The sequence below is a fragment of the Vibrio sp. Vb1337 genome, assembly GCF_033338715.1.
Lineage (GTDB): Bacteria > Pseudomonadota > Gammaproteobacteria > Enterobacterales > Vibrionaceae > Vibrio > Vibrio alginolyticus.
In genome coordinates, this window is record NZ_JAWOTD010000021.1 from 1 (window position 1) to 57,671 (window position 57,671).

Annotated in this window: 57 protein-coding genes and 1 other RNA gene (1 of these 58 running past the window's edge); 30 read left to right on the forward strand and 28 right to left on the reverse strand. The window is 45.3% G+C overall.

Annotation, left to right across the window (positions count from 1 at the left end; genetic code table 11):
- Window positions 1-185 precede the first annotated feature (185 nt).
- Window positions 186-1,106, forward strand: a complete 921-nt coding sequence (gene glsB / locus R7E42_RS19180; RefSeq protein WP_005381007.1) for a glutaminase B — start codon at window positions 186-188, stop codon at window positions 1,104-1,106.
- A 90-nt stretch (window positions 1,107-1,196) separates the two neighbouring features.
- On the opposite strand, the gene hemW is transcribed toward glsB, so the two are convergent.
- The 7 genes from hemW to R7E42_RS19215 form a co-directional block, all read right to left on the reverse strand.
- Window positions 1,197-2,375, reverse strand: a complete 1,179-nt coding sequence (gene hemW / locus R7E42_RS19185) for a radical SAM family heme chaperone HemW (RefSeq protein ID WP_256895682.1) — start codon at window positions 2,373-2,375, stop codon at window positions 1,197-1,199.
- Window positions 2,376-2,393: 18 nt separating this feature from the next.
- The gene (locus R7E42_RS19190) at window positions 2,394-2,996 is read right to left on the reverse strand and encodes an XTP/dITP diphosphatase (protein ID WP_005381009.1); all 603 of its coding nucleotides are present in this window, start codon (window positions 2,994-2,996) and stop codon (window positions 2,394-2,396) included.
- Window positions 2,997-3,114: 118 nt separating this feature from the next.
- Window positions 3,115-3,546, reverse strand: coding sequence for a DUF4426 domain-containing protein (locus tag R7E42_RS19195; protein WP_318072922.1), 432 nt, complete (start codon window positions 3,544-3,546; stop codon window positions 3,115-3,117).
- A gap of 128 nt (window positions 3,547-3,674) precedes the next feature.
- Window positions 3,675-3,965, reverse strand: a complete 291-nt coding sequence (gene yggU, locus R7E42_RS19200) for a DUF167 family protein YggU (protein ID WP_005393980.1) — start codon at window positions 3,963-3,965, stop codon at window positions 3,675-3,677.
- Complete coding sequence (locus R7E42_RS19205) at window positions 3,965-4,522, reverse strand: YggT family protein (protein ID WP_005381012.1); 558 nt, start codon at window positions 4,520-4,522, stop codon at window positions 3,965-3,967. Before R7E42_RS19205 ends, yggU begins: the two co-directional genes overlap by 1 nt.
- Before the next feature lie 52 nt (window positions 4,523-4,574).
- Window positions 4,575-5,393 carry a pyrroline-5-carboxylate reductase gene (gene proC, locus R7E42_RS19210; RefSeq protein WP_318072923.1) on the reverse strand — a complete coding sequence of 273 codons (819 nt, stop codon included), beginning with the start codon at window positions 5,391-5,393 and terminating at the stop codon, window positions 4,575-4,577.
- Window positions 5,394-5,552: 159 nt separating this feature from the next.
- The gene (locus tag R7E42_RS19215; RefSeq protein ID WP_213886906.1) at window positions 5,553-6,254 is read right to left on the reverse strand and encodes a YggS family pyridoxal phosphate-dependent enzyme; all 702 of its coding nucleotides are present in this window, start codon (window positions 6,252-6,254) and stop codon (window positions 5,553-5,555) included.
- 28 nt (window positions 6,255-6,282) lie between these two features.
- Here R7E42_RS19215 and R7E42_RS19220 point away from each other — a divergent pair, with 28 nt between their 5' ends.
- Together R7E42_RS19220 and R7E42_RS19225 are read left to right on the forward strand one after the other, a co-directional pair.
- Complete coding sequence (locus tag R7E42_RS19220) at window positions 6,283-7,323, forward strand: type IV pilus twitching motility protein PilT (protein WP_005381015.1); 1,041 nt, start codon at window positions 6,283-6,285, stop codon at window positions 7,321-7,323.
- Window positions 7,324-7,353: 30 nt separating this feature from the next.
- Window positions 7,354-8,460: a PilT/PilU family type 4a pilus ATPase gene (locus R7E42_RS19225; protein WP_262639256.1), complete on the forward strand. Its 1,107-nt coding sequence runs from the start codon at window positions 7,354-7,356 to the stop codon at window positions 8,458-8,460.
- A gap of 61 nt (window positions 8,461-8,521) precedes the next feature.
- Here the strand turns inward: R7E42_RS19225 and ruvX are convergent, their stop codons facing one another.
- The 8 genes from ruvX to metK form a co-directional block, all read right to left on the reverse strand.
- A complete protein-coding gene (ruvX, locus tag R7E42_RS19230) occupies window positions 8,522-8,947 on the reverse strand; it encodes a Holliday junction resolvase RuvX (protein ID WP_005381017.1) in 426 nt (141 codons plus the stop codon).
- A 35-nt stretch (window positions 8,948-8,982) separates the two neighbouring features.
- Window positions 8,983-9,546, reverse strand: a complete 564-nt coding sequence (locus R7E42_RS19235; RefSeq protein WP_318072928.1) for a YqgE/AlgH family protein — start codon at window positions 9,544-9,546, stop codon at window positions 8,983-8,985.
- 128 nt (window positions 9,547-9,674) lie between these two features.
- Complete coding sequence (gene gshB, locus R7E42_RS19240; RefSeq protein ID WP_005381021.1) at window positions 9,675-10,625, reverse strand: glutathione synthase; 951 nt, start codon at window positions 10,623-10,625, stop codon at window positions 9,675-9,677.
- A gap of 13 nt (window positions 10,626-10,638) precedes the next feature.
- Window positions 10,639-11,370, reverse strand: coding sequence for a 16S rRNA (uracil(1498)-N(3))-methyltransferase (gene rsmE / locus R7E42_RS19245; RefSeq protein ID WP_154205024.1), 732 nt, complete (start codon window positions 11,368-11,370; stop codon window positions 10,639-10,641).
- Window positions 11,371-11,483: 113 nt separating this feature from the next.
- Window positions 11,484-12,179: a deoxyribonuclease I gene (gene endA, locus R7E42_RS19250; protein ID WP_237307055.1), complete on the reverse strand. Its 696-nt coding sequence runs from the start codon at window positions 12,177-12,179 to the stop codon at window positions 11,484-11,486.
- Between the two features lie 150 nt (window positions 12,180-12,329).
- Window positions 12,330-12,827 carry a SprT family zinc-dependent metalloprotease gene (locus R7E42_RS19255; protein WP_005381025.1) on the reverse strand — a complete coding sequence of 166 codons (498 nt, stop codon included), beginning with the start codon at window positions 12,825-12,827 and terminating at the stop codon, window positions 12,330-12,332.
- Window positions 12,828-12,895: 68 nt separating this feature from the next.
- Window positions 12,896-13,693, reverse strand: coding sequence for a DUF2189 domain-containing protein (locus tag R7E42_RS19260; RefSeq protein WP_318072924.1), 798 nt, complete (start codon window positions 13,691-13,693; stop codon window positions 12,896-12,898).
- Between the two features lie 402 nt (window positions 13,694-14,095).
- Window positions 14,096-15,250, reverse strand: a complete 1,155-nt coding sequence (gene metK / locus R7E42_RS19265) for a methionine adenosyltransferase (protein WP_005381027.1) — start codon at window positions 15,248-15,250, stop codon at window positions 14,096-14,098.
- 315 nt (window positions 15,251-15,565) lie between these two features.
- Between metK and tkt the strand changes: the two genes are divergently transcribed.
- Complete coding sequence (gene tkt / locus R7E42_RS19270) at window positions 15,566-17,560, forward strand: transketolase (RefSeq protein ID WP_005381028.1); 1,995 nt, start codon at window positions 15,566-15,568, stop codon at window positions 17,558-17,560.
- 91 nt (window positions 17,561-17,651) lie between these two features.
- On the opposite strand, the gene R7E42_RS19275 is transcribed toward tkt, so the two are convergent.
- Entirely contained in the window at window positions 17,652-18,545 is an 894-nt protein-coding gene (locus R7E42_RS19275; protein ID WP_017633561.1) for a LysR family transcriptional regulator, read from the reverse strand.
- A 140-nt stretch (window positions 18,546-18,685) separates the two neighbouring features.
- On the opposite strand from R7E42_RS19275, the gene R7E42_RS19280 reads away from it, so the two are divergent.
- From R7E42_RS19280 to mscS, 5 genes are all read left to right on the forward strand, one after another.
- Window positions 18,686-20,644 (forward strand): ligand-gated channel protein, encoded by a 1,959-nt coding sequence (locus tag R7E42_RS19280; protein WP_053306783.1) that lies wholly within the window; start codon window positions 18,686-18,688, stop codon window positions 20,642-20,644.
- A 135-nt stretch (window positions 20,645-20,779) separates the two neighbouring features.
- The gene (gene epd / locus R7E42_RS19285; RefSeq protein ID WP_005384545.1) at window positions 20,780-21,817 is read left to right on the forward strand and encodes an erythrose-4-phosphate dehydrogenase; all 1,038 of its coding nucleotides are present in this window, start codon (window positions 20,780-20,782) and stop codon (window positions 21,815-21,817) included.
- 151 nt (window positions 21,818-21,968) lie between these two features.
- Window positions 21,969-23,129: a phosphoglycerate kinase gene (locus R7E42_RS19290; protein WP_005384547.1), complete on the forward strand. Its 1,161-nt coding sequence runs from the start codon at window positions 21,969-21,971 to the stop codon at window positions 23,127-23,129.
- 154 nt (window positions 23,130-23,283) lie between these two features.
- Entirely contained in the window at window positions 23,284-24,360 is a 1,077-nt protein-coding gene (gene fbaA, locus R7E42_RS19295) for a class II fructose-bisphosphate aldolase (protein WP_005380996.1), read from the forward strand.
- Between the two features lie 424 nt (window positions 24,361-24,784).
- Complete coding sequence (mscS, locus tag R7E42_RS19300) at window positions 24,785-25,651, forward strand: small-conductance mechanosensitive channel MscS (RefSeq protein ID WP_005384548.1); 867 nt, start codon at window positions 24,785-24,787, stop codon at window positions 25,649-25,651.
- Window positions 25,652-25,698: 47 nt separating this feature from the next.
- On the opposite strand, the gene R7E42_RS19305 is transcribed toward mscS, so the two are convergent.
- Together R7E42_RS19305 and R7E42_RS19310 are read right to left on the reverse strand one after the other, a co-directional pair.
- The gene (locus R7E42_RS19305) at window positions 25,699-26,181 is read right to left on the reverse strand and encodes a YbaK/EbsC family protein (protein ID WP_005380994.1); all 483 of its coding nucleotides are present in this window, start codon (window positions 26,179-26,181) and stop codon (window positions 25,699-25,701) included.
- Between the two features lie 26 nt (window positions 26,182-26,207).
- Window positions 26,208-26,837, reverse strand: a complete 630-nt coding sequence (locus R7E42_RS19310) for a LysE/ArgO family amino acid transporter (protein ID WP_213963118.1) — start codon at window positions 26,835-26,837, stop codon at window positions 26,208-26,210.
- Window positions 26,838-26,984: 147 nt separating this feature from the next.
- Here R7E42_RS19310 and R7E42_RS19315 point away from each other — a divergent pair, with 147 nt between their 5' ends.
- Complete coding sequence (locus tag R7E42_RS19315) at window positions 26,985-27,881, forward strand: LysR family transcriptional regulator ArgP (protein ID WP_005380990.1); 897 nt, start codon at window positions 26,985-26,987, stop codon at window positions 27,879-27,881.
- Between the two features lie 208 nt (window positions 27,882-28,089).
- Window positions 28,090-28,782: an oxidative stress defense protein gene (locus R7E42_RS19320; protein ID WP_167415450.1), complete on the forward strand. Its 693-nt coding sequence runs from the start codon at window positions 28,090-28,092 to the stop codon at window positions 28,780-28,782.
- 71 nt (window positions 28,783-28,853) lie between these two features.
- Here R7E42_RS19320 and serA read toward each other — a convergent pair whose 3' ends face one another.
- The 5 genes from serA to R7E42_RS19345 form a co-directional block, all read right to left on the reverse strand.
- Window positions 28,854-30,086, reverse strand: a complete 1,233-nt coding sequence (serA, locus tag R7E42_RS19325) for a phosphoglycerate dehydrogenase (RefSeq protein ID WP_005384551.1) — start codon at window positions 30,084-30,086, stop codon at window positions 28,854-28,856.
- Between the two features lie 274 nt (window positions 30,087-30,360).
- Window positions 30,361-31,017: a ribose-5-phosphate isomerase RpiA gene (gene rpiA, locus R7E42_RS19330; RefSeq protein WP_005380982.1), complete on the reverse strand. Its 657-nt coding sequence runs from the start codon at window positions 31,015-31,017 to the stop codon at window positions 30,361-30,363.
- Between the two features lie 53 nt (window positions 31,018-31,070).
- Window positions 31,071-31,670 carry a 5-formyltetrahydrofolate cyclo-ligase gene (locus tag R7E42_RS19335; RefSeq protein ID WP_025768838.1) on the reverse strand — a complete coding sequence of 200 codons (600 nt, stop codon included), beginning with the start codon at window positions 31,668-31,670 and terminating at the stop codon, window positions 31,071-31,073.
- A 5-nt stretch (window positions 31,671-31,675) separates the two neighbouring features.
- Window positions 31,676-31,860: non-coding RNA, 6S RNA (gene ssrS / locus R7E42_RS19340), on the reverse strand.
- An 8-nt stretch (window positions 31,861-31,868) separates the two neighbouring features.
- Window positions 31,869-32,177, reverse strand: a complete 309-nt coding sequence (locus R7E42_RS19345) for a cell division protein ZapA (protein WP_005384553.1) — start codon at window positions 32,175-32,177, stop codon at window positions 31,869-31,871.
- Between the two features lie 249 nt (window positions 32,178-32,426).
- Here R7E42_RS19345 and R7E42_RS19350 point away from each other — a divergent pair, with 249 nt between their 5' ends.
- The 3 genes from R7E42_RS19350 to R7E42_RS19360 are packed head-to-tail and all read left to right on the forward strand — an operon-like array spanning window position 32,427 to window position 35,447.
- Window positions 32,427-33,005, forward strand: a complete 579-nt coding sequence (locus R7E42_RS19350; protein ID WP_005380976.1) for a YecA family protein — start codon at window positions 32,427-32,429, stop codon at window positions 33,003-33,005.
- Window positions 33,006-33,028: 23 nt separating this feature from the next.
- Window positions 33,029-34,207: a 2-octaprenyl-6-methoxyphenyl hydroxylase gene (gene ubiH, locus R7E42_RS19355; protein WP_167415449.1), complete on the forward strand. Its 1,179-nt coding sequence runs from the start codon at window positions 33,029-33,031 to the stop codon at window positions 34,205-34,207.
- Window positions 34,208-34,238: 31 nt separating this feature from the next.
- On the forward strand, window positions 34,239-35,447 hold the full coding sequence (locus R7E42_RS19360) for an FAD-dependent 2-octaprenylphenol hydroxylase (protein WP_318072926.1): 1,209 nt from the start codon (window positions 34,239-34,241) through the stop codon (window positions 35,445-35,447).
- 65 nt (window positions 35,448-35,512) lie between these two features.
- Here the strand turns inward: R7E42_RS19360 and R7E42_RS19365 are convergent, their stop codons facing one another.
- The 3 genes from R7E42_RS19365 to ygfZ form a co-directional block, all read right to left on the reverse strand.
- The gene (locus R7E42_RS19365; RefSeq protein WP_005380970.1) at window positions 35,513-35,719 is read right to left on the reverse strand and encodes a DUF1107 domain-containing protein; all 207 of its coding nucleotides are present in this window, start codon (window positions 35,717-35,719) and stop codon (window positions 35,513-35,515) included.
- Between the two features lie 639 nt (window positions 35,720-36,358).
- The gene (locus R7E42_RS19370; protein WP_053306796.1) at window positions 36,359-36,832 is read right to left on the reverse strand and encodes an aminoacyl-tRNA deacylase; all 474 of its coding nucleotides are present in this window, start codon (window positions 36,830-36,832) and stop codon (window positions 36,359-36,361) included.
- Entirely contained in the window at window positions 36,825-37,793 is a 969-nt protein-coding gene (ygfZ, locus tag R7E42_RS19375) for a tRNA-modifying protein YgfZ (protein WP_054577171.1), read from the reverse strand. Before ygfZ ends, R7E42_RS19370 begins: the two co-directional genes overlap by 8 nt.
- Window positions 37,794-37,982: 189 nt before the next feature.
- On the opposite strand from ygfZ, the gene R7E42_RS19380 reads away from it, so the two are divergent.
- Window positions 37,983-38,243, forward strand: a complete 261-nt coding sequence (locus tag R7E42_RS19380; RefSeq protein WP_005380951.1) for a succinate dehydrogenase assembly factor 2 — start codon at window positions 37,983-37,985, stop codon at window positions 38,241-38,243.
- Window positions 38,212-38,673: a protein YgfX gene (locus tag R7E42_RS19385; RefSeq protein ID WP_224721353.1), complete on the forward strand. Its 462-nt coding sequence runs from the start codon at window positions 38,212-38,214 to the stop codon at window positions 38,671-38,673. The genes R7E42_RS19380 and R7E42_RS19385 overlap by 32 nt, the downstream gene beginning before the upstream one ends.
- 22 nt (window positions 38,674-38,695) lie before the next feature.
- On the opposite strand, the gene nadB is transcribed toward R7E42_RS19385, so the two are convergent.
- A complete protein-coding gene (nadB, locus tag R7E42_RS19390; RefSeq protein WP_005380947.1) occupies window positions 38,696-40,309 on the reverse strand; it encodes an L-aspartate oxidase in 1,614 nt (537 codons plus the stop codon).
- A gap of 554 nt (window positions 40,310-40,863) precedes the next feature.
- Here nadB and rpoE point away from each other — a divergent pair.
- The 11 genes from rpoE (at window position 40,864) to acpS (ending at window position 50,103) form a co-directional block, all read left to right on the forward strand.
- Complete coding sequence (gene rpoE, locus R7E42_RS19395; RefSeq protein WP_005380946.1) at window positions 40,864-41,442, forward strand: RNA polymerase sigma factor RpoE; 579 nt, start codon at window positions 40,864-40,866, stop codon at window positions 41,440-41,442.
- A gap of 26 nt (window positions 41,443-41,468) precedes the next feature.
- Complete coding sequence (locus tag R7E42_RS19400; protein ID WP_005380944.1) at window positions 41,469-42,095, forward strand: sigma-E factor negative regulatory protein; 627 nt, start codon at window positions 41,469-41,471, stop codon at window positions 42,093-42,095.
- Entirely contained in the window at window positions 42,092-43,051 is a 960-nt protein-coding gene (gene rseB / locus R7E42_RS19405; protein ID WP_005380941.1) for a sigma-E factor regulatory protein RseB, read from the forward strand. The genes R7E42_RS19400 and rseB overlap by 4 nt, the downstream gene beginning before the upstream one ends.
- 2 nt (window positions 43,052-43,053) lie before the next feature.
- On the forward strand, window positions 43,054-43,524 hold the full coding sequence (locus tag R7E42_RS19410; RefSeq protein WP_005380936.1) for a SoxR reducing system RseC family protein: 471 nt from the start codon (window positions 43,054-43,056) through the stop codon (window positions 43,522-43,524).
- A 158-nt stretch (window positions 43,525-43,682) separates the two neighbouring features.
- A complete protein-coding gene (gene lepA / locus R7E42_RS19415) occupies window positions 43,683-45,476 on the forward strand; it encodes a translation elongation factor 4 (protein WP_005380934.1) in 1,794 nt (597 codons plus the stop codon).
- 104 nt (window positions 45,477-45,580) lie between these two features.
- Window positions 45,581-46,480 (forward strand): signal peptidase I, encoded by a 900-nt coding sequence (gene lepB, locus R7E42_RS19420; protein ID WP_064354307.1) that lies wholly within the window; start codon window positions 45,581-45,583, stop codon window positions 46,478-46,480.
- A gap of 21 nt (window positions 46,481-46,501) precedes the next feature.
- Window positions 46,502-47,179, forward strand: coding sequence for a ribonuclease III (gene rnc, locus R7E42_RS19425; RefSeq protein WP_005380932.1), 678 nt, complete (start codon window positions 46,502-46,504; stop codon window positions 47,177-47,179).
- The gene (gene era / locus R7E42_RS19430; RefSeq protein ID WP_005380931.1) at window positions 47,172-48,134 is read left to right on the forward strand and encodes a GTPase Era; all 963 of its coding nucleotides are present in this window, start codon (window positions 47,172-47,174) and stop codon (window positions 48,132-48,134) included. The genes rnc and era overlap by 8 nt, the downstream gene beginning before the upstream one ends.
- A gap of 115 nt (window positions 48,135-48,249) precedes the next feature.
- Window positions 48,250-48,981 carry a DNA repair protein RecO gene (gene recO / locus R7E42_RS19435; protein WP_005384578.1) on the forward strand — a complete coding sequence of 244 codons (732 nt, stop codon included), beginning with the start codon at window positions 48,250-48,252 and terminating at the stop codon, window positions 48,979-48,981.
- Window positions 48,978-49,712 carry a pyridoxine 5'-phosphate synthase gene (gene pdxJ / locus R7E42_RS19440; protein WP_005384579.1) on the forward strand — a complete coding sequence of 245 codons (735 nt, stop codon included), beginning with the start codon at window positions 48,978-48,980 and terminating at the stop codon, window positions 49,710-49,712. The genes recO and pdxJ overlap by 4 nt, the downstream gene beginning before the upstream one ends.
- A 10-nt stretch (window positions 49,713-49,722) precedes the next feature.
- On the forward strand, window positions 49,723-50,103 hold the full coding sequence (gene acpS / locus R7E42_RS19445) for a holo-ACP synthase (protein WP_005380927.1): 381 nt from the start codon (window positions 49,723-49,725) through the stop codon (window positions 50,101-50,103).
- A gap of 69 nt (window positions 50,104-50,172) precedes the next feature.
- Here acpS and barA read toward each other — a convergent pair whose 3' ends face one another.
- Entirely contained in the window at window positions 50,173-52,971 is a 2,799-nt protein-coding gene (gene barA, locus R7E42_RS19450) for a two-component sensor histidine kinase BarA (RefSeq protein ID WP_033907441.1), read from the reverse strand.
- Window positions 52,972-53,163: 192 nt separating this feature from the next.
- Here barA and rlmD point away from each other — a divergent pair, with 192 nt between their 5' ends.
- The 3 genes from rlmD to mazG all read left to right on the forward strand — a co-directional run.
- Window positions 53,164-54,483, forward strand: a complete 1,320-nt coding sequence (gene rlmD, locus R7E42_RS19455; protein ID WP_005383776.1) for a 23S rRNA (uracil(1939)-C(5))-methyltransferase RlmD — start codon at window positions 53,164-53,166, stop codon at window positions 54,481-54,483.
- Window positions 54,484-54,606: 123 nt separating this feature from the next.
- The gene (gene relA / locus R7E42_RS19460) at window positions 54,607-56,826 is read left to right on the forward strand and encodes a GTP diphosphokinase (RefSeq protein WP_005383778.1); all 2,220 of its coding nucleotides are present in this window, start codon (window positions 54,607-54,609) and stop codon (window positions 56,824-56,826) included.
- 240 nt (window positions 56,827-57,066) lie between these two features.
- Window positions 57,067-57,671, forward strand: partial view of a nucleoside triphosphate pyrophosphohydrolase gene (mazG, locus tag R7E42_RS19465; protein ID WP_005383780.1) — the 5' portion only. 199 nt of this gene lie beyond the right edge of the window; only the first 605 of its 804 coding nucleotides appear in the window; its start codon is at window positions 57,067-57,069; its stop codon lies off the right edge, out of view.

Consider the following 57,671-nt stretch of genomic DNA (forward strand, 5'->3'; position numbering starts at 1 on the left):
GTACTTTCAGAAGAGCCTTACATCGGTTATCTTCACCGTGTTGATCAATCTATCAACCGCAATATTATTGTGGCAGTAAAACCATAATCGACTTGAGTCGAACGAACCCTATGGAAAAGCCAACGACACGTTGGCTTTTTTTACCTCTGAGCTCAACGAGTTCTCTTGTAAATAGAAGGTAGAGAATGAAACCGACAGTGGAAATTTTGACAGATATTTTGGCGGAAGTACGCCCTTTAATCGGCCAAGGTAAAGTGGCTGATTACATTCCTGCTCTGGCAAAAGTACCCAGCAACAAGTTAGGTATTGCGGTATACACCAACGAAGGTGAGGTTATTAAGGCGGGTGATGCCGATGAACCTTTCTCTATCCAATCTATTTCAAAAGCATTGAGCTTGACGTTAGCGATGTGCTTGTACAAGCAAGAAGAAATTTGGTCTCGAGTGGGAAAAGAGCCTTCGGGGCAGGCATTTAATTCGCTAATCCAGCTAGAAATGGAGCAAGGTATTCCTCGTAATCCATTTATAAATGCTGGAGCGATAGTAGTGGCGGATTTGTTACAAACTCGCTTATCTGCGCCTCGTCAGCGCCTGTTGGAGTTTGTGCGTCAGCTTTCTGGTGATACCCATATTGTGTATGACAAAGTCGTTGCGGCATCCGAAATGATGCATGGTGACCGTAATGCGGCGATTGCATATCTCATGCGTTCGTTTGGCAACTTCGAAAATGAAGTGATTCCAGTACTACAAAACTACTTCCACGCTTGTGCGCTGAAGATGAGTTGCGTCGATTTGGCTAAAACGTTTAGCTATTTAGCAAACAAGGGCACATCGGTACAAACGGGTAAGCCTGTAGTTTCTCCTGTGCAAACCAAACAACTTAATGCACTGTTAGCAACGTGTGGCTTGTATGATGGCGCGGGCGAGTTTGCTTATCGCGTTGGTATGCCTGGTAAGTCTGGTGTTGGTGGTGGCATTATTGCGGTAGTACCTGGTGAAATGACCATTTCAGTATGGTCTCCAGAGCTTGATCCTTCAGGTAACTCGCTTGCTGGTACTAAGGCGCTTGAGCTGCTCTCAGAGCGAATTGGCCGTTCAATTTTCTAATGTTGGAAATGTGTCAACCTTATTTAGGATGGTACTGTTTCTAAATAAAAAGCCTCTCAATTGAGAGGCTTTTTTTGTTTTGGGGTTGCGTTAGTCTTCGCTTTCTTCGGCCATAAAGGCTTCGAGCAAATCATTAAGGAAGAGCTTCCCTTTTTCAGTAATTTGCCAGTGGGTAGGCGTTTCACTCAGGTAGCCCATTTCTATCGCCCAGTTGATGGTTTCTTGAATCGTACTAAGCGGTAAGCCCGTGGTGTCCACGTAATCTTGCTTCGGACAGGCTTCAATTAAGCGGAATCGGTTCATAAAGAACTCGAATGGACGATCTTCATCCGCGACGACATGTTCCGTATGCAGATAAGGTTTGACCATATTTTGATAAGCCGCTAAATAGCCTCGCGGGTGTTTTACCTTGGTCGTTCGAATAATACGTCCGTCGGTAAAACTGAGTTTGCCATGAGAGCCACAACCGATACCAAGGTAATCACCAAAGCGCCAGTAGTTGAGGTTGTGCTGACACTGATAGCCCGGCTTGCTGTAACCGGAGATTTCATATTGCACATAACCCGCGGCTGCAAGTTTTTGGTGTCCGAGCTCGAAAATATCCCACAAGTCATCATCGTCAGGTAGCGTTGGTGGCTTGTAGTAAAACATGGTGTTTGGTTCGATGGTCAACTGATACCAAGACAAGTGCGGCGGTGCCAACTCAATCGCTTTGTCCAAATCTGCCAAGGCTTGTTCGATGCTTTGATCAGGTAAGCCGTGCATGAGATCGAGGTTAAAGCTGTTCAAACCGATTTGGTGCGCCAGCTTAGCAGCATTGACGGCTTCGTCTTGGCCGTGAATGCGCCCCAAACGCTCAAGCTTCTGCTGCTCAAAGCTTTGTACGCCGATAGAGATACGCGTTACACCAGCTTTGCGGTAGCCAACAAAACGCTCTGCTTCGATGGTGCCTGGATTCGCTTCCATGGTTATTTCGATTTCAGGCTTGAACGGGATACGCGCTTCAATGCCCTTAAGTAGACGCTCGATGCCTTCTGCCGAAATCAAACTCGGCGTACCACCACCAATGAAGATTGAATGCAGTGGACGTGGCGCTTCGTTAAGTCGGTATTTCTCAATGTCGGTATCCAAATCTTCTAAAAGGGCACTGATGTACTCTTCTTCTGGAATCTCGGTTTTGAGCGCGTGAGAGTTAAAGTCGCAATACGGGCACTTTTGCACACACCACGGGATGTGTACATACAAGCTGAGTGCTGGGGGCGTTAACATGGTCTAATTCGCTCGTGATTACTGAGACACTTGCTCAGACAGTTGAGCAAACAACGACTTGAGCGCTTTACCGCGGTGAGACAGTTGTTTCTTACGTGCAGGTTCAAGTTCGGCTGACGCACAGTTGTCTTCAGGAACAAAGAAGATTGGGTCGTAGCCAAAGCCATTTTCACCGTGTGCTTCAGTTAGAATTCGGCCTTCCCATTTACCGTGACAGACGATAGGCGTTGGGTCGTTCTCGTGACGCATGAGGACTAATACACAGTGGAAACGTGCTGTACGCTCTGCTTCTGGTACGCCTTCCATTGCCGCTAGCAATTTTTCTAGATTCTCTTGATCAGATGCGCTCTCGCCTGCGTAACGTGCAGAGTAAATGCCCGGAGCGCCTTTTAAGAAATCGACTTCTAAGCCAGAGTCATCTGCAATCGCAGGAAGCCCTGTTTCTTGTGCGGCATGGCGAGCTTTAATGATTGCGTTTTCAATGAAAGTTGTACCCGTTTCAGCTACTTCCGATACATTGAATTCACTTTGCGCTAATACTTCAAAGCCGAAGTCAGACAACAAATCTGCCATTTCACGAACTTTGCCTTGGTTACCAGTTGCTAGCACAATTTTTTTCATGGGAATCTCTTTTAATAGTGATAGAGGAGAACAAATCGTTCTCCTCTAGATATTCTTTAACTAATAAGTGGTTTTTAGCCTGCTTAGATCCAAAAGCTTTTGGAACATCACAACCCAATTACTCTTCAACATAAAACTTCTGGGTGAATTTAAGCTTACCTGAGCCTTTGTTTCCAGCTTTTACGTCAATATCGAAAGTAAAAGTTTCTTCGTGGGTAATTGGTAGTTCGGCTAAATAGTATATCGCATTGCCTTCTTTGACTTCACGAAAGGTCAAGGTCTGAGTTTGGCCGATAAGGTTCTTCGCGCGTCCAGCAATTTTTGCTTCTAATGCTGGCTTACCCAATGAAGCTCTATCTAACACGCTAATATTAACCACAGCGAGGTATCCATTACGTTTGATATCGTAGTTACGTGCGACTTTGGGTGTTAGGAATGTTGAGTTAAACGCGACATAGTGTACTTCGATATCTTTCATATTTTTAAACTGATCGGCGAAGCTTGGTAACGACAACAGGCTAATCAGTAATGCGGTAATCCATTTGCTCATTGTTACTTCCTCAAAGCACTTGTTATAAAACAACCAAAGCTGCAATTTTACCTTGGTCAGGGGGTAAAAAATGCGTACTCAGTCGTTGGTATTAGTAAGTGTGGTACAAAATCGTAAATAAAAAGCCATCATAAGATGGCTTTAATTTCTGTCGGTATCTGGGTAGGCGATTCTATCCGAATTTGTTTGTGCCGTCCTAATTCACCTTTTTCTATGTGAACCAAGCCCTTAGCGATTTTAAACTGCTTGGCTAAGAACTTAGTTAGGTGTGCATTAGCTTTGCCATCGACAGGTGGAGCAGTAATGGCGATTTTTAGCTCTTCACCATGCAAGCCAACGATTTTATCGCGGCTAGCTTTAGGTTGAATATAGAGCTTCAGGATGATGTCCTCACCATCTTGCCAAACTGCAGCTGACATTATAGCTGGAACCAAATTGGACCAATGATATCGCCCATTAAGAAGTTCGCGAACTGCAAGCCGATAAATAACACTAGTACGCTTAAATCAAGACCACCAATAGCCGGAAGAATACGACGGATTGGAGCGCACATTGGCTCGGTCAGTTGATGGAATACGTACTCGATAGGGCTGCGGCCTTGGCTTACCCAGCTCAAAATTGCACGGATCAATAGTACCCAGAACAATAGGCCACCTGCGGCTTTGATTAATGATAATAAGCCCAAGAATAAGAAGTCAGCGCTGAAAGAGACGGAACCGTTCGAAGCTATTAGGATAAGCACGACAAATTTAAGCACACACAACACGTAGGCAAACAACACGGTTGCTAGGTCAATATTCCCCACGGAAGGGATAACGCGGCGCAATGGACCAATGACCGGCTGAGTCGCTTTTACTATAAATTGCGAGAATGGGTTGTAGAAGTCTGCGCGCGCAGCTTGCAACCAAATTCGCAAAATTACGACCATGATGTACAGGTCAAATAGGGTTGAGATGAGAAAACTCATTGAATTCATAAGGTACCCTTAACAAGTGATGGATGATACTAAACGGAGTTCATCCAAATAATTAAAACAGTTTTTCCATTTCTTCCGCGCGAGCCACAGCAGCTTGCATGGCTTTAGCGACAATATCTGAAAGTTGATGTTCGTTGAATGTACGCAGTGCTTCTGCCGTTGTCCCACCTTTCGAAGTTACGTTCTCACGCAGGGTCGATAGCTCAGTTTCTGGGTTGCTAACCACCATACTGGCCGCGCCCAGTGCAGCTTGCTGAACCAATAGTCGAGCAGTCTCTTTATCAAAGCCTTGCGCAATCGCTTCTGCTTGCATCGCTTCCATAAACAGGAAGAAGTATGCTGGAGCACTGCCCGCTGCGGCAATCACATTATTGATACCTGACTCTTGCTCAACCCAACATACTTTACCGACCGCTTCCATTAACTCTGCGGCAAAAGCTTTGTCGTGCTCGGTTACATAAGTTGGTGCGAATAACCCACTCATACCCAACCCAAGTTGTGATGGCGTATTTGGCATAACACGAACCAAGTTCAATTTGGTGGCTAGCATATCATCCAATCGAGAACAGTTGATGCCTGCGGCAATAGAAATCACCAGTTTATTAGTGAAATCGATCGATTGCAGTGGTTTACAGACATCCGCCATCATTTGCGGTTTCACAGACAATACCACCACATCCGCCTCGGTCGCAGCTTGGATGTTATCGCTGGTGGTACGGATGCCAAAATCTTGTTCTAGCAGAAGGCGGCGAGCCTCTGAAGGAGCCGTCGCGGTAATGTTTTGCGCTGGGTATCCGTTAGCAACCAAGCCTGAAACAATGGCTCTCACCATGTTGCCAGCACCAATGAAGGCGATTTTTTTATGTTCCATTTGTCTGATTTCCATCATGATATTTAGAATTTGTTGTGCGCTCAGGTGTATAATGGCGCCGCTGTTACTTACTGCTCCTATTGGCGAGTAAGATGATTGCGCACTTACGCTCTAACGATTGACGACATAACTTATGTCGCGAGTGAGCGTTTTGTTGATTTAGCTGTAGTCTCGTGCGCCGAAAATAGCGGTTCCAATACGAACCATTGTACTACCAGCTTCGATTGCAGCGGTCATATCACCACTCATTCCCATTGATAATGTATCGATTTCTGGGAACTGTGCTTCGAGTGTTTGCTTCAACGTAGCCAACTTCTGAAATTCACGGAGCTGTGATTCGTAGTCAGACACGTTGGCAGGAATCGACATCAACCCTCTTAAAGTGAGGTTGGGTAGGCGAGAAATCAACTCCGCCAGCTCGAATACTTCCGCTTCAGTGACACCAGACTTAGATGTCTCACCACTGGTGTTAACCTGAATCAGAACTTGTAGCGGTTTAAGTTCGCTTGGCCGCTGATCATTCAGGCGTTGAGCAATCTTGGTTCGATCGATGGTGTGAACCCAATCGAAATGTTCAGCAACAAGTCGCGATTTATTCGATTGAATCGGGCCAATGAAGTGCCATTCGATTCGATTATCTGGATAATGCTCGGCAAAGTGCTGAACTTTACTGACGCCCTCTTGAACGTAGTTTTCACCAAAGGCGGTTTGTCCCGCTTGGTAGGCTTCGAGAATTGCCTCGACAGGTTTAGTTTTGCTTACCGCTAGAAGTTGCACTGACTCTGGAGTTCGACCACATTTTTGCTCGTCATATCGAATTTGAGAGGTGATATGTTCAATATTTTGTTGAATACTACTCATAGCTGTACTTTAGACTTAAGGATTTTAAATGGATATCACTGAGTTACTGGATTTTAGTGTAAAACATAATGCCTCGGATCTACATCTTTCTGCAGGTGTCCCACCAATGGTTCGTATTGATGGGGATGTGAGAAAACTAGGCATTCCAGCGTTTACACACCAAGAAGTGCATCGTTTGGTTTTCGAAATCATGAACGATGCCCAACGCAGTGAGTTCGAAGAAAAACTCGAAGTCGATTTCTCTTTTGAGTTGCATAACGTTGGCCGTTTCCGTGTCAACGCTTTCAACCAATCTCGCGGTTGTGCGGCAGTATTCCGTACCATTCCAAGCAGCATTCCAACTCTGGAAGAGCTAGAAGCGCCAGAGATCTTCAAAAAAATTGCGAATGCTGAAAAAGGCTTAGTTCTGGTCACTGGCCCAACAGGTTCAGGTAAATCGACGACCTTAGCAGCCATTGTTGACTACATTAACCGTAATCACAACAAGCACGTACTCACAATTGAAGATCCGATTGAATTTGTTCACAACAACAATAAATGTTTGATCAACCAGCGTGAAGTTCACCGTGACACCCATAGTTTCCAAAATGCTTTGCGTAGTGCATTGCGCGAAGACCCAGACGTTATTCTGGTTGGTGAGATGCGTGATAAAGAAACCATCAGCCTTGCCTTAACGGCGGCAGAAACGGGTCACTTAGTTTTCGGGACGTTGCACACCAGCTCGGCGGCAAAAACCATTGACCGTATTATCGATGTATTTCCTGGTAGTGATAAAGATATGGTCCGCTCGATGCTATCTGAGTCTCTTCGTTCGGTTATCGCGCAAAAGCTTCTGAAGCGTAATGGTGGTGGACGTATTGCATGCCATGAAATTATGATGGCAACGCCTGCGATTCGTAACTTGATCCGCGAAGACAAAGTCGCGCAGATGTATTCGATCATTCAAACAGGTGCGGCTCATGGCATGCAAACCATGGAGCAAAATGCTCGTCAGTTAATGGCGCAAGGCATGGTTGCTCGTGAAGAGGTCGATAGTAAGATCGGATTAGAAGTGCAGCAATTCTCGTAACGTTCATACAGATAATGGTGAATACGGAAGATGGATCTAGATAAATTTCTCGAAGGCATGCTGGCGCTGAAAGCGTCGGATCTTTACATCACGGTTGGAGCGCCAATTCTATTTCGTGTGGATGGCGAATTGCGTCCGCAAGGGGAAAAACTTACCGAGAGCGATGTGGCTGCATTACTCGACAGCGCTATGGAACCAGATCGGCGTCAGGAATTTCGTAAAAGTCGCGAGTCGAATTTTGCCATTGTGAGAGATTGTGGTCGCTTCCGTGTGAGTGCCTTTTTTCAACGCGAGTTACCAGGCGCAGTGATTCGTCGTATTGAAACTAATATTCCTACTTTTGAGCAGTTAAAGTTACCGTTAGTGTTGCAAGATTTGGCGATAGCTAAGCGTGGTTTGGTGCTGGTGGTCGGTGCTACTGGTTCGGGTAAATCGACCACTATGGCGGCGATGACAGGCTATCGAAACAGTAATAAAACCGGGCACATTTTGACGGTCGAAGATCCGATCGAGTTCGTGCATGAACACAAGCGCTGTATCGTGACTCAACGTGAAGTTGGGTTAGATACGGAAAGCTATGAAGTTGCGCTTAAAAACTCGCTGCGCCAAGCACCAGATATGATTTTGATTGGTGAGATCCGTAGCCGTGAAACAATGGAATACGCGATGACCTTCGCCGAAACGGGTCACCTGTGTATGGCAACGTTGCACGCCAACAATGCAAACCAAGCTTTAGAGCGCATTCTTCACTTGGTACCGAAAGATCAAAAAGAACAATTCTTGTTCGACTTGTCGATGAATCTGAAAGGCGTGGTTGGTCAGCAGCTGATCCGAGATAAAAGTGGGCAGGGACGTCATGGTGTATTTGAGATCTTGCTAAATAGCCCACGTGTGTCGGATTTGATTCGTCGCGGAGATTTACATGAGTTGAAGTCAACCATGGCTCGCTCAAATGAGTTTGGTATGCTGACGTTCGATCAATCTCTTTATAAGTTAGTGATGCAAGGTAAGATCAGCGAAGAGGATGCACTACATAGTGCCGACTCGGCAAATGATCTGCGCTTGATGTTGAAAACGCAGCGTGGTGAAGCATTCTCTACGGGCAGTTTGGCGAACGTTAAGATCGATATGGATTAATCCAATCCAGAAACAAAAAAGGTTGGCAGGAGCCAACCTTTTTTCATTGTGCTTGAAGTGTTTACTCACCCCAAAGGGCTTCAAACCAGCTTTCTAGAATCACCACTGCTGACTGGCAGTCAACATTACCTTTCGATAGGGCTTTGTAGCCGCCCATGCTGAACAACTCCGCACGAGCTTCTGCTGTAGATAAACGCTCATCATGCAGTTCAACTGGCAATCCGTATCGGCCTTGCAGACGCTTAGCAAATTTTCGTGCACGAGGGGTTATGGTCTCAAGGTCTTTACCATGCAGATCGGTCGGTAAACCGACCACTAGCAAATCTGGTTGCCACTCTTTGATTTGCTTTTCGATATCGTCCCAGTTTGGAATACCGTCATTGGCTTTAAAGGCTTTTAATGGGGAAGCTGTACCAGTAATTTCTTGGCCAATAGCGCTACCAATGCTTTTGGTTCCAAAGTCAAAAGCCATAATTGTGCGTGACATAAGGTGTCTCTATCTAATGTAACTGTATATTTGGACTAAGCATGTCCAGAGTCTGCTGAAAGGTGACTTGGGTCGATGCCCAGCTTTTCGACCGCTTTCTTCCAACGCTCGTTGATTGGTGTATTAAAGATAATTTCAGGCGTCGCTTCAATGGTGAGCCAAGAGTTTTCGACCAGCTCACTTTCTAATTGGCCTGCACTCCAACCGGAGTAGCCAAGTGCCACTAAGTAATCACTTGGTTCTGCTTCTGTTCCTAACACCGACAGAATATCACGCGAAGTGGTTACCGCGAGGTCATCGGTCATTTGGACGCTGGACTCGTAGTAATCTTTGGGTTTATGCAAAATAAAACCACGATCTTCCGAGATTGGGCCGCCATTGTAAACTGGTCTATCTAGACTGGCTTCAATTAGGCGCGGGTGTACTGGCTGAACTTCCACCTGCTTGAGCATGTTGCCGACGGTGATATCAACAGGAGCATTGATCATCAGCCCCATAGCGCCGTCTTCGTTGTGCTCACAAACGTAGATCACGCTGTTTTGAAAGTACGGATCTTTCATCCCAGGCATGGCAACCAAAAAGTGATTTGTGAGATTCATACTCATATTGACCCTTAACTCTCGTAAATGCCCTTAAGCAAACATCATACAGTTTATCATCTAGGTATGTGCATGAGTTTGCTTAAGTTAATGTACTACGCTCTCTATTAACTGTAATACAGTTTGAGTTATTCGCCTTTTACTCGACGCTCAATCGCATCCATCAGTTTGCCTGTGATTGAGATATCAAAAGCAGCTTCAATTTCGCGAATACAGGTTGGGCTGGTGACGTTGATTTCTGTTAGCTTGTCGCCAATTACGTCAAGGCCAACAAAGATAAGGCCTTTTTCTTTCAGTGTCGGAGCAACGGTTTGCGCAATTTTGAGGTCGGTTTCGCTTAGCGGACGAGCTTCACCAGTACCACCAGCGGCTAGGTTGCCGCGCGTTTCGCCTTTAGCAGGAATGCGTGCTAGACAGTAAGGCATGGGTTCGCCATCTACCACTAAGATACGTTTGTCACCGTTGCTGATATCTGGCACGAAGGTTTGCGCCATTGCGTAGTTTTGACCGTGGTTAGTCAATGTCTCGATGATCACAGAGACGTTTGGATCGTTTTCCTTCACACGGAAGATGGACGCGCCACCCATACCATCAAGCGGTTTCAGGATGACATCACCATGTTTTTCACGAAATTCTTTAATTTTTTCTGCTTTTCGCGTCACGATAGTTGTAGGTGTCAGCTCTGGGAACCATGCTGTAAACAGCTTTTCGTTACAATCACGTAAGCTTTGAGGCTTGTTAACGATCAGTGCACCTTGTTCTTCTGCACGCTCAAGGATGTAAGTCGCGTAGATGTATTCAGTATCAAACGGAGGATCTTTACGCATTAGCACCGCGTCTAGCTCAGACAGTTCGATAGTTTGCTCTGATTTGAACTCGTACCAACCGTTTGGATCTTCTTTTAGTTCCACCACTTTAGTATCTGCAATGGCAACGCCTTGATCGAGATGCAGATCATTCATTTCCATGTAGTGGATTTCATAGCCGCGTCGTTGCGCTTCAAGCATCATGGCAAAGCTAGAGTCTTTTTTGATGTTAATGGACGAGATTGGGTCCATTACGATACCGAGTTTGATCATTATTTTTCTCCGTTTAACCAAGATCGCCGAAACGAACTTGTAAGGCTGTAATTGCTGTCAGAGCCGCTGTTTCGGTGCGCAGAACGCGAGGGCCGAGTAGCGTTTCTTCAAATTGGTATTCTCGAGTCATCTCGATCTCTTCAGACGATAAACCGCCTTCAGGACCGATCAGTAGGCGCACTTTTTCAACCGGGGTTGGCAAAGTGTTGATTGAGTATTTAGCACGAGGGTGAAGGTTAAGCTTTAAACCATCGTACTCTTCTTGACACCACTCTTCCAAGCTCATAATTGGACGAATTTCGGGCACGACATTACGCCCACATTGCTCACAGGCACTGATGGCGATTTTCTGCCATTGCGCGAGTTTTTTCTCAAAACGCTTTTGGTCAAGCTTGACGCCACAACGTTCAGAAATCAGAGGAGTGATGGTATTGACGCCAAGTTCAACAGACTTTTGGATGGTGAACTCCATCTTATCGCCACGTGAAATGACTTGACCAAGGTGCAGATCTAAAGGGGATTCAATACTGCTTTCTACACGCTCGGTGATGTTAACCAAAACTGATTTCTTGCTGACTTCACTGATAACCGCTGGGAACTCTGCGCCACTGCCGTCAAAAAGGAGAACGTCTTGGCCTTCTTTCATGCGCAAAACACGACCGATATGGCCTGCTGCGTCGTCACTTAAAGCAAGTGAGCCAAGTTGATGAATGGTTTCTGGATGATAAATTCGAGGGGTACGCATGAGATTTCCAGCAAGAGAATAAACTTAAACCCTAACATGGATGCTTTGCACTGAAAAAACAAGGGGCAAGAAGCGTTTCAATATCAGTAATTGAAACGCTTCGAGGTCGGAGGTTACAGTGCGCGGCAGGCTTCTTGAACAAATGGGTTGTTATTGCCCTGTACTTTTGCAATGCGCTCGTCACGCTCACATTCCCATTTATCGACAGGATAGGTTTTGTTCCAAGCACTCATTAATTGCGTTTGCTGCTTCGACAGTTTGAAACCGTACTCTTTGCTCATGTATAGATAGGTACGAGCAATTGAGCCACGCGCACGGTCTGGTGGCATGACTTTACGCTGCTTAAAGTTCACTTGCATCTCACAGCGACCATAACTCACGCCATCCATACCGTTCCATTGGCTGAAGTTGTAGTTCGAACGGTCACCGTTTACTTCACCAATAGCAGGAGTTAGGTTGTGCAAGTCTGCTTCCATCAAACGAAAAGTTTTGTCTTTTTTCTTACAGTTTTTACGTCCGCCATCTTGCCAGCATTGACGCTGGTGGCCAAATTGCCACGCAGGAACAACGTGCTCCCATTCGATTCGTGCAGCCCGTTTTTCTTGTTTACGGACTTGGTAACCGCAAGAGGCTAAATCGGGTAAGCCTTTCTTGCCTTGCCATTGAATGTTACAGCCACAGTAGAAGCTTGTTGGGTGGTCTTGATAAATTTTGACCGCCTCACGTTTGGCTGCAGAGAATGAGCTCGGTGGCGCGGCAATCGCAGTGCTAGAAAGCGCGATAAGCAACAGAGAGAGTAAGTATTTCATGATAAAAGTCTTTATAAAGTATGACTTTATTCATGATAACACGCATAAAATAGCTTTAGTGATGAGTAAGTTAACAATAATTGGCGAAGGTAAGGTTTTGATCAACTCGATCTTTATTTTGGGAACGCAAGTAACACTATGAGGTAAGGGCTACGATAATTGAATGCCGGTGAAGTTAAGTGGTTGGCGGCATTTTTGACAAGAGTACGTCGCCTCTTTGCGCAGAACTTTATTATGACGGCGAATCGATAGAGGGTAGGTCATACAACCACAACGATACTCAAAGGTTTTACCTTGAACGGATTTTACTTCAAAGCTGTGAGTGGTTTTGGCTGGTACGTTAAACACGGCTTCCATGACGCCTTTCCATTCTTTACCGTGAGGCCTAACTCGCCCGTAAACCTGATAAGTAATCAGGTGTGCTACTTCATGAGGAATGACTTCATCTAAGAATGCTTGGGTGTTTTCGCGAAATAAAACAGGGTTTAGGCGTACTTGATTTAATTGAAGGTAGGCTTTTCCTGCCGCTTTCCCACGGACGTCGAAGGTGATTGTTGGAATCGGGAAAGAACGTTTGAAAGCTTGTTCTGCCATCGCGATACAGCCCGCCATCACTTGCTTGGCTTTATAGCTGAGTTCTATATCCACAATTCACCTCGATAAATCAAATAAAAAAGCCCCCGCATTTGCGAGGGCCAGATCATAGCATCAGTTAATTATGGTGTGTGTTTTTTCTTGATGGTGGCATGGTAAGCGTGCCATGTACCGTAGCCTAGAATTGGCATGGTAAACAACATTCCGACCCCGTAGGTCGCAAAGCCGATAAGAATACCGCCACAGATGATCGCTGCCCAAACAATCATTGCTGGAATGTTGGATTTCACGGCATTAAAGCTGGTAAATACAGCGGTCATCATGTCTACGCGACGCTCCATCATGAGCGGAATAGAAAAGGCTGAAATGCTAAACACCACACAAGCCAAAACAAAGCCAACTAAAGAGCCGATGACAAGGAAGGGTAGGAACTCACTTAAAGGTGCCCCTTGAACAGAAGGGTAGAGCGCATGAAGTAGAGCGGCAATGCGCATCCAAAATATCATACACACTGCGAGTAACACGGCGAACGCCCATTGAGATGTTGAGTTACGACCGATCGCTTTCATTGAATGGAACAAGCTTGCTTTGTGTCCGCGCTCTCTCTCCCAACTGGCATCATACAAGCCCAGCGCGAGAAACGGACCGATTAACATGTAAACAATCAAACTGGGCATGACGACTAAGTGTGTGCCTTGCCACTGTACGAGCAAAACAATGCCTATCGCAGCAGCCATAAAACAGATGCCATAGAAAGCACTAATAAGCGGCATTCGCACGAAATCATGCAGACCTAATGCGAGCCAATGAAAAGGTGCAGAAAGATTGACCGTATTGCACGGTATGGTTCTGGCGTATTCGTTGTCTGGCACTTCCTTTCGTTTGTTGTGGAAGTCCGATGGATTAACAGTTCGAGGCATAACTCCTCCTTGATTTATTCCCACATTATCCGCTTATACCAACTGACAGCGGTTTTTGTTCAGTCAAACTTGAAGCGACTTTTTCAAGTTTACATCTGAGCATTGGCTTAGTTTGGTATCGGCCATAAAGATGCCTGACTCATGTCTTTACTTAAGTGTTGCTTCCACAGTCGCCAGCATCCGACGTCTCTATTTAAATTGGAGTTAACAATATTTTAACTATTGGCGGAGATGGGATAATTTACAAATAATTGCTTAAAATTTATTCGGTATAAAAATGAGGGAGAAACAGGACTGCTTTGTGGGGCAGGGCGGTATGAGCCGAAATGGCTGGATAAAAGTTGCTGAAAATAAAAAGCCCCCGCCATAGGCGAGGGCTTGATTGATTCTTGCTTGGCTTGATTATTTGATGCCAGCGAAATCGCGTAGAAGTGCAGCTTTGTCTGTCGCTTCCCACGGGAATTCTTCACGACCGAAGTGACCGTAAGCCGCTGTCTTCTTGTAGATAGGTTGAAGAAGGTTAAGCATTTCTTGTAGACCGTATGGACGTAGGTCGAAGAATTGACGAACCGCTTCAATGATGATGTCGTGAGATACTTTCTCAGTACCGAACGTTTCCACCATGATAGACGTTGGATCAGCAACACCGATTGCGTAAGAAAGTTGGATCTCACAACGGTCAGCCATGCCTGCCGCTACGATGTTTTTCGCTACGTAGCGTGCTGCGTATGCTGCACTACGGTCAACTTTTGATGGATCTTTACCAGAAAACGCACCGCCACCGTGACGAGCTGCGCCGCCGTAGGTATCTACGATGATCTTACGACCAGTTAGACCACAGTCACCCATAGGACCACCGATTACGAAGCGACCGGTTGGATTAATGAAGAAGTTTGTTTCTTTGTTGATCCACTCAGAAGGTAGCACTGGCTTAATGATCTCTTCCATTACCGCTTCACGCAGGTCTGAAGTTGAGATTGAGTCACAGTGTTGAGTTGAAAGAACAACCGCGTCGATACCAACGATGTTACCTTGATCGTATTGGAATGTTACCTGAGATTTTGCATCAGGACGCAACCAAGGTAGTGTGCCGTTTTTACGAACTTCTGCTTGCTTTTGAACAAGACGGTGAGAGTAAGTAATTGGCGCTGGCATTAGTACTTCAGTTTCGTTACAAGCGTAACCAAACATGATGCCTTGGTCGCCTGCACCTTGTTCTTTAGGGTCAGCTTTATCAACACCTTGGTTGATATCTGGCGACTGTTTACCGATTGTGTTTAGTACCGCACAAGAATCTGCGTCAAAGCCCATATCTGAATGTACGTAGCCGATTTCACGAACGGTTTCACGAGTTAACTCTTCGATGTCTACCCATGCTGAAGTCGTGATTTCACCACCCACCATTACCATACCGGTTTTAACGTAAGTCTCACATGCAACACGAGCCTTTGGATCTTGCTCTAGAATCGCGTCAAGAACCGCATCAGAAATCTGGTCTGCAATTTTATCTGGATGACCTTCTGATACTGACTCAGAAGTAAACAGGTGCTTAGCCATGTTAGCTCCACTATATCTGGTTTAAAACTGGGGAATGATAAACTCTCCAGCGCAAATTAATACTAATTTTTGTAGGTGTATCTACATCTAGACGTCTATTCTAAATTTGATTGCTCGAATTACAAGCTCTTTTTTGGTTTTTGTTATAACCAAACGTTTGCCTGATTTATTGATAATTTTAAGAACCTCGAACGATTTGGCGCGAAAGGTGCAATATTTGTGAGGTTTTGGACTGGAAAACGTTTGCACACCCAACAGGGCTTTGAGAGAATTATGACCTACTTTTCGTTTCGCTTAATGTACTCAGGAGCAGACATGTCGTCTCGTAAACATCTTGCCAATGCAATTCGTGCTCTAAGCATGGATGGTGTTCAACAAGCTAACTCAGGCCACCCAGGCGCACCAATGGGTATGGCTGATATCGCTGAAGTTCTTTGGCGCTCTCACCTAAACCATAACCCTTCAAACCCAGAGTGGGCCGACCGCGATCGCTTTGTGCTGTCAAACGGTCATGGGTCAATGCTTATTTACTCTCTACTGCACTTAAGCGGTTACGAGCTATCTATTGACGATCTGAAAAACTTCCGTCAATTGCACTCAAAAACCCCAGGTCACCCAGAGTACGGCTACGCGCCTGGTATCGAGACAACAACTGGTCCTCTAGGTCAAGGCATCACTAACGCTGTTGGTATGGCGATCGCAGAGAAAGCACTAGCGGCACAGTTCAACAAAGAAGGTCACGATATCGTTGACCATTTTACGTATGTGTTCATGGGTGACGGCTGTCTAATGGAAGGCATCTCGCATGAAGCATGCTCTCTTGCTGGGACGTTAGGTCTAGGCAAACTGATCGCGTTTTGGGATGACAACGGCATTTCTATCGACGGTCACGTTGAAGGCTGGTTCTCTGACGATACACCTAAGCGTTTTGAAGCGTACGGCTGGCATGTAATCCCAGCAGTCGATGGTCACGACTCAGACGCGATCAACGCAGCAATTGAAGCAGCAAAAGCGGACCCACGTCCTACGCTTATCTGTACCAAAACAATTATCGGTTTCGGTTCTCCTAACAAGTCTGGTTCGCATGACTGTCACGGTGCACCACTAGGTCACGATGAAATCCAAGCGGCTCGCGAATACCTAGGTTGGGAGTACGGCCCATTTGAGATCCCGGCAGATGTTTACGCTGAGTGGGATGCAAAAGAAGCGGGCGCCGCGAAAGAAGCAGCTTGGAATGAAAAATTCGAAGCATACGCTGCAGCTTACCCTGCTGAAGCGGCAGAGCTTAAACGTCGTCTAAACGGCGAACTTCCTGCACAGTGGGAAGAAAAAGCGAACCAAATCATTGCTGATCTTCAAGCAAACCCAGCGAACATTGCATCACGTAAAGCATCGCAAAATGCACTAGAAGCGTTTGGTCAAATGCTTCCTGAGTTTATGGGTGGTTCTGCTGACCTAGCGCCTTCTAACCTGACCATGTGGTCTGGTTCTAAGTCTCTAGAAACGGAGGACTTCTCTGGCAACTACATCCACTACGGTGTACGCGAATTCGGTATGACTGCTATCATCAACGGTATCGCATTGCACGGTGGTTTCGTTCCTTACGGCGCAACATTCCTAATGTTCATGGAATACGCTCGTAACGCAATGCGTATGGCTGCGCTGATGAAAATTCAGAACATCCAAGTTTACACGCATGATTCGATCGGTCTTGGCGAAGATGGCCCAACTCACCAACCTGTTGAGCAAATGGCGTCTCTACGTGTAACTCCAAACATGAGCACATGGCGCCCATGTGACCAAGTTGAGTCTGCAGTTGCATGGAAACTAGCGATTGAACGTAAAGATGCACCAACTGCACTTATCTTCTCTCGTCAAAACCTAGCGCAACAAGAGCGTACTGCTGAACAAGTCGCAGACATCGCGAAAGGTGCTTACATCCTGAAAGATAGCGAAGGTAAGCCTGAGCTAATCCTTATCGCAACAGGTTCTGAGGTTGAGCTTGCAGTGAAAGCCGCTGAGCAACTAACTTCAGAAGGCAAGAAAGTACGCGTTGTTTCAATGCCATCAACAGACGCATTCGACAAACAAGACGCTGCTTACCGTGAATCTGTACTGCCATCAGACGTAACGGCACGTATCGCTATTGAAGCGGGCATTGCGGATTTCTGGTACAAGTACGTAGGCTTCGACGGTCGCATCATCGGTATGACAACATTCGGTGAATCAGCACCTGCTGGTCAGCTATTCGAGATGTTTGGCTTCACGACTGAAAACGTAGTGAACACAGCTAAAGAATTGCTAGCGTAATTGCAGGACCGTCTAAACAGTCGAACGTAAACGACGATTGTTAAACGCTAAAGTTAGAAAGGCCATCATTATGATGGCCTTTTTATTTTTGTCAGGTTTTCCAACCTTGTGGAATGCTTTGGTGAATGCAGTCTAAAAGTACGGATAAGCGCAGTGGTGGTCGTCCTGCTGGTGTATAGCAGTTAATGGAAATAGGCTCAGAAAGCCAACCTTCTAAGCAAGGTGTGATTCGCCCTGGGTGATGTTTCTCATAGCCGCATGCTGTCCAAGTCGGCAGCAGTCCAATACCATGACCATTCGCGATACTGTCTATTTGCATTGCTATGTTGTCGCTGTATAAGCGACTAACAAAGGGTTCTAAAAAGAACTCACCGTGTTGAGGGTGTGCTAGCATCAATCCATTTTCTTGCACTGAACCAAAATCGATCCATGGATGTGCTTCAAGTTCTTTGGGGTGCGGTATAGGCCCATGTTGTTTTAGATAATTTGGAGAGGCAAAAGGCGTATAGCGAAATACCCCCAGCACTTCTTTTCGCCAGTCTAGCTCTTTACGTTCACCGAGCCAGATGAACAAATCTGGGTCATGATGCGCCTCAGAAAAGTCACTGGTAAGTTGAACTCTAACATCGGGATTATCAGCAAGAAAACGATTGAGTACGCCGCCGAGCCAGCTTCTAACTAAGGCAGTATGACAAACAATATGCAGTGGCCCTGAAACTTGGTTCGTTAAACCTTGCAGTGCATCATAACTCTCTTCGCTTAACTCAAGAATCTGGCGGCTGTAGTGGGCAAAGATTTCTCCAGCTCTTGTCAGAACTAATCGATTACCTTGTCTGGCGGTTAGAGCCTGACCGAAGTCTTCTTCTAATTGTGCCAAGCGACGACTTAGCGTTGATTTTGGCTGATTAAGGGCTTTAGCAGCGGCTGTCAAACTTTTATGCTGATTGAGCGCATCAAAGGCTCTAATTGATGCTAAGTCGTGCATATTTCTTTTACTCCTTACTGCGTTATGTACGAGTTCCATAAATGGAAAGAACCGTTCCATAACTCTCACTATGCATCTCATTCTATTTGTGAATAATTCACTTTCGAAAATAATAATCATTATCAATTATGGAGATGTAGATGTCTACTCTTAGACTGCCAGTTATTACCGCAACTGGTATTTTAGCCTTCGTCAGTGTCCCTCATGTTTTTGCCAATGATGCAGTTTCTAAAATGGAAACAGTGGTTGTAACTGCATCAAGTTATGAGCAATCTCAAGCGGACGCGCCTGCAAGTATTAGTGTGATTTCACGTGAGGAGTTGGACTCCCGTTATTACCGCGATGTGACTGATGCACTAAAAAGTGTGCCAGGTGTTGTCGTGACAGGTGGTGGTGATACCACCGACATTAGTATCCGTGGTATGGGTTCTAAATACACTTTGATACTGGTCGATGGTAAACGTCAAAGTACGCGTGAAACTCGTCCAAATAGTGACGGCCCTGGTATCGAACAAGGTTGGTTACCTCCTCTTCAAGCGATTGAGCGAATCGAAGTTATTCGTGGCCCAATGTCGACGCTTTACGGTTCTGATGCGATTGGTGGTGTGATTAACGTCATCACACGAAAAGATGCGCTAGAGTGGACGGGTAATGTTCAACTGGGCACGGTACTACAAGAGAATAGTCGCTCAGGGGGAGAGCAGAGCGCGAACTTTTTCGTTAATGGTCCGTTGGCTGAAAATTTATCTCTCCAAGTATATGGTCAGTACACAACCAGAGAAGAAGATGACATCGAATACGGTTATGAAGATAAAGATATGCAGAGTATCTCTTCAAAACTGACTTACCAGATTAATGATCGCCACTCGGTGCAATTAGAGGGCGGCACGTCGGCACAAAGTCGTCGTGGCAATGTGGGCCTTTCAGTGCCGACCACAGGGTGTCGTGGTGGGTGTGAAGATTCACTGAATGAATATCGTCGTAATTACGTAACGGTAAGCCACAACGGTGATTGGGATTCGGTGGGAATTTCAGATACTTACTTACAGCGAGAAGAGAGCGAGAACAAATCTCGTGAGATGACGATCACCAACACCACGTTCAAATCGAGCTTGGTGACTGGTATTGGAAACCATACGTTGACGACGGGTGTGGACGCTACTCATGCAGAGCTTGAGGATTTCACCTCCAACAAAGCGTCATCGAAGACTGAAACATCGAATACGCAGTGGGCTGTTTTCATTGAAGATGAATGGAGAATTGCTGATCCGTTTAGCGTTACGCTTGGCGGCCGTCTAGATCATGACGAAAACTATGGCGCGCATTTTAGTCCGCGTGTTTACGGTGTATGGCGAGTTGATCCGTCTTGGACGGTGAAAGGCGGTGTGGCAACAGGTTTCCGTTCTCCACAATTACGTGAAATTACTCCTGGCTGGGCGCAAGTCAGTGGTGGCGGTAATATCTACGGTAACCCAGATCTTGACCCTGAAACGTCGCTAAACAAAGAAATCAGCGTCTTGTATCAAGGTGATTCTGGCTTAGATGTCTCTTTGACAGCGTTCCATAACGAATTCAAAGACAAGATCACACGTGTTGTTTGTCCAGACACTATCTGTACTGATGGTCCAAACCAATGGGGCGCAGATCCAACGTACCGTATTAACGTGGATGAAGCCGTCACACAAGGTATTGAAGCGACCTTAGCATCGCCGTTAACGGAAACCATTTACCTTAGCTCGAGCTACACATTTACCGACTCAGAGCAAAAAACAGGTGAATACAAAGGCATGCCGCTGCAGCAGTTACCAAAGCATCTGTTTAATGTGGATGTGACTTGGCAAACGACAACAGATCTAGAGAGCTGGGCGAAAGTCACGTACCGAGGTAAAGAAATGGATCCGGTTACTGGCCCATCAAGAAACAGTATTGTAGAACCAGCTTATACCTTTGTGGACGCTGGTGTGACATACCAGTTAACCGACAATACTCGTATTAAAGGCGCTATCTATAACTTGCTGGACGAGGAAATCAGTTACGAAGAATATGGATATATTGAAGATGGTCGTCGCTACTGGTTAGGTTTAGACGTCGCATTTTAATTATCTATCGTTGTAATAAGGTCGAGCATAGTCTCGACCTTTTTTAATCCTGCTTTACTTTGATTCAACAGGTGCGTTTGTCAGCCTGATCAGGTAGTATCTGTGACACGAAATTTTTGGTAGGGCGAAGGATAAATGCTAAAGGTTGCGATCAATGGATTTGGACGTATAGGTCGTAATGTTCTGCGAGCGGTGTATGAAAGCGGAAAACACCAGCAGATCAAGGTTGTGGCGGTAAACGAACTAGCACAGCCAGAGGCGATGGCACACCTACTGCAATATGACACCAGTCATGGTCGCTTTGGTAAAAAAATTTCCCATGACCAAGAACATTTGCATGTTCATCATGACAGCGGTGAATATGATTCCATTCGCATTCTCCACCTCTCCGAAATCGAATTACTTCCTTGGCGTGATTTAGAAGTTGATATCGTCTTGGATTGCACTGGCGTATTTGGTTCGCAAGCGGATGGGCAAGCGCATATAGAAGCAGGCGCGAAGAAAGTACTGTTTTCGCACCCGGGCGCAAACGACCTAGATAATACGATTATCTATGGCGTGAACCACGAAACTCTGAAAGACGAGCACCGTGTTGTCTCCAATGGCTCTTGCACCACCAACTGTATCGTTCCCATCATTAAAGTATTAGACGAAGCCTTCGGCATAGAGTCTGGCACCATTACCACAATTCATTCGTCCATGAACGATCAACAAGTAATTGATGCGTATCATAACGACTTACGCCGTACCCGCGCTGCAAGCCAATCTATTATTCCGGTGGACACTAAGTTGCATAAGGGGATTGAAAGAATCTTCCCGAAATTTTCCAACAAATTCGAAGCAATTTCTGTTCGTGTTCCAACGGTTAACGTCACTGCAATGGATTTAAGTGTCACAATTAGTACAAATGTGAAAGTTAATGACGTAAATCAAACCATTGTTAACGCATCTCAGTGTACATTACGTAACATTGTTGACTATACTGAATCGCCACTCGTTTCCATCGACTTTAACCACGACCCCCATAGTGCGATTGTGGATGGAAGCCAGACTAGAGTGAGTAACGGGCAACTCGTAAAAATGCTCGTTTGGTGCGACAACGAATGGGGCTTTGCTAACCGGATGCTGGATACTGCCTTAGCAATGCAAGCTTCTTCGCAAGTGGAACAGTAATGACGAAGAAGTGATGGAGAATTTTTATTTCTAGCCTTGAAATAAATCCATAATATCTCCATATCTATAACCAGTTTGAAGAATTAACAGGCTTGGCAGGGTTGCCGAGTTTTCAAAAACTTTAATTATTAAATATTTGAGAGGACACATCATGTCTGTAATCAAGATGACTGACCTGGATCTTGCAGGTAAACGTGTATTTATCCGTGCTGACCTAAACGTGCCAGTAAAAGACGGTAAAGTAACTTCGGATGCACGTATCATCGCATCTCTTCCAACTATTAAGCACTGCCTAGAAGCAGGCGCTAAAGTAATGGTTACGTCTCACCTAGGTCGCCCAACTGAAGGTGAATACGCTGAAGAGTTCTCTCTACAACCAGTTGTTAATTACCTAAACGACGCACTAGATTGCGAAGTGAAGCTAGCAAAAGACTACCTAGATGGCCTAGAGCTAAATGCGGGTGAACTTGTTGTTCTTGAAAACGTTCGCTTCAACAAAGGCGAAAAGAAAAACGACGAAGAGCTATCTAAGAAATACGCAGCACTATGTGACGTATTCGTAATGGACGCATTCGGTACGGCTCACCGTGCTCAAGCATCTACTCACGGCGTTGGTATGCACGCAGACGTAGCATGTGCTGGTCCTCTACTAGCGAACGAACTAGAAGCGCTAGGCAAAGCAATGGACAAGCCAGCTCGCCCAATGGTTGCTATCGTTGGTGGTTCAAAAGTATCTACTAAGCTAACGGTTCTTGAGTCTCTATCTAAAATCGCTGACCAACTCGTTGTTGGTGGTGGTATTGCTAACACATTCATCGCAGCTGCTGGCCACAACGTTGGTAAGTCTCTATACGAAGCAGACCTAGTTGAAACAGCTAAGAAGCTAATGGACGAGTGTGCAATTCCAGTAGCAACTGACGTTGCATGTGCGAAAGCATTTGACGAGAACGCAGAAGCTGAAATCAAGCACGTTTCTGAAGTACAAGACGACGACATGATCTTCGACCTTGGTCCAGATTCAACTGCTGAACTAGCTGAAATCCTTAAAAACGCTAAGACTATCCTATGGAATGGTCCAGTAGGCGTATTCGAATTCAAGAACTTCGAAGCAGGTACTAAAGGTATCTCTGAAGCTATCGCAGCTTCTGAAGGCTTCTCTGTTGCTGGTGGTGGTGACACGCTAGCGGCTATCGACAAGTTCGGTATCAAAGCGGATGTATCTTACATCTCTACTGGCGGCGGCGCTTTCCTTGAGTTCGTAGAAGGTAAAGTTCTTCCAGCAGTAGAAATGCTAGAAGCACGCGCTAAGTAATTAAAGCAAAGCGGGGGAGTGATTCTCCCGCTTTCTTGTTTGCTGCAACGTGTGAGGAACTCTGCTAGAATAGCCTCAGTTGTGAGCAAACGTTTGCAAGATTTTCAACTTAACAAGTTTTGTTTAAAAACGACAGATAAATAGGATTACATCCATGTCTAAGATCTTCGACTTCGTAAAACCAGGTGTTATCTCTGGCGATGACGTTCAGAAAGTATTTGAAGTTGCAAAAGAAAACAGCTTTGCACTTCCAGCAGTAAACTGTGTGGGTACTGACTCTGTAAACGCAGTACTTGAAGCAGCTGCAAAAGTTAAAGCTCCAGTTATCGTTCAGTTCTCTAACGGTGGCGCTGCTTTCTTTGCTGGTAAAGGTCTAAAACTTGAAGGTCAAGAAGCTCAAATCCTAGGTGCTGTTGCTGGTGCGAAATACGTTCACGCTGTAGCTGAAGCTTACGGTGTTCCAGTAATCCTACACACTGACCACGCAGCTAAGAAACTACTTCCTTGGATCGACGGTCTACTAGACGCTGGTGAAGAGTACTTCGCGCAAACTGGTAAGCCACTATTCTCTTCTCACATGATCGACCTTTCTGAAGAGTCTCTAGAAGAGAACATCGAAATTTCTGCTAAGTACCTAGAGCGCATGGCTAAAATGAACATGACTCTAGAAATCGAACTAGGTTGTACTGGTGGTGAAGAAGACGGCGTTGACAACTCTGATATGGATGCGTCTGAACTATACACTTCTCCAGAAGACGTTGCATACGCATACGAGAAACTAAGCGCAATCAGCCACCGTTTCACTATCGCAGCATCTTTCGGTAACGTACACGGCGTATACAAGCCAGGTAACGTTGTACTAACTCCAACTATCCTACGTGATTCTCAAGCGCACGTTTCTGAGAAATTCGGTCTTCCAGCGAACTCTCTAAACTTCGTATTCCACGGCGGTTCAGGTTCTTCTCTAGAAGAAATCCGTGAATCTATCGGCTACGGTGTAATCAAAATGAACATCGATACTGATACACAGTGGGCTACTTGGGATGGTATCCGTAAGTTCGAAGCTGAAAACCACGATTACCTACAAGGTCAGATCGGTAACCCAACTGGTGAAGATGCACCAAACAAGAAGTACTACGATCCACGCGTATGGCTACGTGCAGGCCAAGCTTCAATGGTTACTCGTCTAGAGCAAGCATTTGCTGACCTTAACGCAGTTGACGTACTATAATCGTTACTGATTAAGTTACCTAAAAACCCGCTCTTTGAGCGGGTTTTTTTATGTCTATCATTTTTTTCCCGGCTGCTTTCTCCCGATATTTTTATGCGTTAGATTGTATTTGCTAGTGAGATATCTCACCTTTAACGTTTTTTTAAAGAAAACATGGGAATATCAGTCTTAAGAGTGGCGAAATCAGAGTGCATTGCGTAACCTGTAACAAGTCAGTGTCAGAAAGCTCTGATAAAGTCTTGTTTTGCATATCTTTGCGAAACTCTGACTTTGAAAAAAGTCAGAGTTGGGATATTGTGCCAAAAATCTGACACTGTTCAGTGGAGCAATAGGGATGTTGTTTTAGAAAAGAGCCTTTAAAAAACAAGGTTCATAAATTAACGGCAATTGGATTTATATCTCTTTATTTTTGAGGATAAGAATTATGGCAGGTGAATCGGTGGGTATCGATACCACTTTAACGGATGGTCTAACTCAGGCTGAAACTTGGCTGACAAACAATTCAGATCTACTGGTTCAGTACGGTGTGAACATTATCTCTGCGGTGCTTATTCTGTTTATCGGTAATCTTATCGTTAAGGCAGTCGCTGGTAGTGTTTCTAAAGTACTAGAAAAGAAAAACATGGATAAGGCCGTCGTTGAATTTATTCACGGTCTTGTTCGTTACTTGCTATTTGTAATCGTGCTAATCGCGGCTCTTGGTCGATTAGGAGTTCAAACCGCTTCTGTTGTTGCTGTGATTGGTGCGGCAGGTCTTGCTGTTGGTCTTGCACTACAAGGTTCACTATCAAACTTTGCAGCAGGCGTACTTATTGTTGCGTTCCGTCCATTCAAATCAGGCGACTACGTAGAAATCGGTGGTGTAGCGGGTAGTGTTGAAGCAATTCAAATCTTCCAAACAGTTCTAAAAACACCAGACAACAAAATGGTTGTTGTGCCTAACTCTTCAGTTATCGGCGGTGCCATTACTAACTACTCTCGCCATGCGACACGACGTGTCGACCTAGTGATTGGTGTTTCATACAAAGCAGACCTTAAACTAACGAAGAAAGTGATTCGTGAGACGCTAGAGAAAGATCCACGTATCTTGAAAGACCCAGATATCACAATTGGTGTACTTACGTTAGCAGACTCTTCAGTTAACTTTGTGGTTCGTCCATGGGTGAAAACTGCAGATTACTGGGGCGTATACTTTGATGCAATGCAAGGTATTAAAGAAGCATTGGATGAAAATGGTATCGAGATTCCATTCCCACAAATGGATGTTCACCTGAACAAAGTCGACGCTTAATCAAAAGCAGTCGATATTCGAAAGCGAGGCCAATAGGCCTCGCTTTTTTATATTTCGTAAAGGGTGTGATGACCAGCAAGTAAGAGGCGTTTTAGATGTTTACCTGCAAATCCAAATGTGAACTCAGGTAAGCCAGGCGTATAGAGCAACTCTTGATGTTGATAGAGATTGGTATCAACAATGATAGTGATGTATTCCGGTAAGCCTATTGGGCAAACCGCGCCGGGTACGCAACCTAACACTTCGACCATTTCATCGTCATTACAAATAGAGGGACGTTTACCTGTAATCGCTTTAATCTGCTTGGCATCGAGGCGCGAGTCCTTATCTGTCAGATAAACCGCGTAACCTTGTCCTTTGAGTGTTAAAAAGAGGCTTTTGGTATGCGTACCCGTCCAACCAAGCTCTCTCGCAATGCGTATATCTGTCTCAAAGTCTAAGATGGCTTCGTGCTGCCATTCCCGAAAAGGAATAGAGAGCGCGTTGAATCGCTCTCTATTGTTGTTATAAATACGTTTTAGTGACTCCATGTCTTTGCTGCCTTACTACCTGGTGATTACCAATACTTATCAATAAGCTCACTCGCTAAGATATACGCTATTGTGAACATCATCATTGCGATTGCAATGTCGATGGTTTTTTTCACTTTTGGTTGAGAGAGTGTTGGACCTAGTTTGGCTGCTCCTATCGATAAAGTGTAGAACCAAACAAAGGAAGCCATAATCGTACCTAGTGCAAAAGCAATGCGATCATGGCCTTCAAATTGTCCACCGATCGAACCTAGAATAACGACTGTATCTAAATATAAGTGCGGATTAAGCACAGTGACAGCTAACGCACCTAGAATAACCGTTCGACGACCTCGAGCTACAATCTCCCCTTTAGATTCCGATTCACTCTCTGGATTAAAAGCACTTTTAAGCGAGAGCAGTCCATAGAAGCTCAAGAAAGCAATACCACCAAGTGTCACCGACGTCAGTAAGATTTCATTTTGAGACAGAATTGCACCACCACCAAAGATACCTAGAGAGATGAAAATCATATCTAGCACGCTACAAATAGTGGCGGTTGTTAGGTGGTGGTTACGCTTTATGCCTTGATTTAAAACATACGCATTTTGCGCCCCGATCGGAATGATCATTGATGCTCCTAAACCAAAACCTTGCAATAGAACCCACAAGCTCACACTTCACCTCACTTCAAAATAACAAATACATTTATAGAAAGGGGAAAGATAAAGCGTTTATCTAAATAAGTATAATTAATGATTTTAATCTTACATTAGATAGGCTAATTTAACGGGAGGCGTTTGATCAGGAGTGAGAGGAAAGGTATGCGAGGGTTAGATTACAAATGGATTGAGGCATTAGATGCTATAGTTTATCAGGGTAGCTTTGAGCGTGCTGCCGAGCATTTATTTGTTTCTCAATCCGCCATTTCTCAACGTATCAAGCAGTTAGAGAAGTTTCTCGCGCAGCCTGTTTTAATTCGAAGCCAGCCACCTAAGCCAACGCCAATTGGTAAAAAATTGTTGGGTCTTTATCGGCGAGTACGCTTGCTAGAGCATGAAATTCTCCCCGAACTAAAGAATGATACCAGTACGCGACCTGTGCAACTCTCTTTAGCGACTAATGCAGATAGCCTTGCAACATGGCTACTGCCAGCGCTGCAAAATGTTATGAAGCAGCGTCAAGTTGAACTAAAACTGACTATCTATGGTGAATACCGCTCTATTGAAAAACTCAAAAGTGGCGAAGTGACAGGAGCGATCAGCTTGGAGTCCCAGCCAATCCCCGGATGCAGAGCAGACTATTTAGGTCGCATCGATTATGTTTGTGTCGCGAGCCCAGAGTTCTATCAGCGTTATTTTTCTAAAGGCGTAAATAATCAGACATTGGCAAAAGCACCGGCCGTTTCATATGACCAATATGATGATCTACATAAAACATTTCTTACCGAGCATTTTAACGTCAATCCTGACAGCGTTATTCATCACAACATCAGTAGTTCTGAAGCGTTTCTAAAAGTGGCGTTAGCTGGTGTTGCTTATTGCTTGATCCCCCGCTTGCAAATTACCGACGAATTAGACAGAGGTGTGTTGGTTGATGTGACTCCAGGTTTTTTAATGTCCCATCGGATTTATTGGCACCACTGGCAGTTAGAAACTGGGGTATTACAAGAAATCTCACACGCGATAGTGGGGTATGCGCAGCAGCATCTACCTCAATAAGTTTGTCAGAGCTGCATATCGTTAACTTAAGTATGTTTTGTTTAAAAATTACGCCAATGTTACATAGTCAAAGTTGTGTTAGAAGTCACTATGGGTGCTTGGATAATCGGCGGAAGTTTCTATTATGAAACCACACGCTTTCTCAGCCATGATAGTGATGTTGGAATCTGAGATTAAGTACTTAATTTTGTATGGATGGATTTATTGAATGAAATTGTATTCATTTTTGCTGGCTTCAGCACTCAGCCTTACCAGTGCTTCAGTTTTGGCGAATACGCCAGTGTTTGCTCATGTTACGACAACGGGGTATGGCGAAGTGACGGCCACACCTGATATGGCTACGTTTTCTGTAAAAGTAGTCGATACGACAATGACGGCTGAACAAGCGAAATTGTCCGTAGATAAAACCGTTGAAGAGTTTCTAAAAAGCTTATCGGATGCCGGCTTGTCAAAAGACAATATTACTAGCTCGAATTTATACCTTGCTCCTCAGTACCATTACCCTAAATCAGGGAAAGCAGAACTTGTTGGGTATCGAGCATCTCGCAGTATTGATGTCACGGTGACGGATCTGAAAAACCTTAACCAATACCTAGATATGGCGTTAGAAGCGGGAATTAATCAGGTTGATAATATTCAACTTAAGGTAAGCAACCAAGCCGAGTATCAGCAAAAGGCACGAATGGCTGCGATTAAGGACGCAAGAGAAAAAGCAGGGTCATTAGCGACTGGTTTTGAGAAAAAGTTGGGCGATGTATGGCAGATCAATTACAGACAGATGCACGTTCAGCCTGTGTTAATGCGTTCAATGGCGATGGATAGTAAAGAAGGAGCGAATAGCTACCAAGATTCAACTATGATCATTCGCGATCAAGTCGATGTCATTTATAAGCTAAAGTAAGGCTTAGCAAACAGTAAAAAGCAAAAGGCAGGGAGTCATAACCCCTGCCTTTGTCGTTTCTGTTTCACTGTTTAGTGAAGGATACGGGCACGGATTGTGCCTTCAATGTTTTTGAGCTTTGTTAGAGCTTCTTCTGAGCGCTCAGTTTCAACGTCGATCACTACGTAGCCTATTTCAGCGGCTGTTTGTAGGTACTGCGCGGCAATGTTAATGCCTTCTTCAGCAAAGATGGTGTTGATCTGAGTTAGGATACCAGGACGGTTCTTGTGGATATGAAGCAGACGAGAACACTCACCACTGTGTTCTGGTAATGACACTTCAGGGAAGTTTACGCTTGAAAGTGTCGATCCGTTATCAGAGTACTTAGCCAGTTTACCCGCCACTTCTAAGCCGATATTTTCTTGTGCTTCTTGTGTTGAACCACCAACGTGTGGAGTGAGAATGACGTTATCGAATTTTTGTAAAGGAGACTCGAACGGGTCAGCATTCGTTTTTGGTTCAGTTGGGAATACATCAATTGCAGCGCCAGCAAGGTGACCAGCTTCTAAGCTATGGCAAAGTGCAGGAATATCCACAACGGTGCCACGTGCCGCGTTGATAAAGATGGAACCTGGTTTCATTCGAGCAAATTCAGCTTCACCCATCATGTTTTTCGTTTCCGGTGTTTCGGGAACGTGCAAAGAAATCACATCACATTTGTTCAGTAGTTCACTCATGGTATGTACTTGCGTCGCATTACCAAGGGACAGTTTGTTCTCAATATCGTAGTAGTAAACGCGCATACCTAAGTTTTCGGCAATAATACCAAGCTGAGTACCAATGTGACCGTATCCGATAATGCCAAGGCACTTACCACGAGCTTCGTAAGAGTTGTCTGCACTTTTCTTCCAAATACCGCGATGTGCAAGTGCATTCTTTTCAGGAATACCACGCACTAGTAAAAGGATTTGCCCAAGTACAAGCTCTGCCACGCTTCGAGTGTTAGAGAATGGTGCATTAAAGACAGGAATACCGCGTTTTGCTGCTGCGTCTAGGTTTACTTGGTTAGTACCAATACAAAAACAGCCAATTGCAACCAGCTTGTTCGCCGCATTGATTACCTCTTCGGATAGGTTCGTACGGGAGCGGATACCAATGAAGTGTACGTCTTTTACCGCTTCAATTAGTTCTTCTTCCGGAAGGGAACCTTTATGGTATTCAATGTTGGTATAACCAGCTGCTTGAAGAACTTCAACTGAAGAAGGGTGGAGTCCCTCTAACAAGAGGATCTTAATCTTTTCTTTTTCCAGTGAAACTTTGGCCATTTTTTCTCGTCCTTAAAATGGAAAGGTGGGCTAATGTGGCGCACATTGGACAAAACTATTAAAAAGGGGATAATTAACAGTTTTGTAGGAAGACAAACGTTTCCCTGTGCGTCTTCTGTTCAATAAAGTAACAAAAAAAAATTGCTTTGGGTAAGAAAATTACGGAATAAGAGATAATTTTCTTATAGAAAGGAATAAAAAACGGTGCCTTGCAGCACCGTATGTAATGAAATAACAGAAAAGTGAACCAGATAGGTTCATTTTGGGCTGTTATTTATTCTTCAATTTTTGCACCTTCTGGTGTGCCAGTGATCACTACGTCTGCACCACGATGAGCGAAAAGACCCACAGTCACCACACCAGCGATGCCGTTTATTTTGTCTTCCATTTCTTTCGGGTTGGTAATTTGCATATTGTGCACATCCAGAATCACGTTGCCGTTGTCAGTCACAACGCCTTCACGGTAAGCTGGATCACCACCTAGTTTTACCAATTCACGAGCCACGTAAGAGCGTGCCATTGGGATTACTTCAACAGGCAATGGGAACTGGCCAAGTACGTCAACTGCTTTAGTGCCGTCAACGATACATACGAACTTATCAGAGATTGCTGCGACAATTTTCTCACGAGTCAGAGCCGCACCGCCGCCTTTGATCATTTCACGTGCTGGGTTGATCTCATCTGCGCCATCAACATACACATCCAGCTTCATTACATCGTTACACTCGTATACTTCAATACCAAGCTCTTTAAGGCGCTCAGTTGAAGCGACAGAGCTAGACACTGCACCTTTAATATCATCTTTGATAGTGCCTAGTGCATCGATGAAGTGATTCACGGTAGAGCCAGTACCAACACCGACAATGCTGCCTTTCTCAACATATTTTAGTGCTGCCCAACCAGCCGCTTTTTTCATTTCATCTTGAGTCATGCCAATCTCCTGAATAGATGTTCGTTAACGTTTGCGGGCGTGATTATAGCGGCTTACTTGTCACTTTCCCATTGCCATATTTGGCTTGGGGTCACGATCTTAGGCAATGGAATGTCCCAGCTTTCAATTGGTAAGCGTTCTACATGTTGGCAGTCATGAGCGATACCGACAGGTTTAGCACCCTCTCCAGTTATAAACCAACGTGACAGAGTACGATCGTAGTACCCCCCGCCCATGCCTAAGCGGTGTCCGATGCTGTCGAACCCAACTAAAGGTGTGCAGATTAAATCAAGCTGGCGAACGGGTTTGAGGTGTCTGATATCGAGCTTGGGCTCTAAGATGCCGTACTTGTTGTAGACGAGCTGTTCATCACTTATATACTGAAGAAACAGTAACTGACCTTTAGAAAAGGGATGGATGACGGGCAGATAAACCGATTTTCCCTGTTGCCATAACCATTCAATGAGCGGTTTAGTATCAAGCTCACCGTCTGCAGAAAGGTAGATGGCAATATGTTGCGCCTGCTCGATTTCAGGAAGTTGGGAAAATTGAGTAATAAGGTCGATTCCCGCTTGGTATTGTGTATCACTGCACAGAGCGTTGCGCTTTTCACGAATCAGTTTGCGGAAGTCTTGTCGAGAGAGGTCTGACATAGAGAGAATACCCCAGGGTGCCGTTGAGGATTGTGGCCCTTGAACCAGCTGGTTCAAGGCGGATCAGCAATGACAACCGTAGGCTTCTCGGTGCATGCCGAGCTTGCTCAATAGTTACCAAATACTAACCCTTAGGTATTGCTTATCGGCTCAGGGACTTAAATCCTGCTGACGCACACCCCAGGGTAAATTTTGTATTTACTGCTGTCCTTGCGTAACTTTGCTTAGTGCGTTCTCTAAAGACGCGGTGAGCTTTTCCATTCGCTCAGTAATTTCTTGCTGTTGACCATTGGATTCGTATGACTTGGTGTGCAACTCATAGCAAATATTCAATGCAGCAAAGGTCAGCAGTTGGATTTCATTGGTTACCTTAGTACGTTCGCTCATTTCTTTCAATCGGCGATCCAGATCTTTTGCCGCTGCAACAAGAGACTCTTCTTGTCCTGTCGGACAATTCACTCGTGTAAGTTTGCCTAATATTTCAACGTCGATCGCTTGATTGCTCATGATGAATAAACTCTATATTCGCGCTATCTAAGGTGTTGCTTCATACAACTACCGAGGAGCAAACTATAGGAAAACCGCTATTAAGATTCAAGCATTTCCCATCACAGAAAGAGAAATGATGACGAGATCACACAGGAATTGGGCAAATTGAACAAATGCTGTCCAAAATTGAATTTGATAGCCGTTTCAGACCACTAACCTTGATGGTAGGATATACCAATACATTATTACGTAAGAATGAGCCAAGTTATGAGTGAAATCACCCTTCCTGAATACCAATCTATTGCTGCTGAACTGCAATCGGCAAGCCTGGCTGTGACACCGGCGGAGTTACATGGCTTATTTGTTGGCATGTTAAGTGGTGGATTGGCGATCAATGATCAAACTTGGCAGCCGATTCTTTTTGACTACACCAATGATGGGATGGGGTGGCCCTCGACAGCACTCACTTTTGCTCAGAGCATATTCAACGTTACTGTTAATGAGCTTACTGGCACATCAATGGAGCTGTCTTTACTATTGCCAGATGAGCCGGGCGAAGAAGGCTTATTCGCATTAGCCGACAGTGTGTCCGACTTTGTAAACCACTTTATTTCTGGGCTAGGTCTAGCAGGCGTTGCGCTTAACAAAGCATCTGATGACGCTAAAGAAGCACTGGCTGATCTAGAAGAGATTGCCAAATTAGGCATTGATGAAGATGACGATCTTGGTGAACAAGCGCAATTGCTAGAGCAAGTGATTGAGCACATCAAAGCTTGCGTACTAACGATTCATGCTGAATTTGGTGTTCGTCCTGAAAGCAGCGACAAAAAACCTACTATTCACTAATCGTAGACCGTCCAGAGGTTAGTATGAAGCAATATGATGTAGTCATTGCTGGTGGTGCCATGGCTGGTGCAACGTTAGCATTGGCGATTGACCATTTGTCTCAGGGAAAGCTCCGCATTGCCGTCGTTGAGCCTTTTAAAGCACAATCAGATATGCACCCTGGTTTTGACTCTCGCTCAATCGCATTGTCTTACGGTACTGTCAATCTGTTGCGTCAACTACAGCTCTGGACGTCAGTAGAACCGTTTGTCACCCCCATTGAACATATCCACGTTTCTGACCGTTCTCATGCTGGGATGACGGAGATTACCAAGCAAGAGGTTGGGGTGGGAGCTCTAGGGTATGTTGTAGAATTAGCCGATGTTGGGCGTGTATATCAAGAATTATTAGACAGCAGCGAATCAATTACGCTGTTTTGTCCTGACTCGGTTACCGATATCGAGCGCGAGCAAAACTGTACCCATGTGACGTTGAAAAGTGGTGAGCAACTTGAAGCAAAACTGCTGGTGGCTGCAGATGGTGCTGTTTCGACCTGTTGTCAGAAAATTGGTCTAGAACTTTCTGAGCAAGATTTTGAACAAGTGGCTGTCATTGCCAATATTGTGACTCAAGAACCTCATCAAGGTAGAGCCTTTGAACGTTTTACTGAAAATGGCCCTGTTGCTTTATTGCCAATGAGTGACAATCGAATGTCCTTAGTTTGGTGTTTGCACCCTGAAGAAGCCCAAGCCGTTCTTGAGTTATCTGATCAAGCATTTCTCCAGCGTTTACAGAACTATTTTGGTTGGCGTTTAGGCGCGATGAAAAAAGTGGGGCGCCGTGCAAGTTACCCATTGCTTCTTCGCCATCGAAAGCAAAATATTTCACATCGCTTTGCGATTGTTGGAAATGCGGCGCAAACGCTGCACCCGATAGCTGGACAAGGCTTTAATCTCGGTATTCGCGATGTAGTCTCACTAGCAGAAGAAATTGTGCAGCAAAGTGAGGATGTGGGTCTTTATCAAGGCCTGATGCGCTTTAGTCAACGTAGAGAAACAGATCGAAGCGAAACTATTTGGCTAACCAGTGCCTTGGTGCATGTTTTTTCAAATGATTTACCCGCGATGCGAATTGGCCGAAATACTGCCTTAGCAGCGATGGATAACCTTTCTATTTTTAAGCAGCCGCTACTACGCCATACACTTGGCTTGGTAAAACGATGAACGGCCGCACTGAATTAGGTAATAAAAAGCAATGATGCAAAGTGTAGATATCGCCATCATCGGCGGAGGGATGGTTGGGTTGGCACTTGCTGCCGCGTTCAAAGACAGTGATCTGCGTGTCGCCGTTATTGAAGGTAAAGTGCCAGATGATTCGTTGAAAGAATTGCCCGATGTTCGTGTGTCTGCGCTGAGCCGCTCTAGTGAGACGATTTTGCGTAAACTTGGTGCTTGGCAGGGCATAGAACAGCGCCGAGCTTCGCCTTACCATGGCATGGAAGTATGGGAACAAGATAGCTTTGCCAGCATTGAATTTAATGCACAAAGTATGGCACAACCTGATTTAGGGCATATTGTTGAGAATCGTGTGATTCAACTTACACTGCTTGAACAAGTCCAAAAGCTCGATAACGTCACGATGTTTATGCCTGCACGTTGCGCGACTCTCGCGGTCGGTGAGCAAGAAAGCTGGCTGACGCTCGATAATGGCCAAGCCATGACCGCTAAATTAGTGGTCGGAGCCGATGGGGCGAATTCGTGGCTTCGCCATCAAATGGATATTCCATTAACGCATTGGGACTATGGTCATCATGCTTTGGTCGCGAATGTCAAAACTGCTATGCCACACAACAGCATTGCGCGCCAGATATTTACTCCTCACGGACCGTTGGCATTTTTGCCAATGTCGCAACCAGATATGTGCTCTATTGTTTGGTCCACGGAGCCAAATCGAGCAGAGCAGTTAGTGGCGATGAGTGAACATGATTTCAATAAAGCGTTGACGAGTGAGTTTGATGCTCGACTTGGTCTATGTGAAGTAGTGGGAGAGCGTGCTGCGTTTCCTTTGAAAATGCGCTATGCGCGAGATTTTGTTGTCGAGCGAGTCGCGCTGGTTGGTGATGCGGCCCATACCATTCACCCATTAGCGGGGCAGGGTGTGAATTTAGGTTTATTAGATGCGGCCAGTCTTGCTCAAGAAGTATTAGCACTTTGGAAGCAGGGTCAAGATATCGGCAGTAAACGCAACCTAAGAAGCTACGAGCGTTGGCGAAAAGCGGAAGCGGCAAAGATGATCGCTACTATGCAAGGGTTTCGAGATTTGTTCTCTGGCGAGAACCCTGCTAAGAAGCTTGTTCGTGGCATTGGCTTGAGTTTAGCGGGGCAACTGCCGGGAGCGAAAGATGAGATCATGAAGCGCGCGCTTGGTTTAAAGGGACACTTGCCGGATCTGGCGCGTCAGTAAGTGCAAAGCGAACTTCAAATACACAAAAGGCTGGTTAATCCAGCCTTTGTTTTATCAACATTTTGCTAAGCATATGCGCATCGGAGTTTCATTATTTCTTGATTGATCTCTTTGACCGCTCGGAAATGGCGTTGCTCTGCTTTCTCCGGCAGTATTAACTTACCGTTATCAAACTCGAATCTACCGACCCCGTAAATATAAATTCTTCCTTTAAAAAGACGACTTATATGTTTAGCAATCATACTTGGTGTATAGCGCTTAAACAGTCTCATATTTACTTTCCTTTTATCTAGCCTAGCCTAGGTATTCTACGTTCTGGACGCGAAAATTATTGTGACAGCAATAGTATTAAATACAGATGTAGGGTGTTGCGTCAGAGAATTGTGTTGTCTTAGACAATTTGACAGTGTCATCTCTTAAATAGCGTGAGGATTACCCCAAAAATAACCTCTCTAAAGGAACCCTTACGCCAATACACTCCTTTTTACGTGACGCATTAAGCAATAGTTTTGTTACAGAATTAAGAATAGAACGAAAACGGTTGTTTGCTAGTTGTTTCTATTAAGGTCGTGCCTCGCGCAACACACTTTACGTTCTAACGATTAGAGGAAATGAAAGAGAAAAAGTTCCACGTAAAAAAAAGCCCGCTTCAGCGGGCGAATAGTCACAGATGCATTACACAAAAGTGGATAACTAACTGCATGAATGCTGTCACTCAGCTAGCTGACTCACTTTATATCGGTTAAGTACTTGTTTGAAACTTAACCAACAAATTCAGCATATACGAGTTTTATCTTTGTGACTATTTATGTTTTATATGTGATTAAAAATTCTCATGTCTATTTTTGTAGATATGAGCGAGATCACGCAGTGATAGAAACACTACGTGTCATTACATTGTTTTTAGACGATTAACGACAGATCTCAGCTACGGTCGGCTGGCACAATTGGATAAGATCTTGAATAGAAAGCGCCAGCCCAGCCATTCGATCGCCACTGCTGATCGTGACTTCCTGTTCTTCTAGTAAGCTGGGGTCGAACACGATTGGCATATGACGTTTGAGTAACAGAGGAGTGACAGTACCAACTTTGTAACCAGTGATGGACTCAACATCGGCTTGATCAACACAAGTCATCCGGCGACATTTCAGTAACGAGCGCACTTTTTTGGGATCAACGCTACGATCACCTGGTGCACAGGCTAGTGCATATTGATTACCCATGTCTCGTAGCAAGATTGCTTTCACCATTTGAGAAGGGCGAATGCCGCGTTGGTGCGCGGCATCCTCAATGGTGGTTGCTGGTCTTTGATGCGGTAACAGACGAAACGGAATGTGTTGGTCTGTGAGAAATTGCATCAAAGGAGTATTGATTGTATTACTCATCATCAAGACTGTAAGGCAGTGATTCGATTGTCCATTCACATTCTGGTTGCGCAACCAAACGAAGACGAGTGTCTTCATCGAGATTATTAGGCAGTACGATCAGGCCAATCGCGTGATTGTCACTGAACTGGTAGTGATTTAACAAAGCACCTACTGAACGCCAGTTTTCACCTACGCTGCGTTCGAGCTCAATTGGTTCGTCACTGAATGGAGCAGAAGTTGCACCTTTTACGATATACATCGCACGTTTATTGGTACCGCGATACTTCGCTCGTGCTACCGTTTCTTGTCCCGTGTAGCAGCCCTTTGTGAAGCTTATGCCTCCTAAAGCTTGCACGTTAAGTGCTTGTGGAATGTGAGCATTCTGCGCGGATGCAGAGACAAATGGTAGACCTGCCTCAATATCGAAACGATTCCAAAGCTCATTTGTCGTAAAGACAGCGTCGGTAGTTTCAACGATTTGCTGTGCTTCTGGCGCACTTAATATCAGTAACCAGCGATCTTGTGCAACTTGCACTGCTGTGCCACCGTCAACTGGGCGAACGCTGCCAGTTGTCTTGCTCATTGTTGAAATGAATTCGTCGGCTTTGACGCCAGCAACACCTAAGATAACGTCATCAGAAGCTTCAATCGTTACTTTAGAGAAAATGGCGTATTTCTTTATTTCATTAAGTTCTACGTCAATCGCCGATTTTGGTTGGATCATGCCGTAGCCATCATGATGATGGAAAAGGCGGAACACGCTCCACACTTTGCCTTTTGCATCACAATGTGCGCCCAGTGTTGATTGGTCTTGTTCTAAAGAAACAACATCGCAGGTAACCTGACCTTGTAAGTATGATTTTTTATCGTCACCGATCATGGTGATCATGCCGAAGTTATCCAGCAGTGAGATAGATAACTCTGGAAGTGCGTCTTGAGTTGAGAGAGGTAATGCTGAAAAACGAGTTTGCCATTCCATAATTACAATGCCTTTTGAAGATATTTTTCCGCTATGTTATACCCAAATAACCTTGAGATACTAGGGGAGCGATTTACGAATCAACATTTGTCTGCTTTCACTATCGTATTGTGACCCGCACACTAGTGACGTAGCACATCCCTTGTTACACTCCGCACTAACAACAAGACATCTATGAAGGAATAGTGAATGTACACTCCGGAAGAAAAAGCGCGTATTAAATGGGCTTGTCGTCGAGGCATGCTTGAGCTTGACGTAGTAATTATGCCGTTTTTTGAAGAGTGCTTTGATACTCTGAGTGAACAAGAGCAGCGTGACTTTGTTTCTTTACTTGAATGCGATGATCCTGATCTGTTTACTTGGGTAATGGGGCATGGCCGTAGCGAAAATTTAGGTCATGCAGCAATGGTTGATAAAATTGTCGCCCATAACCTCAGCAAAGTTCGTTAATTTTACTGCTTCTCCCTCTCTGACTGCCCGAGTCCTCAATGTTGTACTTTTCTTATTGATGACTTGGGCTGTTATCCTCTCTAGCATTCCGCTCGTATTATCGACTTATTTGTTATTACTGATTGTTAAGGCTCTCTCAAGCCAAGGCCTTGTTCAACCTACAAGTCATGGGCATTGGTATGTGCACTGCGATGGCTCGGTTAGGTTTGATGCCCTTGAGTATGGCGAATACTCGGAAGATATTGAGTCCGAAAAGGGTCATTTACAGCGAGTCGATACATCGGCATCACCATTCAAGATAACATTCCAATTGCAATCTGGCCGTAGTGTTACGATTTGGCGTGATAGCTGTGACGATGAGCAGTATCGTCAACTATCTTTGGTATTACGCCAATGGGAAATGAAACAGGGAGCTAATGCTCCCTGCTGATGTAATAGTTTAATTGGTAAAGTTAAAGCTGTTTAGCTGGAACCAAAATCGTTGGTCCGCTGTTTTCCAGTTGGTTCGGATAGTCAAGCGTGTAGTGCAAACCTCGACTCTCTTTACGCTGCATCGCACAACGAACCATCAACTCTGCTACTTGTAAAAGGTTACGCAGTTCTAATAAGTTGTTCGACACTCGGAAATTGCTGTAGTACTCGTGTGTTTCTTGTTGCAACAGTTGGATACGGCGTAAGGCGCGCTCTAAACGCTTGTCAGTTCGCACAATGCCCATGTAGTCCCACATAAACAGACGAAGCTCGTGCCAGTTGTGCTGAATGATCACTTCTTCATCACTATTGGTTACTTTACTTTCATCCCAACATGGCACCTGTGAGGGTAGCTCAACGTTAGTGTGATGTTTTAGAATATCTTTTGCCGCAGACCAAGCATAAACCACGCATTCGAGAAGTGAGTTTGATGCCATGCGGTTAGCACCGTGCAGGCCGGTGTAGCTAACTTCACCAATCGCATACAAATTTTTCAGATCGGTGCAGCCATTTCTATCCACCATGACACCGCCACAAGTGTAGTGTGCAGCAGGTACGATTGGGATTGGCTCTTTAGTCATGTCAATGCCCAAGTCCATCAAACGTGAATAAATGGTTGGGAAGTGTTTCGTAATAAAGTCAGCAGGCTTATGGCTGATGTCGAGATACATACAGTCGGCACCTAAACGCTTCATTTCGAAGTCGATAGCACGAGCCACGACGTCACGCGGAGCAAGCTCTTTACGTTCATCGAAATCCGGCATAAAGCGAGAGCCATCTGGACGACGCAGGTAAGCACCTTCGCCACGCAACGCTTCAGTCAGCAAGAAGTTACGTGCTTCTGGGTGATATAAACACGTAGGGTGGAACTGGTTAAATTCCATATTCGCCACACGACACCCTGCACGCCAAGCAATCGCAATACCATCACCAGACGACACATCTGGGTTAGAGGTGTATTGATAAACCTTTGAAGCACCACCTGTAGCGAGAACCACAAATTTGGCTCGCACGGTTTCGACATGCTCTTCGTTGCGGTTCCAAATATAAGCACCGATAACTTTGTTTTTATCACCGCCAATTTTGTCTTCGGTGATTAAGTCCAGAGCATTGTGACGTTCGAGAACATGAATGTTTGGATGGTTATGAGCGTTATCTTGCAGGGAGGTTTGCATCGCCATACCTGTCGCATCTGCCGCGTGAAGAATACGACGACGGCTATGACCACCTTCACGAGTTAAGTGGTAGCGAGGTTCATCGTCAGAGTCATCTTCTTCACGATCAAATGGGACACCACCGTCAATCAACCACTGTACACACTCTTTTGAATGCTCAGCAATGAACCTTACGGTCTCCTCATCGCAAATACCATCCCCGGCGATTTGCGTGTCTTCAACGTGTGAATCAATGGTGTCTGACTCATCAAATACGGCAGCGATACCGCCTTGAGCATAGTAGGTTGCCCCTTCGCTGCGTGGTCCTTTACTCAGCACCATCACCTTACAGTGGTTAGCAACGCGCAAAGCCAACGACAAACCTGCCGCGCCACTCCCTACCACTAATACATCACACTCATGTTCACGATTTGTGTTCATATAACTTTTATAATCCCAAGCTAAGGTAACAAAGTTACCTTGTGTATTATTTGCACACCATGTGCATTCCATTATCGCGACATCTGTCGCTAAGGGCTAAGTTGGGAGACCTATCGACGTCCGTGTTACGGCGGTGACTGAGCCACTCTTCTTTTTCATGCAGAGCATGAGCATGCTTCCTAAGTTATAATTTGTAACGCGGTGTTCAGATAGCCATTAGCCATGCAAATGAAAAGTAATAGTTTGTCAATGCCATTGCTTTTCCATGCTCGACCCAGCACAATCTGGGACAGAGATCATTCATTATACCCATTTCCCTCCAAGATGCTCGCTTGTCAAACTTAGACTAAAGTCAGGCAGCGGTGGTCATTTGGGTACAGACATCACACTGTGAAAAAACAATGACAAAAAACTTGAGAAACCATGGAACTTTCTCATTCACGTTAGGGTCACAATAGTGCTCAAGTAAGCAGTGGTGTCAATACTACGTTTTGCATAATTAGTACCCATATCTGAGAAGAGTAGGGGCATAACAAATAGGAGTATCCGCTCGAATGAACGAGCAGCTGACCGATCAAGTATTGATTGAGCGAGTTCAGAATGGCGATAAGCAAGCATTCAACCTGTTGGTAACAAAGTACCAGAATAAGGTATGTAATCTTATTTCCAGATACGTTAGTAATCCTGGCGATGTACCAGATGTAGCACAAGAAGCGTTTATTAAAGCTTACCGAGCTATCCCTAGCTTTCGTGGGGAAAGTGCGTTTTATACGTGGCTGTATCGCATTGCAGTGAATACTGCGAAAAATCACATTGTTGCTCAAGGGCGTAGACCTCCAGCGACAGATGTCGATGCTGAAGATGCTGAATTTTACGAAACAGGTAGTGCACTTAAAGAAATATCGAACCCTGAGAACTTAACGTTGTCCAAAGAATTGCAACGGGTGGTGTTCAGTGCAATCGAAGCTTTACCTGAAGATTTAAAAACCGCAATGACATTACGAGAGCTCGATGGCTTGAGTTATGAAGAAATTGCAGAAGTGATGGATTGCCCGGTAGGAACGGTACGATCGCGTATCTTCCGTGCTCGTGAGGCGGTGGAAAAGAAAATCAGACCTCTTTTGCAACGCTAGTACAAGTAATAACTATGGTGAAAATAATGGCTGACAAAGAAAAACTTTCAGCTCTCATGGATGGAGAATTGGTCGATAAGGCTTTAATTCAAGAGTTAGAGCAAGACCAAGAGAGCCGTGATGCTTGGCAGAACTATCACCTGATTGGTGATGTGATGCGAGGCGAAGCGCCAGCAAAACCTGAGTGGAATATTGCTGAAAGCGTGGCGTTAGCGTTAGAAGATGAACCTGCACACCGTGCGTTTGATTCGCACAGTGCAAATGTTATCTCAATTGCGGATACGCCAAAAGAGTCGCAACCAGAACCGCAAAAAGCAAAACGTCAGTTGCCAGGTTGGTTGACGCAGTTTGGTCAAGTTGCTGTTGCTGCATGTGTATCGCTTGTTGTTATTTTAGGTGTACAGCAGTACGGTGGTAGCGATTCAATGTCGCCGCAAACAGATCAATTACCTGTATTGCAGACGGTTCCGTTTGCTGGCAGCGCAGAACCAGTGAGTTTGACTCGTGAGTCTGTAGAACGTTCTGTAGGCGAGGCAAATATGCAAGAGCAGCGCAAGCGTGTTCATGCTATGCTGCGAGACTACGAATTGCAGTTACGAATTAACAGTGATGCATCTCAACAAGATGCAAATCTGAATCCGGATATTGAATGAAAAAATTTCTGATCAGCGCTTGCGCTCTGTTCAGTATGATGTCTTCTCAAGCCTTTGCTGGTGATAAGCCAGCGGAGGCTTTATTGCATCAAATGAGCGAGGCGAGTAAGAATTTAAGTTACGAACTCTCTTATATCCTTATCAAAAAGAACAGCATTGAGCCGTTGCTGTATCGTCATGCCACGCATGGTGACGATCAATATGCTCATCTTGTCTACTTAAGTGGCCCTGTGCGTGAAGTGATTCGTCGCGGAACTGAAGTAAGTTATATCGAAACGGGTTTAGAACCGTTCACCATCGAGTCAGGTAAAATGGTCGCTCCGACGATGCCTATGCTCAACACCAATATCGATGAGCTAAACTTGTATTACGACTATGTAAAAGTGGGCAGAGCTCGTGAAGCTGGTGTGGCAACACAAGTGCTGCGTATTGTTCCTAAAGACGGTCTGCGCTATTCATACGTACTATGGATCGATGAAAAGAGTAAATTGCCGTTACGTGCCGACCTTGTGGACCGCGATGGTGAAATGCTTGAACAATATCGCACTATTTCTTACACGGTAAACCCAAAAATCGCAGAGTTAATGAGTGGCTTGCAAGATGTTCAATTACCTGCTGTTCTAACCATGCCAAAAGGCGATATTGGGACCAGTAATTGGCAGGTTGGTTGGATCCCTGAGGGTTTCGAGCCGAACGAGCTCAACCGCTATCGTATGGCCGTTACTAACCAAATGGTGGAGAGTCAGCTGTATTCTGATGGTCTGTTTAGCTTCTCTGTTTACGTAGCAAACAAAGATGAGCATTCGTTAAAAGGGCAGTTGGTTCGCCAAGGCAGAAGAACGCTACACAGTTTTGTGAGCGGTCAACATGAAATCTCTGTTGTAGGAGACATTCCACCGACCACAGCACAGCGTATCGCCCAATCTGTCACATTTAATGTAACAAAGAGTAAATAACAATGATGACCGCGTTGGCTACCGTGACAGACGTGCATCGTCGCGGCAAGCAATTCGAAATTGATTTAAGTTGCGAACAGCAGACCAGTTGCAGTAGTTGCTCTTCACAGAAAAGCTGTGGAACGGGCGTTGTTACTAAAGCCATTGGTAACAAGAGTTTATCTTGGCACCTGCGCACGGATAAATCGGTGAAAATAGGTCAAGTCGTCGAGATTGGTTTTCCTGAGTCAAGCCTAATAAAATCAGCAATGGCGGTTTATTTACTGCCATTGTTTGGTTTGATTATCGGTGCGATGTTTGGTCACTTCCTGTTAGCGCCGCTGACAGCCGGCGGGGAAGGCATCATCATATTGGCATCGGTATTGTTTGCCGCTGGTGGAATGTGGATCGCAAAACGTGTTTCTCGTCCGTTAGAAGATGAATCCAAGCGCCAAGTTACCCTCGTTCGGGTACTTGGAGAGCCAATCCAGTAAGTGCTGTCCCCCTCCACTAAAGGTTATTTGGGTATGTACTTTAAATTACGTGCGCCCGTTAACGAAATTCGGTAGAATCTGCCAACTTGATTGAAATGCCGTCAGTAGATGGCGTTTCTTACTGTCCCTATTTGTAAAGAGTTAGTCACCCTAAATCTATGAAGCACATTCGTAACTTTTCGATTATCGCCCACATCGACCATGGTAAGTCGACCCTATCAGACCGTCTAATCCAAGTTTGTGGCGGGTTAACCGATCGTGAAATGGCCGCACAGGTTCTGGATTCTATGGATCTTGAACGTGAGCGTGGCATCACCATCAAATCTCAGAGTGTGACGCTAAACTACACCGCTAAAGACGGTGAGACGTATCAGCTGAACTTCATCGATACTCCGGGGCACGTTGACTTTGCATATGAAGTATCACGTTCTCTAGCGGCTTGTGAAGGTGCGCTATTGGTTGTGGATGCGGGTCAAGGTGTTGAAGCTCAAACACTGGCTAACTGTTACACCGCGATCGAAATGGATCTAGAGGTTGTGCCAATCTTGAACAAGATTGACCTACCAGCAGCCGATCCTGAACGTGTAGCGGAAGAAATTGAAGAAATCGTTGGTATCGATGCAATGGAAGCAACCCGCTGTTCTGCGAAGACAGGCATCGGTGTTGATGACGTTCTAGAGAACATTGTGTCAGCGATTCCAGCACCGGAAGGTGATCCAGATGCGCCACTACAAGCGCTTATCATAGACTCATGGTTTGATAACTACCTTGGCGTTGTTTCTCTAGTGCGTATTAAAAACGGCGAACTGAAGAAGAACGATAAGATCAAAGTGATGAGTACGGGCCAAGTTTGGGGTGTAGACCGCCTTGGTATCTTTACGCCAAAACAAGTGGATACCGATACCCTTCGTACTGGTGAAGTAGGTTGGGTTGTTTGTGGTATCAAAGACATTCTTGGTGCCCCTGTTGGTGATACGCTGACTCTAGCGAAGAATGGTTGTGATAAACCGCTACCTGGCTTTAAGAAAGTTAAACCTCAGGTTTACGCAGGTCTGTTCCCTGTATCTTCCGACGATTACGAAAACTTCCGTGACGCACTAGGCAAACTAAGCCTTAACGACGCATCGCTATTCTACGAGCCAGAAAACTCTGCGGCACTTGGCTTTGGTTTCCGTTGTGGTTTCCTTGGCATGTTGCACATGGAAATCATCCAAGAGCGTCTAGAGCGTGAATACGACTTGGATCTTATTACCACAGCACCAACGGTAGTTTACGAAGTTGAGAAGACAGATGGCGATCTGCTGTATGTTGATAGCCCAGCAAAACTACCAGCGATCAATGACATTGAAGAAATTCGTGAACCGATTGCACGTTGTAATATCCTTGTGCCTTCAGAGTACCTAGGTAACGTAATCACTCTGTGTGTTGAAAAGCGAGGCAGTCAAGTTGATATGGTTTACCACGGTAACCAAGTCGCTGTGACTTACGATATTCCAATGGCTGAAGTGGTACTGGATTTCTTCGATCGTCTGAAATCAACATCACGCGGTTACGCATCTTTGGATTACAACTTCCAGCGTTTTGAAGCTTCGAACATGGTACGTGTAGACGTTCTTCTTAACGGTGACACTGTTGATGCATTGGCGATGATCACACACAAAGATCAGTCTCAGACTCGCGGTCGTCAGTTGGTAGAGAAGATGAAAGAATTCATCCCTCGCCAAATGTTTGATATCGCAATCCAAGCGGCAATTGGTAACCACATTATCGCTCGTTCAACGGTAAAACAGTTGCGTAAGAACGTTATTGCGAAATGTTACGGCGGTGACGTAAGTCGTAAGAAGAAACTTCTGAAGAAACAGAAAGAAGGTAAGAAACGCATGAAGCAGATCGGTAACGTTGAGCTGCCTCAAGAAGCGTTCCTAGCCATCCTTCACGTAGGTAAAGACTAAAGTTGAACTTTGTCTCACACTTGTCGGTCTTAAGACGTTAGATATTAAAATAAGTGAAAGGGTTTCGGCTCTTTCACTTTCGTATTTTTAGATAAGGGAATTTAATGGCGAATACATTCTCACTGATGTTGGTTATTGCGACTTTGGTAACTGGCGTGGTTTGGCTATTGGAAAAGCTGGTTTTCGCGAAAAAGCGTCAGGAAAAACTGGCTGAGATTCAAGCTCAGACGTCTAATGGTTTGGATGCAGTGACCTTGCAAAAAGTTGAGCGTCAGCCTTGGTGGGTTGAAAATAGCGTCTCTATTTTCCCTGTGATCGCGTTCGTTTTAGTATTACGTTCTTTTATCTACGAACCATTTCAAATCCCATCAGGCTCAATGATGCCTACCTTGCTGGTTGGCGATTTCATTTTAGTTGAGAAGTACGCGTACGGTCTAAAAGACCCAGTATGGCGTACTCAGCTAGTGGAAACTGGTAAGCCTGAGCGTGGTGATATCGTGGTATTCAAATACCCACCACAACCAAGTGTGGACTACATTAAGCGTGTAGTTGGTTTACCTGGTGATATCGTGCGTTATTCAAGTGATAAGCAGCTTTGCGTGCAAAGCCAAGGCGAATCGGCGTGTAAGCCAGTTAAACTGAGCAATGTTGAAGAAAGTCAGTTTAGCTCGAACGGTATTCCAATGATCCAACTGGATGAAAAATTGGGTAACGTTGAGCACAATATTTTGGTTAACCCTCTTGTGCGTAACCGCGTGGAGCAATATTTCCCACGCAGCGGCACGACAGAGTGGGTTATACCACAAGGTCAGTATTTTGTGATGGGTGATAACCGTGACAACAGTGCTGACAGCCGTTACTGGGGCTTTGTTCCAGAAGCAAACTTAGTCGGTAAAGCTGTCGCGATCTGGATCAGCTTCGAGTTTGATCGTGGCGCAGATAGTGTTCTACCTTCATGGATTCCAACTGGTGTGCGTTTTAACCGCATCGGTGGCATTCACTAACCATTCAAATATCGAGAGAGTATGAATTCTCCAATTGATAAACTAGAGAGAAAGCTCGGCTACCAGTTTCAAGATGCCGGGCTTATCAATTTGGCGCTGACGCACCGCAGCGCCAACAGTAAGCACAATGAACGTCTTGAGTTTCTGGGCGATTCAATTTTAAGTTTTGTCATCGCTGATGATCTGTACCATCGTTTCCCAAAAGTGAACGAAGGTGACATGAGCCGCATGCGTGCTACTTTGGTTCGCGGACATACATTGGCGGAACTGGGTCGTGAATTCGATCTAGGAGATTATTTAAAATTAGGTCCAGGTGAATTGAAGAGTGGCGGTTTTCGCCGAGACTCTATTTTAGCCGATGCGGTTGAAGCCATTATTGGCGCAATTTACCTAGACAGTGATCTTGAAGTTGTGCGAGGCATTGTACTGAGTTGGTATCAGTCACGCCTTGAAGCCATTAAACCAGGCGTTTCACAGAAAGATCCGAAAACTCGCCTACAAGAGTTCCTACAAGGCAGAAGAAAACCGCTGCCTGTCTACACAGTGACTAATATTAAAGGTGAAGCGCACAACCAAGAGTTCACGGTTGAGTGCGAAGTAGCAGGTGTGGATAAGCCTGTAATCGGTAAAGGCACCAGCCGCCGCAAGGCAGAACAAGCGGCTGCTGAAACAGCACTTGAGCAATTAACAAATGGCTGATAACGAATTCGATATCGATGCGTTTTTCGCATCACAAGGTGAGCCAAGCTCGCCAGAAAACCAACACTGTGGCTTTATTGCTATTGTTGGTCGTCCAAACGTAGGTAAGTCGACACTTTTGAACAAGATTTTGGGTCAGAAGATTTCGATCACCTCTCGTAAGCCGCAAACGACACGCCACCGTATTATGGGTGTGGATACGGACGGCGATTACCAAGCGATTTACGTCGACACGCCTGGACTTCACATTGAAGAAAAGCGTGCGATCAACCGTTTGATGAACCGTGCAGCTAACTCGTCATTGAGTGATGTAAACCTTGTGTTCTTCTTAGTCGATGGTACGCATTGGACTAAAGACGATGAGATGGTGCTGACCAAACTTCAAAAATCGAACTTCCCAGTTGTGCTTTGTGTAAACAAGGTCGACAACGTACAAGATCGTAACGACGTGATGCTACACATGGCGGAGATGTCGAAGAAGATGGACTTCGTGGATGTTGTGCCAATCTCTGCCAAGCAAGGTAAGAACATTGACGTACTGCGTAAGCACGTGCGTAATCACTTACCTAAAGCAACGCATCACTTCCCAGAAGAATACGTGACTGACCGTTCTCAGCGTTTTATGGCGTCTGAGATTGTGCGTGAAAAGCTGATGCGCTTTACTGGTGAAGAGCTGCCATACTCAGTAACGGTTGAAATTGAACGTTTTGATTACAACCCCGAAACCGACGGTTTCCACATCAATGCCTTGATTCTTGTTGAGCGTAATGGTCAGAAGAAAATGGTGATTGGCAAAGGCGGCGAGAAGATTAAAACCATTGGTCGCGAAGCGCGTTTGGATATGGAAGAATTGTTCGGTCGTAAAGTTTACCTAGAAACCTGGGTAAAAGTGAAATCTGGCTGGGCAGACGACGAACGAGCGTTGCGATCGTTGGGTTATATAGACGATTTATAATCTTGGCTGCGAAGGTGCTTCGCTCCAACATCGATGAAAAATCAGTATCGATTAAAATAAGGAGCCGCTCGGCTCCTTATTTTTTATTTCACACTTTTTAGGCACAATGACTTAGATGAGTAATCTGTCTTCCGAAGGTTTACAGCGCTGTTTTGTATTGCACCGACGCCCTTACAGTGAATCGAGCTTAATCCTTGATGTATTTAGTGAGGAATATGGCCGAATGACTTTAATGGCCAAAGGCGCGCGCAGTAAGCGTTCGAACTTAAAAGGCGCATTGCAACCTTTTACCCCGCTATTACTTAAATGGTCGGGGAAAGGCTCAATGAAAACTTTGCGTCAAGCCGAGCCGATAAGTCTAGGTTTGCCGTTAACGGGCATTAATCTCTACTCAGCCATGTACGTCAATGAACTGATTGGCCGTATTTTGATGGCTGAAGTGCCGATGCCAGCACTATTTCATGATTATTTGCATGCTTTAACCGAGTTGGCGCACAACGAGAACCCTGAGCCTGCACTGCGTCGTTTTGAGTTAGCCTTGCTGTCTGCGATGGGGTATGGCGTGGATTTTTTGCATTGTGCAGGTACCGGCGAGCCCGTCGATCCAGAAATGACCTATCGTTACCGGGAACAGAAAGGGTTTATTGCTTCGGTTAGGCGCGATAACCTCACGTTTTTAGGGAATGAACTGATTGCTATCAGTGAGCGGCGGTTCGTCACTAAAGAGCAGCTAAAAGCGGCAAAACGCTTTACACGTATAGCCTTAAAGCCGTATCTTGGCGGCAAACCTTTAAAAAGTCGTGAATTTTTCATTCAGACCCCCAGAGCACGGAGTAACGGAAAATGAGCTCAATTTATTTAGGCGTCAATATCGACCATATTGCCACTCTACGTAATGCACGTGGTACAAAATACCCGGATCCTGTTCACGCTGCTGAAATTGCAGAGCGTGCAGGCGCGGACGGTATCACTATCCACTTACGTGAAGACCGTCGCCATATTTTGGATCGTGATGTACGTATTCTGCGTGAAACCATTCAAACGCGTATGAATCTAGAGATGGCAGTGACGGACGAAATGGTTGAGATTGCGCTGCAAACTAAACCAGAGTTTGTGTGTCTAGTGCCTGAAAAGCGTGAAGAACTGACGACGGAAGGTGGCTTAGATGTTGTAGGGCAGCTTGAAAAAATTAAAGCTGCGACGAAAAAGCTGACAGATGCCGGCATTAAAGTTTCGCTCTTTATTGATGCTGACCGTCAACAGATTGAAGCTGCGAAAAAGTGTGGCGCTCCGTTTATTGAGCTACATACTGGCCACTATGCAGATGCGACGACAGAAGACGAACAGCAAGCTGAACTGAAGAAGATTGCTGCTGGTGCGAGTTATGCACATGACCTAGGTATTATTGTTAATGCCGGGCATGGCCTGACTTATCACAATGTCGCACCAATTGCTGCATTACCAGAAATTTACGAACTCAACATTGGTCACTCAATCATTGGTCGCGCGGTATTTGATGGTTTAAATAAAGCGGTTGCTGACATGAAAGCACTGATGATTGAGGCTCGCCAGTCATAGGGCTATCTAGATGGCGATTATAGGGTTAGGGACCGACATTGCAGAAATTGAGCGTATTGAAAAAGCGTTAGCTCGTAGTGGTGAACCTTTTGCTCAGCGGATTCTTTCAGAAGAAGAAATGGCCAAATTCTCACAGCTTAAGCTGCAAGGTCGTTATCTTGCTAAGCGCTTTGCAGTCAAAGAAGCGGCCTCAAAAGCATTGGGGACAGGGATCGCAAAAGGGGTCACGTTTCACGACTTTTCCATCTCGAACGATGAGCTTGGAAAACCAGTGCTCGCATTGACGGGCACAGCCAAGCAAATAGCGGATGCGATGGGCGTTAACCATATTCACCTGTCCATTTCCGATGAGCGTCATTACGCTGTGGCGACGGTCATTTTTGAATCCTAGCTTGTAAGTCTTAAACAAAATACTAAAAAGCCAGAGCATTTGCTCTGGCTTTTGTTTCTCTTCAATAGATCACTGTTCAAGGTATAACTTTGCGGTTGTTGTTACTTTAATCATTTCATCTTGCAGCTCGAACATTTCAGGCTCAACTTCCTCAAGACTGATCCCTGAGCGCAGTGCTTGCTCAAGCGTCGCACAGAGTGATTTCAGCCTTGGAACACCACAATATGAACTACTGCCGTGCAGCTTATGGATGACATGAATTAGGTCGTCACGAGAGATATCTTCTTGCTCCAGAGCTTGGTCAACGACTGCTTCTACTTCAGGGATGAACTCAATCAACATGCGCAACATATCTTTGGCGAGATCCTCTTTATTCGCGCTCTGTTTTAAGGCCGCTTGCCAATCAATAATCACATCCTGTTGAGGTGAAGAAACGGATTGTGGTGCGCTTCCTTCAGGTTCATCAACGTATGAAGGGGCGACTTTGCCAATGCTCTCTGTACAAGCATTTGGGTTCCAGTGAACCAAAACCTGTTGTAGCACATGCTCTTCAATAGGTTTGGTCAAGTAGTCATCCATTCCTGCCGAGAGCAAGCGGTCTCGTTCCCCAGCCATGGCATGCGCCGTTACCGCAATCACTGGCGTGTCTTTATTTAGCTCCAACTCTTTAATGTGCTTACAAGCGGTCACACCATCCATTTGTGGCATTTGGATATCCATGAAGATTAAATCGTACTTTTTCTCTGTCGCCAGGTTCACCGCTTGCTGGCCATTGCTACAGGCGGTGACGGTTTCTACTCGTTCGCGGAGCAGTGCAGAGATCAGCTTCAAGTTTGCAGGGTTGTCATCCACTGCTAGTACAGTCAGAGGTAAACGGTCCCCTTCGCTTGGCGTAATTGGAGCGCTTAATACCGGTGGCGATTCTACATGTTCGCTAATCAGGCTTTGTAGCAACTTACGGCGAGACAATGGCTTCGTCAGGCACTGGACGTGATGCTCTGTCATTATTTGGTCCGCAAGCGCCAATTCGGTACTCGGTGTCCCTAGGAGAACACTCGGAGCCATGCGTTTCGCTTGTTCTATCCAAGGTGTAATAACTTCCGCATCGTGAGTCTGGTTGGCCGCTAAATTCAACAGTACATAATCATATTGTTCTTCGTTGTTTGGTAGCGAAGAGCGGTAGGTTACTAAAATACCCTCCTGACTTAGAATCTGTTGGGTTACGGATGCGGCTTGCATGTTTGGTTCAATCAGCAGTAACTGCTTCCCAGTCAGAAGTTCCACTTCAATCAGTTCGCTCATTGGCATCTCGGTTGAGTGCAAGCGCACCGTAAACCAGAAGGTTGAACCTTGGTGTAGACGGCTGGTTAAACTGATTTCGCCGCCCATCTGGCTCACCAGTTTCTGAGTGATAACCAGACCAAGGCCAGTACCACCGTAACGACGTGAAATACTGGCATCCGCTTGGCTAAAGGCTTGGAACAACTGCGCTTGCTGACGCTCAGAGATACCAATACCGGTATCACGCACCATGAATTGTAGTTCGACGGAGTCTCCTGATTGAGAGCGCATTTCTACGCTAACATCAATGTTGCCTCGCTCGGTAAACTTGATTGAGTTACCGACTAAGTTCGTCAAAATTTGTTGGATACGTAGTGGATCCCCAACTAAACCTGGTGGAATTTTAGGGTCCACTTTTAGGGTGATTTCTAACCCTTTCTCATGTGCACTTGTGGCTTGTAGGTTAATTACCTCTTCTAAACTTTCTCGGAAATCAAAAGGAATGTTTTCCAGCGCCAGCTTACCCGCTTCAAGTTTCGAGAAGTCGAGAATGTCATTGATGATATTCAGCAGGTTGTTCGCCGACTTCTCAATCGTCTGTAGGTAATCCGTTTGGCTGTTAGAAAGCTGCGTTTTAAGCATTTGACGAGTAAAGCCAATCACCCCATTGAGCGGAGTACGCAGCTCGTGCGACATGTTCGCCAAGAACTCTGACTTAACCCTGGCCGCTTCTTGCGCGCGTTTCTTCGCGATATCCAGCTCAACGTTCTGAATTTCTAGCTGCTCAAGCGTTTCACGTAAGTCGGACGTGGCTTGGTCTATACTGTGCTGCATCTCTACGTGATATTCTGATAACGATACCGCCATGGCGTTGATGCCATTTTTTAGCTGGTCTAACTCACCGTGCATTTTGCCTTCGATACGCACATCCAGATGACCACGGCGAATGCGGTCAACGACATTCTTCATGTGGGTGATAGGTTGGGTCACATCGTGCATTAGACGTGAAGCAAACACACTTGCTAAGCCAAGACCGAGAACCAGAACTAAAAACGCAGAGAAGACTTCTTGATACTGTTGCAGCCTCAAGGAGGAGAGATCTAACTCGACGGCGATGTAACCAATCGCTTTTGTGCCTTGGCTTTCGTTCGATAACTCCGCTAAGTAGTGACCTTCTGACAAAATGGGGACACGCAATATCAGTGAGTTTTCGTAGATTTCCGAATTACCCAGTTGCGGGATCGGTTTATCTTTGGGAAACATCAAGGCTTCAAAATTAGGATGAAAGTTAGAGGTTACAAAGAGCTCATGATGTTCATCAAATACCGCGATACTACGAACCAGTTTGGAGTTTTTACGGTGCGCGTAGCTTATCAAGCGACGTACCGCCTCTCGGCTTTCTGATAGTAGATGAGTTTCACTGGCAATCGCCAGCGGCTCAATAATGCTGTTACCAGTGGTGATAACTTGTTTCTCAAGGTCTTGGTAGCGGTTAAATGAGAAAAAGCCGCTCAGTAATAAACCAATAATGAGAGTGGGAGCGAGAGTTAGTGTAATTACACGTGCTCGTAAGCCATATCTGGTCATGTTATCTAATTACATCGGAGTCTGGATATGGGAAAATAACGCATTATTTCTCAAGCGCACGATAAAGCCTTGAGCAAAGAAGTGACGTCACCGAATAAACGGTAAGCATAATCAAGTCACTCGAATCACACAACGGCTGCAATCAAGAATAGTGAAGCCGAAGAGCAATTACATATAAATCAGGCATAGAGCATGGCACGCATCTTTCAACCGAAAAAGAAAACCCAACTCAATACTCGGCACCAAGCAGTGCAAGTAGAGCGTTTAGATCACCACGGCGCAGGCATTGCTTACCTCAAAAAGAAGCCATTGTTTATCGATGGAGCACTGCCGGGTGAGGAGGTGGTCACTCAATTGGTGGAAGAAAAGAGCAAATACGCTCGCGGTAAGTTGATTAAAATCCTTAAGCCGAGTGAAGCTCGTGTGGAGCCATTTTGCCCACATTATCATGAGTGCGGTGGCTGTGATTTGCAGCATCTAGATTATGACCAACAATTGACGTACAAACAGCAAACGTTGCGTCAGCTAATGCGAAAATTTTCAGGCAGTGACATTGAACTAGATGCCCCGTTATTGGGAGATTCGCAGGCCTACCGTCGCCGTGCGAGAGTGAGCTTGTTTGTTGATAAAAAAACACGTCAGCTACATTTTGGTTTTCGTAAAAAGCAGAGTAAGCAAATTGCGCAAGTGACCGATTGCCCAGTGCTGGCACCGGAACTGAATGTTTTGCTGCCAGAGATTTACTCAGCCCTAAAAGCGTTCAAAAAGCCTGAACAATTGGGTCATGTAGAGCTGGTACTTGGTGATAATGGGCCGTGTATTACGCTGCGCCACTTGAGCGCTCTGACAACGAGTGAAACTCAATCTCTAACGGAGTTGGCAAAACGTCATGGCGCATCGTTGTACTTAATGCCATCGACAGAACAATTAGACCTTATCGAAGGCGATATACCTTTTTATCAAGAAGTTGGAGTGAAAATCCCTTTTGCACCAAATAACTTTATTCAAGTAAACCAAGGTGTAAACCAACAAATGGTCAAGCAAGCGGTTGAGTGGTTAGACCCACAAAAGAGTGACCGAGTGTTAGATTTGTTCTGTGGTTTAGGCAACTTTAGTTTACCAGTTGCGAAATTAGCTAAGCACGTGGTTGGAGTAGAGGGTGTTGCAGAGATGGTAGAAAAAGCCACAAACAATGCATCTTTGAACCAAATCAATAACGCGCAATTTTATCACGCTAACCTTGAGCAAGATTTTGAAGGCCAAGCCTGGGCCGCAGAGCGGTTTGATAAAGTATTATTAGACCCGGCACGCGCGGGAGCGAGTGGGATCATCGATCAAGTTTCTGAGCTTGGCGCACAGCGTGTAGTTTATGTTTCTTGTAATCCTGCTACCCTTGCTAGGGATAGTCAAAGCTTGATAGAGCAAGGCTATAAATTAACTAAATTAGGTATGCTGGATATGTTCCCTCATACCAGTCATCTAGAATCGATGGCATTGTTTGAAAAGTCCTAACTTTAGGACTTTGACCCCTTATTTGTGGTGGGTGGTCATAAAGCCAGCGTGTACGCGCGGTAAAAAGAACTAACCTGGACGGTGTTAGTCAAACCACACGAATATAATAATTAGGATGATGAGATGGTTGCGGTAAGAAGCGCGCATTTAAACCAAGATGAACAGTTTGAACTCGAAAACTGGGTGGCTAGCCTAGGACAAGAGAAAAACACAGCCTCACGCTTAATCGAAGTATATCGAGATTGCCAGACAGTATTAGCTGATAACGAGCAAGCGGAACTGTTGTTGTGGCGTGGACGAGAAATGATCGAAATTTTGATCACCTTGTCTATGGACCAAGCCACTTTAGTGGCTGCTCAACTGTTTCCTTTGGTTTCAAGTGGTGCTTTTAACAGAGAAACTCTGGAAGAGAAATACAGCAAAGAAATCATAAAATTAATCGACGGCGTTGAAGAAATGGCTGCTATTGGCCAACTCAACGTCAACATGGAAGGCAGTGCAGCGTCATCTCAGGTAGATAACGTACGCCGCATGCTGCTTGCCATGGTGGATGACTTCCGCTGCGTAGTTATCAAGCTCGCGGAACGAATTTGTAACCTTATTGAAGTTAAAAAAGCGCCAGATGAAGTTCGACGTGCGGCGGCAAAAGAGTGTGCCAACATCTATGCGCCGCTAGCAAACCGATTAGGCATCGGTCAGCTGAAATGGGAAATTGAAGATTACGCTTTCCGCTACCAACAACCGGAAACTTACAAACAAATTGCCAAACAGCTTTCTGAGAGGCGCATCGTTCGTGAACAGTACATCAAAGACTTTGTTGAAGACCTCACGCACGAAATGGAAGTGTCGGGCATCAATGCCGAAGTGAGTGGTCGACCTAAGCACATCTACAGCATTTGGCGAAAAATGCAGAAAAAGAGTTTGGCCTTTGATGAGCTGTTTGATGTGCGAGCAGTGCGTATCATCGCAGACAAACTGCAAGATTGTTACGCGGCTTTAGGCGTAGTTCACACCAAATACAAGCATCTACCGAGCGAGTTTGATGACTACGTTGCTAACCCTAAACCAAACGGTTATCAATCGATCCATACAGTAATTCTAGGGCCAGAAGGCAAAACTATCGAGATCCAGATTCGTACCAAGCAAATGCATGAAGAGTCGGAACTGGGGGTTGCAGCGCACTGGAAATATAAAGAAGGGGCAAGCAGCCGAAGCGGTTATGATGAGAAGATCACGTGGCTGCGTAAGCTACTGGATTGGCAAGAAGAAATGTCTGACTCTGGCGAAATGCTCGATGAACTGCGTAGCCAAGTCTTTGATGACCGTGTTTATGCCTTTACACCACGTGGTGATGTTGTCGATTTGCCAATGGGGGCAACGCCGCTAGATTTTGCCTATCACATTCACTCCGAAGTGGGACATCGTTGTATCGGTGCCAAAGTCGGAGGTCGTATTGTGCCATTCACGCATAAATTACATATGGGTGACCAAGTCGAGATTATCACTCAGAAAGAACCTAACCCATCACGTGACTGGTTAAACCCATCATTAGGCTTCGTTCATTCTGGTCGTGCGCGTGCCAAAATTAACGCCTGGTTCCGAAAACAAAGCCGTGAGAAGAACCTCGAAGCAGGTCGTGAAATCCTTGAGCATGAGTTAGCCAAAATTGGCGCAACGTTAAAAGATGCAGAGCATTACGCCCTCAAGCGGTTTAACGTCAAAACACCAGATGAATTGTATGTTGGGGTAGGTAGCGGTGATTTGCGCATCAACCAAATCATTAACCATATCAACGCGTTAGTTAACAAGCCAACGGCAGAGGAAGAAGACCAGCAAGCACTGGAAAAACTGCAAGAAGCTGAGCATAAATCACCCGCGCAAAGCCGACCGAAAAAAGACGCAGTTGTAGTAGAAGGCGTCGATAACCTAATGACACATCTAGCACGTTGCTGTCAGCCAATTCCAGGTGACGATATCTCTGGTTACATAACGCAAGGTCGTGGGATTTCAGTACACCGTAGTGACTGTGAACAGCTAGAAGAACTGCGCCATCATGCGCCAGAGCGCATCATCGATACAGTCTGGGGCAGCGGCTTTGTGGGGTCATACATCCTCACCGTGCGTGTTGAAGCGATGGAGCGAGGTGGTCTACTCAAAGACATTACGACACTGTTCGCCAACGAAAAGATCAAAGTGACCAGTATGAAGAACCGAGTCGACTACAGACGTCAACTTGCCATCATGGACTTTGACCTAGAAGTCACCAATATTGAGGTGCTTTCGCGGGTTTCGAAACGTGTGGAACAGATCAAGGATGTCATGACGGTGAAACGCCTCGGCTAAAACTCTCGTCATAGTTACACTTGCGTCATATTTGGCTTTTTATCTGCGTTAGCTGCACTTATTCCGACGTGCCGGCTCAGGGGCATCACATAGTAGGCTATGCTCAGGAGTCGCGAAAACTTGTTGCCTTGTCAAAGTAACAATTACTTAGTGAAAGCTGCTGAGAAAATATAATGTAGAAGGTGAGTGGTTTTGGCTGCTCACCTTTTTCTTTAATAGAAAGGTTTAAAGGAACAAAAAATGAGTCATCCAATTGAACAGTTAGAACAAATCATGGCGAAGCTGCGTGACCCCGAAAACGGTTGCCCTTGGGACTTAAAACAAACCTTTGACACCATCGTTCCGCATACAATAGAAGAAACCTACGAGGTGGTGGACGCGATTCAAAATCGAGATTGGCCCAATCTAAAAGAAGAGCTAGGGGATTTGTTGTTTCAGGTGATTTTTTACAGTCAGCTAGCGAAAGAGCAAGAGCTGTTCGACTTTTCGGATGTCGTCGAAACCGTGAACGAAAAACTGACTCGTCGCCACCCGCATGTTTTTTCAGATGTTGAGTTTGAATCTGACGAGGAAATTAACGCGAACTGGGAAGCGGAAAAAGCAAAAGAAAAAGCCCTAGTAGGCAAAGCGGAAGAAAGTATCCTAGACTCAATACCAAACTCTTTACCGGCACTTTCTCGTGCTACAAAAATTCAGAAAAAATGTGCAAAATTTGGGTTTGATTGGGATTCACTTGGCCCGGTTGTCGATAAAGTACGAGAAGAAATTGACGAAGTCATGGAAGAGGCACTGCAAGTTCAGCCCGATGAAGAGAAAGTTGAGTTGGAGCTCGGTGATTTGCTATT

Coding starts and splice junctions, on each gene's coding strand:
- glsB (WP_005381007.1), top strand. CDS start 186: ATGAAACCGACAGTGGAAATTTTGACAGATATTTTGGCGGAAGTACGC.
- hemW (WP_256895682.1), bottom strand. CDS start 2,375: ATGTTAACGCCCCCAGCACTCAGCTTGTATGTACACATCCCGTGGTGT.
- R7E42_RS19190 (WP_005381009.1), bottom strand. CDS start 2,996: ATGAAAAAAATTGTGCTAGCAACTGGTAACCAAGGCAAAGTTCGTGAA.
- R7E42_RS19195 (WP_318072922.1), bottom strand. CDS start 3,546: ATGAGCAAATGGATTACCGCATTACTGATTAGCCTGTTGTCGTTACCA.
- yggU (WP_005393980.1), bottom strand. CDS start 3,965: ATGTCAGCTGCAGTTTGGCAAGATGGTGAGGACATCATCCTGAAGCTC.
- R7E42_RS19205 (WP_005381012.1), bottom strand. CDS start 4,522: ATGAATTCAATGAGTTTTCTCATCTCAACCCTATTTGACCTGTACATC.
- proC (WP_318072923.1), bottom strand. CDS start 5,393: ATGGAACATAAAAAAATCGCCTTCATTGGTGCTGGCAACATGGTGAGA.
- R7E42_RS19215 (WP_213886906.1), bottom strand. CDS start 6,254: ATGAGTAGTATTCAACAAAATATTGAACATATCACCTCTCAAATTCGA.
- R7E42_RS19220 (WP_005381015.1), top strand. CDS start 6,283: ATGGATATCACTGAGTTACTGGATTTTAGTGTAAAACATAATGCCTCG.
- R7E42_RS19225 (WP_262639256.1), top strand. CDS start 7,354: ATGGATCTAGATAAATTTCTCGAAGGCATGCTGGCGCTGAAAGCGTCG.
- ruvX (WP_005381017.1), bottom strand. CDS start 8,947: ATGTCACGCACAATTATGGCTTTTGACTTTGGAACCAAAAGCATTGGT.
- R7E42_RS19235 (WP_318072928.1), bottom strand. CDS start 9,546: ATGAATCTCACAAATCACTTTTTGGTTGCCATGCCTGGGATGAAAGAT.
- gshB (WP_005381021.1), bottom strand. CDS start 10,625: ATGATCAAACTCGGTATCGTAATGGACCCAATCTCGTCCATTAACATC.
- rsmE (WP_154205024.1), bottom strand. CDS start 11,370: ATGCGTACCCCTCGAATTTATCATCCAGAAACCATTCATCAACTTGGC.
- endA (WP_237307055.1), bottom strand. CDS start 12,179: ATGAAATACTTACTCTCTCTGTTGCTTATCGCGCTTTCTAGCACTGCG.
- R7E42_RS19260 (WP_318072924.1), bottom strand. CDS start 13,693: ATGCCTCGAACTGTTAATCCATCGGACTTCCACAACAAACGAAAGGAA.
- metK (WP_005381027.1), bottom strand. CDS start 15,250: ATGGCTAAGCACCTGTTTACTTCTGAGTCAGTATCAGAAGGTCATCCA.
- tkt (WP_005381028.1), top strand. CDS start 15,566: ATGTCGTCTCGTAAACATCTTGCCAATGCAATTCGTGCTCTAAGCATG.
- R7E42_RS19275 (WP_017633561.1), bottom strand. CDS start 18,545: ATGCACGACTTAGCATCAATTAGAGCCTTTGATGCGCTCAATCAGCAT.
- R7E42_RS19280 (WP_053306783.1), top strand. CDS start 18,686: ATGTCTACTCTTAGACTGCCAGTTATTACCGCAACTGGTATTTTAGCC.
- epd (WP_005384545.1), top strand. CDS start 20,780: ATGCTAAAGGTTGCGATCAATGGATTTGGACGTATAGGTCGTAATGTT.
- R7E42_RS19290 (WP_005384547.1), top strand. CDS start 21,969: ATGTCTGTAATCAAGATGACTGACCTGGATCTTGCAGGTAAACGTGTA.
- fbaA (WP_005380996.1), top strand. CDS start 23,284: ATGTCTAAGATCTTCGACTTCGTAAAACCAGGTGTTATCTCTGGCGAT.
- mscS (WP_005384548.1), top strand. CDS start 24,785: ATGGCAGGTGAATCGGTGGGTATCGATACCACTTTAACGGATGGTCTA.
- R7E42_RS19305 (WP_005380994.1), bottom strand. CDS start 26,181: ATGGAGTCACTAAAACGTATTTATAACAACAATAGAGAGCGATTCAAC.
- R7E42_RS19315 (WP_005380990.1), top strand. CDS start 26,985: ATGCGAGGGTTAGATTACAAATGGATTGAGGCATTAGATGCTATAGTT.
- R7E42_RS19320 (WP_167415450.1), top strand. CDS start 28,090: ATGAAATTGTATTCATTTTTGCTGGCTTCAGCACTCAGCCTTACCAGT.
- serA (WP_005384551.1), bottom strand. CDS start 30,086: ATGGCCAAAGTTTCACTGGAAAAAGAAAAGATTAAGATCCTCTTGTTA.
- rpiA (WP_005380982.1), bottom strand. CDS start 31,017: ATGACTCAAGATGAAATGAAAAAAGCGGCTGGTTGGGCAGCACTAAAA.
- R7E42_RS19335 (WP_025768838.1), bottom strand. CDS start 31,670: ATGTCAGACCTCTCTCGACAAGACTTCCGCAAACTGATTCGTGAAAAG.
- R7E42_RS19345 (WP_005384553.1), bottom strand. CDS start 32,177: ATGAGCAATCAAGCGATCGACGTTGAAATATTAGGCAAACTTACACGA.
- R7E42_RS19350 (WP_005380976.1), top strand. CDS start 32,427: ATGAGTGAAATCACCCTTCCTGAATACCAATCTATTGCTGCTGAACTG.
- ubiH (WP_167415449.1), top strand. CDS start 33,029: ATGAAGCAATATGATGTAGTCATTGCTGGTGGTGCCATGGCTGGTGCA.
- R7E42_RS19360 (WP_318072926.1), top strand. CDS start 34,239: ATGATGCAAAGTGTAGATATCGCCATCATCGGCGGAGGGATGGTTGGG.
- R7E42_RS19365 (WP_005380970.1), bottom strand. CDS start 35,719: ATGAGACTGTTTAAGCGCTATACACCAAGTATGATTGCTAAACATATA.
- R7E42_RS19370 (WP_053306796.1), bottom strand. CDS start 36,832: ATGAGTAATACAATCAATACTCCTTTGATGCAATTTCTCACAGACCAA.
- ygfZ (WP_054577171.1), bottom strand. CDS start 37,793: ATGGAATGGCAAACTCGTTTTTCAGCATTACCTCTCTCAACTCAAGAC.
- R7E42_RS19380 (WP_005380951.1), top strand. CDS start 37,983: ATGTACACTCCGGAAGAAAAAGCGCGTATTAAATGGGCTTGTCGTCGA.
- nadB (WP_005380947.1), bottom strand. CDS start 40,309: ATGAACACAAATCGTGAACATGAGTGTGATGTATTAGTGGTAGGGAGT.
- rpoE (WP_005380946.1), top strand. CDS start 40,864: ATGAACGAGCAGCTGACCGATCAAGTATTGATTGAGCGAGTTCAGAAT.
- R7E42_RS19400 (WP_005380944.1), top strand. CDS start 41,469: ATGGCTGACAAAGAAAAACTTTCAGCTCTCATGGATGGAGAATTGGTC.
- rseB (WP_005380941.1), top strand. CDS start 42,092: ATGAAAAAATTTCTGATCAGCGCTTGCGCTCTGTTCAGTATGATGTCT.
- R7E42_RS19410 (WP_005380936.1), top strand. CDS start 43,054: ATGATGACCGCGTTGGCTACCGTGACAGACGTGCATCGTCGCGGCAAG.
- lepA (WP_005380934.1), top strand. CDS start 43,683: ATGAAGCACATTCGTAACTTTTCGATTATCGCCCACATCGACCATGGT.
- lepB (WP_064354307.1), top strand. CDS start 45,581: ATGGCGAATACATTCTCACTGATGTTGGTTATTGCGACTTTGGTAACT.
- rnc (WP_005380932.1), top strand. CDS start 46,502: ATGAATTCTCCAATTGATAAACTAGAGAGAAAGCTCGGCTACCAGTTT.
- era (WP_005380931.1), top strand. CDS start 47,172: ATGGCTGATAACGAATTCGATATCGATGCGTTTTTCGCATCACAAGGT.
- recO (WP_005384578.1), top strand. CDS start 48,250: ATGAGTAATCTGTCTTCCGAAGGTTTACAGCGCTGTTTTGTATTGCAC.
- pdxJ (WP_005384579.1), top strand. CDS start 48,978: ATGAGCTCAATTTATTTAGGCGTCAATATCGACCATATTGCCACTCTA.
- acpS (WP_005380927.1), top strand. CDS start 49,723: ATGGCGATTATAGGGTTAGGGACCGACATTGCAGAAATTGAGCGTATT.
- barA (WP_033907441.1), bottom strand. CDS start 52,971: ATGACCAGATATGGCTTACGAGCACGTGTAATTACACTAACTCTCGCT.
- rlmD (WP_005383776.1), top strand. CDS start 53,164: ATGGCACGCATCTTTCAACCGAAAAAGAAAACCCAACTCAATACTCGG.
- relA (WP_005383778.1), top strand. CDS start 54,607: ATGGTTGCGGTAAGAAGCGCGCATTTAAACCAAGATGAACAGTTTGAA.